The sequence below is a fragment of the Pseudomonas sp. NPDC086112 genome (genome assembly GCF_044746425.1).
Classification (GTDB): domain Bacteria; phylum Pseudomonadota; class Gammaproteobacteria; order Pseudomonadales; family Pseudomonadaceae; genus Aquipseudomonas.
The window spans coordinates 1-57,173 of record NZ_JBIVCD010000001.1; the positions used below are offsets into that span (position 1 = coordinate 1).

Annotated in this window: 52 protein-coding genes and 2 pseudogenes (1 of these 54 running past the window's edge); 22 read left to right on the forward strand and 32 right to left on the reverse strand. The window is 58.8% G+C overall.

All coding sequences use genetic code 11. From position 1 onward, the window contains the following. Positions 1-622 (reverse strand): ATP-binding cassette domain-containing protein (locus tag ACIPLA_RS00005; protein ID WP_401170382.1); only part of this gene is annotated, 622 nt, incomplete at its 3' end. Between the two features lie 5 nt (positions 623-627). Then, positions 628-860: pseudogene (locus ACIPLA_RS00010) on the reverse strand (integrase); the annotation flags it as partial. Between the two features lie 413 nt (positions 861-1,273). Between ACIPLA_RS00010 and ACIPLA_RS00015 the strand changes: the two are divergent. Continuing rightward, positions 1,274-1,555, forward strand: coding sequence for an excalibur calcium-binding domain-containing protein (locus ACIPLA_RS00015; protein ID WP_032830181.1), 282 nt, complete (start codon positions 1,274-1,276; stop codon positions 1,553-1,555). 141 nt (positions 1,556-1,696) lie between these two features. Here ACIPLA_RS00015 and ACIPLA_RS00020 read toward each other — a convergent pair whose 3' ends face one another. Next, positions 1,697-1,903, reverse strand: coding sequence for a hypothetical protein (locus tag ACIPLA_RS00020; RefSeq protein ID WP_371317102.1), 207 nt, complete (start codon positions 1,901-1,903; stop codon positions 1,697-1,699). Positions 1,904-2,284: 381 nt separating this feature from the next. Here ACIPLA_RS00020 and lpxO point away from each other — a divergent pair, with 381 nt between their 5' ends. Further along, positions 2,285-3,184 carry a lipid A hydroxylase LpxO gene (gene lpxO, locus ACIPLA_RS00025; protein WP_401170384.1) on the forward strand — a complete coding sequence of 300 codons (900 nt, stop codon included), beginning with the start codon at positions 2,285-2,287 and terminating at the stop codon, positions 3,182-3,184. Positions 3,185-3,328: 144 nt separating this feature from the next. On the opposite strand, the gene ACIPLA_RS00030 is transcribed toward lpxO, so the two are convergent. After that, entirely contained in the window at positions 3,329-4,189 is an 861-nt protein-coding gene (locus ACIPLA_RS00030) for a Ku protein (RefSeq protein WP_401170973.1), read from the reverse strand. Positions 4,190-4,399: 210 nt separating this feature from the next. On the opposite strand from ACIPLA_RS00030, the gene ACIPLA_RS00035 reads away from it, so the two are divergent. Beyond that, entirely contained in the window at positions 4,400-4,756 is a 357-nt protein-coding gene (locus tag ACIPLA_RS00035) for a hypothetical protein (protein WP_218394780.1), read from the forward strand. Between the two features lie 51 nt (positions 4,757-4,807). Beyond that, entirely contained in the window at positions 4,808-5,959 is a 1,152-nt protein-coding gene (locus ACIPLA_RS00040; protein ID WP_401170387.1) for a PQQ-dependent sugar dehydrogenase, read from the forward strand. Positions 5,960-6,064: 105 nt separating this feature from the next. Here ACIPLA_RS00040 and rimI read toward each other — a convergent pair whose 3' ends face one another. Further along, the gene (gene rimI / locus ACIPLA_RS00045) at positions 6,065-7,162 is read right to left on the reverse strand and encodes a ribosomal protein S18-alanine N-acetyltransferase (RefSeq protein ID WP_218394782.1); all 1,098 of its coding nucleotides are present in this window, start codon (positions 7,160-7,162) and stop codon (positions 6,065-6,067) included. Between the two features lie 200 nt (positions 7,163-7,362). Between rimI and ACIPLA_RS00050 the strand changes: the two genes are divergently transcribed. Next, positions 7,363-8,841 (forward strand): RimK family protein, encoded by a 1,479-nt coding sequence (locus tag ACIPLA_RS00050; protein ID WP_218394783.1) that lies wholly within the window; start codon positions 7,363-7,365, stop codon positions 8,839-8,841. Between the two features lie 7 nt (positions 8,842-8,848). Continuing rightward, on the forward strand, positions 8,849-9,772 hold the full coding sequence (locus ACIPLA_RS00055) for a magnesium transporter CorA family protein (protein ID WP_401170392.1): 924 nt from the start codon (positions 8,849-8,851) through the stop codon (positions 9,770-9,772). A gap of 145 nt (positions 9,773-9,917) precedes the next feature. Here the strand turns inward: ACIPLA_RS00055 and ACIPLA_RS00060 are convergent, their stop codons facing one another. Next, positions 9,918-10,253: a DUF2834 domain-containing protein gene (locus ACIPLA_RS00060; RefSeq protein WP_401170394.1), complete on the reverse strand. Its 336-nt coding sequence runs from the start codon at positions 10,251-10,253 to the stop codon at positions 9,918-9,920. A gap of 298 nt (positions 10,254-10,551) precedes the next feature. Between ACIPLA_RS00060 and ilvA the strand changes: the two are divergent. Next, a pseudogene (gene ilvA / locus ACIPLA_RS00065) lies at positions 10,552-11,547 on the forward strand (threonine ammonia-lyase, biosynthetic); the annotation flags it as partial. Positions 11,548-11,577: 30 nt separating this feature from the next. Here ilvA and eco read toward each other — a convergent pair. Next, entirely contained in the window at positions 11,578-12,060 is a 483-nt protein-coding gene (gene eco, locus ACIPLA_RS00070) for a serine protease inhibitor ecotin (RefSeq protein WP_218394787.1), read from the reverse strand. A gap of 391 nt (positions 12,061-12,451) precedes the next feature. Between eco and ACIPLA_RS00075 the strand changes: the two genes are divergently transcribed. Beyond that, complete coding sequence (locus tag ACIPLA_RS00075; protein WP_218394788.1) at positions 12,452-12,721, forward strand: DUF1652 domain-containing protein; 270 nt, start codon at positions 12,452-12,454, stop codon at positions 12,719-12,721. Here the strand turns inward: ACIPLA_RS00075 and ACIPLA_RS00080 are convergent. The 7 genes from ACIPLA_RS00080 to ACIPLA_RS00110 all read right to left on the reverse strand — a co-directional run bounded on the left by ACIPLA_RS00080 (position 12,718) and on the right by ACIPLA_RS00110 (position 18,962). Beyond that, the gene (locus ACIPLA_RS00080; protein WP_123497067.1) at positions 12,718-13,116 is read right to left on the reverse strand and encodes a hypothetical protein; all 399 of its coding nucleotides are present in this window, start codon (positions 13,114-13,116) and stop codon (positions 12,718-12,720) included. The two genes, ACIPLA_RS00075 and ACIPLA_RS00080, sit on opposite strands and share 4 nt — an antisense overlap. Before the next feature lie 65 nt (positions 13,117-13,181). Continuing rightward, on the reverse strand, positions 13,182-13,448 hold the full coding sequence (locus tag ACIPLA_RS00085; RefSeq protein WP_218394789.1) for a DUF2790 domain-containing protein: 267 nt from the start codon (positions 13,446-13,448) through the stop codon (positions 13,182-13,184). A 125-nt stretch (positions 13,449-13,573) separates the two neighbouring features. Beyond that, a complete protein-coding gene (locus ACIPLA_RS00090; RefSeq protein ID WP_401170397.1) occupies positions 13,574-14,599 on the reverse strand; it encodes a 2-hydroxyacid dehydrogenase in 1,026 nt (341 codons plus the stop codon). 21 nt (positions 14,600-14,620) lie between these two features. Further along, entirely contained in the window at positions 14,621-15,907 is a 1,287-nt protein-coding gene (locus ACIPLA_RS00095; protein WP_218394791.1) for an MFS transporter, read from the reverse strand. A gap of 101 nt (positions 15,908-16,008) precedes the next feature. Further along, positions 16,009-16,995: a sugar kinase gene (locus ACIPLA_RS00100; protein WP_401170400.1), complete on the reverse strand. Its 987-nt coding sequence runs from the start codon at positions 16,993-16,995 to the stop codon at positions 16,009-16,011. Then, positions 16,988-17,770 carry a sugar phosphate isomerase/epimerase family protein gene (locus ACIPLA_RS00105; protein ID WP_401170403.1) on the reverse strand — a complete coding sequence of 261 codons (783 nt, stop codon included), beginning with the start codon at positions 17,768-17,770 and terminating at the stop codon, positions 16,988-16,990. The genes ACIPLA_RS00100 and ACIPLA_RS00105 overlap by 8 nt, the downstream gene beginning before the upstream one ends. 166 nt (positions 17,771-17,936) lie before the next feature. Beyond that, positions 17,937-18,962, reverse strand: a complete 1,026-nt coding sequence (locus tag ACIPLA_RS00110; RefSeq protein WP_401170406.1) for a LacI family DNA-binding transcriptional regulator — start codon at positions 18,960-18,962, stop codon at positions 17,937-17,939. A gap of 220 nt (positions 18,963-19,182) precedes the next feature. On the opposite strand from ACIPLA_RS00110, the gene ACIPLA_RS00115 reads away from it, so the two are divergent. From ACIPLA_RS00115 to ACIPLA_RS00125, 3 genes are all read left to right on the forward strand, one after another. Beyond that, positions 19,183-19,980 (forward strand): hypothetical protein, encoded by a 798-nt coding sequence (locus ACIPLA_RS00115; RefSeq protein ID WP_401170409.1) that lies wholly within the window; start codon positions 19,183-19,185, stop codon positions 19,978-19,980. Between the two features lie 90 nt (positions 19,981-20,070). Continuing rightward, a complete protein-coding gene (locus ACIPLA_RS00120; protein ID WP_401170412.1) occupies positions 20,071-22,071 on the forward strand; it encodes a hypothetical protein in 2,001 nt (666 codons plus the stop codon). A gap of 235 nt (positions 22,072-22,306) precedes the next feature. Next, positions 22,307-24,553, forward strand: a complete 2,247-nt coding sequence (locus ACIPLA_RS00125; RefSeq protein ID WP_401170415.1) for an autotransporter outer membrane beta-barrel domain-containing protein — start codon at positions 22,307-22,309, stop codon at positions 24,551-24,553. Positions 24,554-24,624: 71 nt separating this feature from the next. Here the strand turns inward: ACIPLA_RS00125 and ACIPLA_RS00130 are convergent, their stop codons facing one another. From ACIPLA_RS00130 to ACIPLA_RS00145, 4 genes are all read right to left on the reverse strand, one after another. Further along, positions 24,625-25,125 (reverse strand): hypothetical protein, encoded by a 501-nt coding sequence (locus ACIPLA_RS00130; RefSeq protein ID WP_401170418.1) that lies wholly within the window; start codon positions 25,123-25,125, stop codon positions 24,625-24,627. A 404-nt stretch (positions 25,126-25,529) separates the two neighbouring features. Beyond that, positions 25,530-26,168 carry a DUF1345 domain-containing protein gene (locus tag ACIPLA_RS00135; protein ID WP_401170421.1) on the reverse strand — a complete coding sequence of 213 codons (639 nt, stop codon included), beginning with the start codon at positions 26,166-26,168 and terminating at the stop codon, positions 25,530-25,532. 173 nt (positions 26,169-26,341) lie between these two features. Then, positions 26,342-29,440, reverse strand: a complete 3,099-nt coding sequence (locus tag ACIPLA_RS00140; RefSeq protein ID WP_218394799.1) for an efflux RND transporter permease subunit — start codon at positions 29,438-29,440, stop codon at positions 26,342-26,344. Positions 29,441-29,455: 15 nt separating this feature from the next. Next, complete coding sequence (locus ACIPLA_RS00145) at positions 29,456-30,613, reverse strand: efflux RND transporter periplasmic adaptor subunit (protein ID WP_401170423.1); 1,158 nt, start codon at positions 30,611-30,613, stop codon at positions 29,456-29,458. 276 nt (positions 30,614-30,889) lie between these two features. On the opposite strand from ACIPLA_RS00145, the gene ACIPLA_RS00150 reads away from it, so the two are divergent. Together ACIPLA_RS00150 and ACIPLA_RS00155 are read left to right on the forward strand one after the other, a co-directional pair. Further along, on the forward strand, positions 30,890-31,591 hold the full coding sequence (locus ACIPLA_RS00150) for a response regulator transcription factor (RefSeq protein WP_007900125.1): 702 nt from the start codon (positions 30,890-30,892) through the stop codon (positions 31,589-31,591). 4 nt (positions 31,592-31,595) lie between these two features. Continuing rightward, a complete protein-coding gene (locus ACIPLA_RS00155) occupies positions 31,596-32,897 on the forward strand; it encodes an ATP-binding protein (protein WP_401170427.1) in 1,302 nt (433 codons plus the stop codon). Between the two features lie 166 nt (positions 32,898-33,063). Here the strand turns inward: ACIPLA_RS00155 and pncA are convergent, their stop codons facing one another. Continuing rightward, positions 33,064-33,693: a bifunctional nicotinamidase/pyrazinamidase gene (gene pncA, locus ACIPLA_RS00160; protein ID WP_401170430.1), complete on the reverse strand. Its 630-nt coding sequence runs from the start codon at positions 33,691-33,693 to the stop codon at positions 33,064-33,066. 321 nt (positions 33,694-34,014) lie between these two features. Here pncA and ACIPLA_RS00165 point away from each other — a divergent pair, with 321 nt between their 5' ends. Beyond that, on the forward strand, positions 34,015-34,827 hold the full coding sequence (locus ACIPLA_RS00165; protein ID WP_218394803.1) for a crotonase/enoyl-CoA hydratase family protein: 813 nt from the start codon (positions 34,015-34,017) through the stop codon (positions 34,825-34,827). Between the two features lie 6 nt (positions 34,828-34,833). Continuing rightward, complete coding sequence (nudC, locus tag ACIPLA_RS00170) at positions 34,834-35,664, forward strand: NAD(+) diphosphatase (RefSeq protein ID WP_123497031.1); 831 nt, start codon at positions 34,834-34,836, stop codon at positions 35,662-35,664. Here nudC and ACIPLA_RS00175 read toward each other — a convergent pair. The 3 genes from ACIPLA_RS00175 to ACIPLA_RS00185 all read right to left on the reverse strand — a co-directional run bounded on the left by ACIPLA_RS00175 (position 35,632) and on the right by ACIPLA_RS00185 (position 37,771). Beyond that, positions 35,632-36,411 carry a TSUP family transporter gene (locus ACIPLA_RS00175; protein WP_038983228.1) on the reverse strand — a complete coding sequence of 260 codons (780 nt, stop codon included), beginning with the start codon at positions 36,409-36,411 and terminating at the stop codon, positions 35,632-35,634. The two genes, nudC and ACIPLA_RS00175, sit on opposite strands and share 33 nt — an antisense overlap. Before the next feature lie 262 nt (positions 36,412-36,673). After that, positions 36,674-37,150, reverse strand: a complete 477-nt coding sequence (locus tag ACIPLA_RS00180; RefSeq protein WP_218394804.1) for a nuclear transport factor 2 family protein — start codon at positions 37,148-37,150, stop codon at positions 36,674-36,676. A 57-nt stretch (positions 37,151-37,207) separates the two neighbouring features. Next, positions 37,208-37,771, reverse strand: coding sequence for a TetR/AcrR family transcriptional regulator (locus ACIPLA_RS00185; RefSeq protein ID WP_401170435.1), 564 nt, complete (start codon positions 37,769-37,771; stop codon positions 37,208-37,210). A 217-nt stretch (positions 37,772-37,988) separates the two neighbouring features. On the opposite strand from ACIPLA_RS00185, the gene pssA reads away from it, so the two are divergent. The 7 genes from pssA to ACIPLA_RS00220 all read left to right on the forward strand — a co-directional run bounded on the left by pssA (position 37,989) and on the right by ACIPLA_RS00220 (position 46,649). Continuing rightward, positions 37,989-39,332 (forward strand): CDP-diacylglycerol--serine O-phosphatidyltransferase, encoded by a 1,344-nt coding sequence (pssA, locus tag ACIPLA_RS00190; protein WP_218394805.1) that lies wholly within the window; start codon positions 37,989-37,991, stop codon positions 39,330-39,332. Positions 39,333-39,627: 295 nt separating this feature from the next. Then, entirely contained in the window at positions 39,628-40,644 is a 1,017-nt protein-coding gene (locus ACIPLA_RS00195) for an AraC family transcriptional regulator (protein ID WP_401170438.1), read from the forward strand. Between the two features lie 277 nt (positions 40,645-40,921). After that, positions 40,922-42,586 (forward strand): AMP-binding protein, encoded by a 1,665-nt coding sequence (locus ACIPLA_RS00200; RefSeq protein WP_218394807.1) that lies wholly within the window; start codon positions 40,922-40,924, stop codon positions 42,584-42,586. 16 nt (positions 42,587-42,602) lie between these two features. Continuing rightward, positions 42,603-43,364, forward strand: a complete 762-nt coding sequence (locus ACIPLA_RS00205) for an SDR family NAD(P)-dependent oxidoreductase (protein ID WP_192342985.1) — start codon at positions 42,603-42,605, stop codon at positions 43,362-43,364. Between the two features lie 12 nt (positions 43,365-43,376). Then, on the forward strand, positions 43,377-44,570 hold the full coding sequence (locus ACIPLA_RS00210; protein WP_401170443.1) for an acetyl-CoA C-acyltransferase: 1,194 nt from the start codon (positions 43,377-43,379) through the stop codon (positions 44,568-44,570). Between the two features lie 163 nt (positions 44,571-44,733). Further along, complete coding sequence (locus tag ACIPLA_RS00215) at positions 44,734-45,861, forward strand: acyl-CoA dehydrogenase (protein WP_007900180.1); 1,128 nt, start codon at positions 44,734-44,736, stop codon at positions 45,859-45,861. Positions 45,862-45,875: 14 nt separating this feature from the next. Then, the gene (locus tag ACIPLA_RS00220) at positions 45,876-46,649 is read left to right on the forward strand and encodes an enoyl-CoA hydratase (protein WP_218394809.1); all 774 of its coding nucleotides are present in this window, start codon (positions 45,876-45,878) and stop codon (positions 46,647-46,649) included. A 126-nt stretch (positions 46,650-46,775) separates the two neighbouring features. Here ACIPLA_RS00220 and ACIPLA_RS00225 read toward each other — a convergent pair whose 3' ends face one another. From ACIPLA_RS00225 to ACIPLA_RS00270, 10 genes are all read right to left on the reverse strand, one after another. Then, complete coding sequence (locus ACIPLA_RS00225) at positions 46,776-47,927, reverse strand: acyl-CoA dehydrogenase family protein (RefSeq protein ID WP_063343595.1); 1,152 nt, start codon at positions 47,925-47,927, stop codon at positions 46,776-46,778. A 3-nt stretch (positions 47,928-47,930) separates the two neighbouring features. Further along, positions 47,931-49,037 (reverse strand): enoyl-CoA hydratase/isomerase family protein, encoded by a 1,107-nt coding sequence (locus ACIPLA_RS00230; protein WP_401170448.1) that lies wholly within the window; start codon positions 49,035-49,037, stop codon positions 47,931-47,933. Positions 49,038-49,382: 345 nt separating this feature from the next. Next, positions 49,383-50,078, reverse strand: coding sequence for an HPP family protein (locus ACIPLA_RS00235; RefSeq protein ID WP_218394812.1), 696 nt, complete (start codon positions 50,076-50,078; stop codon positions 49,383-49,385). Positions 50,079-50,235: 157 nt separating this feature from the next. Next, a complete protein-coding gene (locus ACIPLA_RS00240; protein WP_401170452.1) occupies positions 50,236-51,414 on the reverse strand; it encodes an MFS transporter in 1,179 nt (392 codons plus the stop codon). A 179-nt stretch (positions 51,415-51,593) separates the two neighbouring features. Then, positions 51,594-53,000: an MmgE/PrpD family protein gene (locus ACIPLA_RS00245; protein ID WP_218394814.1), complete on the reverse strand. Its 1,407-nt coding sequence runs from the start codon at positions 52,998-53,000 to the stop codon at positions 51,594-51,596. Then, positions 52,997-53,884 carry a polysaccharide deacetylase gene (locus ACIPLA_RS00250; protein WP_401170455.1) on the reverse strand — a complete coding sequence of 296 codons (888 nt, stop codon included), beginning with the start codon at positions 53,882-53,884 and terminating at the stop codon, positions 52,997-52,999. Before ACIPLA_RS00250 ends, ACIPLA_RS00245 begins: the two co-directional genes overlap by 4 nt. Beyond that, positions 53,877-54,725 (reverse strand): polysaccharide deacetylase, encoded by an 849-nt coding sequence (locus ACIPLA_RS00255; RefSeq protein WP_218394816.1) that lies wholly within the window; start codon positions 54,723-54,725, stop codon positions 53,877-53,879. Before ACIPLA_RS00255 ends, ACIPLA_RS00250 begins: the two co-directional genes overlap by 8 nt. A 542-nt stretch (positions 54,726-55,267) precedes the next feature. Continuing rightward, positions 55,268-56,092, reverse strand: a complete 825-nt coding sequence (locus ACIPLA_RS00260) for an ABC transporter substrate-binding protein (protein ID WP_007900204.1) — start codon at positions 56,090-56,092, stop codon at positions 55,268-55,270. Between the two features lie 53 nt (positions 56,093-56,145). Then, positions 56,146-56,910: an amino acid ABC transporter ATP-binding protein gene (locus tag ACIPLA_RS00265; protein WP_401170459.1), complete on the reverse strand. Its 765-nt coding sequence runs from the start codon at positions 56,908-56,910 to the stop codon at positions 56,146-56,148. Between the two features lie 10 nt (positions 56,911-56,920). Then, positions 56,921-57,173, reverse strand: the 3' portion of a protein-coding gene (locus tag ACIPLA_RS00270) for an amino acid ABC transporter permease (protein ID WP_401170462.1). Its footprint extends 626 nt past the window's final position; 253 of the gene's 879 nt are visible here — the last part of the coding sequence; the start codon falls outside the window, past its right edge — the gene reads right to left on this strand; it ends in the stop codon at positions 56,921-56,923.

The window sequence follows — 57,173 nt, forward strand, 5'->3', positions numbered from 1 at the left end:
TGATGATCATCAGGCTGGAGCGCTGGGTCAGAATGTTTTCCAGCCAGCGGATGGTGTTGATGTCCAGGTGGTTGGTCGGTTCGTCGAGCAACAGCACTTCAGGATCGGAGAACAGTGCCTGCGCCAGCAACACGCGCAGTTTCCAGCCCGGGGACACTTCGCTCATCGGGCCAAAATGCTGCTCGATGCCGATACCCAGACCCAACAGCAATTCACCGGCGCGGGATTCGGCGGTGTAGCCGTCCATTTCGGCGAATTCGGTTTCCAGCTCGGCCACGGCCATGCCGTCTTCTTCGGTCATTTCCGGCAGCGAGTAGATGCGGTCGCGCTCGGCCTTGACCTTCCACAGCTCTTCGTGACCCATGATCACGGTGTCGATCACGGTGAATTCTTCGTAGGCGAACTGGTCCTGGCGCAATTTACCCAGACGCACGTTCGGCTCGAGCATGACCTGGCCGCCGGACGGCTCGAGGTCGCCACCGAGGATTTTCATGAAGGTCGACTTGCCGCAACCGTTGGCACCGATCAGGCCGTAGCGGTTACCGGCGCCGAATTTGACCGAAACGTTTTCGAATAGCGGCTTGGCGCCGAACTGCATCGTGATGTTAGCTGTGGAGATCAATTACTTTACCTATCAATGGGTTGCGAGCTGCGCATTTGGCGCTTGGGCCATTCCTGGGACATTCTGGAGTTTCTCTCCATCTCTTCCCAGTCACCGCTAGAGTTCAACCAGCGCGCATAAGTCGAGAGCAGCATCTGGACGCGGTGTCCAAGCTGTTGGGCAAAAAGGCGGGATTCATGCCAGACATTGCGCATATTGTCGCATATGTGTGACGGCAGTTGTACGGTGGGCGATAACGTGTCGCAGGCTTCTTCAAGGTTCGGCCCCGGTTTGTGCAGAATCGGGGCTGACTGGAAGAGGGTTCATCATGGACAGGCCGGGGAGCGTAGAGCGGCCTCGATGTTATTTTTGTTCAGCGTTGTGTTCGGGACACTTGGCGTGGCGCTGGGTAAAGTCAGCACCGCTTGCCCGGCCTCGTGTGTTTCAGATGGATTACTGAATGGCCAGCACTTGGTCAGGGTGGGCACCTCTTCAGATTCGTCTCTCCATACCACGCGTGACAGCAGAAAGTGGGGAGGGGTCTATTCTTCTTCGTCAGGGCTCGGGTTTCCGGGCGCGCTGGCGCTTCGTCTTGCAGATACTGTTCCTGGTTCTTGCCCAAGACGCGCAACGTGAGAACGCAAATGGTCTCTCATCATGGGTGGGATCAAAATGAAACTGATTTTGGTGATGCTTGTTGTGGGTCTGTTGGCTTGGAAGTTTTCCCCTGAACTACAGTCCTGGGCTACGGCTCAACTATCGAATCCCAAAGAAATAGCTACAGTCGTGACTGCGCCGAAGCCTGTTTCAGCGCCATTCAAATGTGATGGGCGCAAATATTGTTCACAGATGACCTCGTGCGCAGAGGCCAAAAACTTTCTGCAAAATTGTCCAGGAATGAAAATGGACGGCGACAACGACGCAATCCCCTGTGAGTCGCAGTGGTGCCAATGACTATTTGCCGCTCAGCGACAGGCTTAATGATTTAAGAAAAAATTTTAAATGGGGGCGTTTTGAAACCCGATTTTCTGACTGAACGTCTGGCTTGCCGCACGCTGAACAGCGTGCGACAAGCCAGACTGACCCGGTCGGGATTTAAAGCAAATAACCAGCGGCGTGTCCGGGATGGTTGTCTTGCCCTCCGGTAATGAGGTGCAGTGGAATGTGTTGTTGGTCATCGATAGACGGGATTTCGAAACTTCCCACTATTTGAAGGTGCCGCTCACTCAGCCCGGTCGACTCTTCTTCTTTTGCCTTAGCCATTCTCGCGTGGTTCGCTGCGATTTCATTGAGAGTTGACACGTTACATCTCCCGGTGACTGACCAAGCGTATCGCTGGAGTCCTAAGCGTTGATTTAATTGCCGCCGCGTCAGAATTACGTCGTTCTGGGGCTGCTACGTCCGGCCTCTGCAAGGCCTAAGCCAGACAGGGCGCGTATTGCGTGCCACGTTTTTATAGGCGACGAATGGTGGAGTGGCAGGGGGCTACCACCGCAAGAGCGGGTTCCCATTAGCAACCGCCCGCGCTACTAACAACGTGCACGCATTTTCACAGTTGAAGGTTAACTATTAGTTACAAAGTGTGGCTAAAATGCCATCTTTCGACGTCGTGCCGTCCATCGGCATGGCTCAAGAACGCGCCATCGGACGCAGTTTGTTCACTTCTGACGTGTGACGATTTTCGTGAAACTTATCATTGCCGCTATTTATGTCATCTCCATCGCGTATGTGCACTTGCGCGGAAAAGTGCGCCACAAATTAGGCCGTCAACTAAGCGACCACTCGACGTTTCTGGCGCCGGTCAATTGCTTCCTTTATCTGTTCTCCAAAACGCCCAACAAACCTTATCTCAATCCGGCAGACTTTCCCGACTTGAGCCCTTTGCAGGCTCATTGGGAGGAGATTCGCGCAGAAGGCCAGAATTTACTCAAGGCCGGAGAGATCAAACGTTCCAATCAGTACGACGACGTTGGTTTCAACTCGTTTTTCAAAAGTGGCTGGAAGCGTTTCTACCTCAAATGGTACGGCGACAGTCACCCGTCGGCCGCAAAGCTCTGCCCGCGTACGACTGAACTGGTGCAAAGCATCGGCTCGATCAAGGCCGCGATGTTCGCCGAACTGCCGCCGGGTTCGAAACTGGTCCGTCACCGCGATCCGTATGCCGGTTCTTACCGTTATCACTTGGGGCTGGAAACGCCGAACGATGCCGGTTGCTACATCAACGTCGATGGTGAGAACTACCATTGGCGCGATGGCGAAGCGGTGATGTTCGATGAGACCTTCATTCATTACGCCGAAAACACCACTGCGCAGAACCGCATCATCCTGTTCTGCGACGTCGAGCGGCCGATGAAGTATCGCTGGGCGGCGGCGTTCAACCGTTGGTTCAGCCGCACGGTGATGGCAGCGGCGGGGGCGCCGAACGATGCCGGCGACAAGGTCGGTGGTATCAACCGCTTGTTCGCCAGAATCTACACGATTCGCCTGCGCGGCAAAGCGCTCAAGAAGCGTAACCGTACTCGCTACTACCTGGAGAAATGGGCGGTTTTTGGCGGGTTGCTGGCGATTTTTGTTTTGATCTGAGTTTGGTATTGAGGCGTATGACGCCTTCGCGAGCAAGCCCGCTCCCACATTTGTCCTGTGAACGACACAGATCCTATGTGGGAGCGGGCTTGCTCGCGAAGAGGCCAGTATTTGCACCCCATAACTCATGGGTGCCAACAAGGGTCAGCCGCTCGACCGTTTCGTGGGTTTTTTCTGCGCAGTAGATTTGGCTTTGGTAGCCGCTTTACCGCCGCCCTTGCCACCAAGACTGCGTTTGAGCAGTTCGGTCAGATCGATAACATCGGCGGTTTTACGCACCTCTTCACCCGTCACGGTTTCGACATCTTCGATCTTGCCTTCATTCGCCTTCTTCTCGACCAGCGCCATGATCTTGTCTTCGAAACTGTCGCGGTACTCTTCGGGCGTCCAGTCGGCACTCATGTCCTCCACCAGTCGTTTGGCCATCTCCAGCTCGCCTTTGGCCAGATCCGGCTTGGTCACTTCACTGCCCAGTTCCAGTTGAGCAATGCTGCGCACTTCGGCGGGCCAGCGCAGCATCACCAGCACCATGGCTGATTCCAGCGGCATGAGGGCCGCCAGGTGCTGGCGCGAATGCAACACCACGCGGGCCAGGGCGACCTTGTCGGTTTTGCTGAGGGTTTCGCGCAACAGCGCATAGACCTTGCCGCCGCGTTTGTCCGGCGCCAGGTAGTAGGGCGTGTCGATGTTTTGCAGAGGGATTTGCTCGCTGCCGACAAAGGCAAAAATGTCGATGGTTTGGGTCGACAGTGGATGAGCCGAGCGAATCTCCTCTTCACTGAGCACCACGTAACGTCCTTTTTCGTACTCGATCCCTTTGACGATGTGCTCTTGAGTGACTTCCTTGCCGGTGGCCTTGTTGATGCGCTTGTAGCCGACCGGGTCCATGCTGCGGCTGTCGAGCCATTTGAAATCGATCCCGTGCGAAGACGTCGCCGAAACCAGCGCAACGGGAATGTGCACCAGACCGAAACTGATTGCGCCTTTCCAGATTGCCCGTGCCATCGTCGTGACCTCGTCGTTGATGTTCAGGTGACCTGTGGCCAAGGGCAAAAGTTTCAGTCGGCGGCGGCCCGGTCCTGCGGGCGGATCGGCGGTGCGGTTAACTCGTGTTACATGTTGCGGGGGAGGTTTTAGTTAACAAATCCGAACCCTGGGCGTAGCGTGGCTCTATTCATCCATGAAGCATGGCACGCTCATTTAGAGAGGTCTCCCATGAACCGATGTGTGCTCGGCGTCATCGCGCTGGCATTGAGTGGCGTGCTAAGCCCTTTGGCTCTGGCAGACGCCGCATCGTCTTCTTCGCCCTTGCTGCTGGCGCAGAACCTGCCGGGAAGCAACAACAATCCCTACAACAGCCCGATTCGCCGGGCCAATCCCAACAGCATGCAAGGCACGCAACCCAATATCCCGGTAATCCGCGGGCCAAACACGGTGCCTGTGCCACGACCGCCAACGCTCGATAACGGCGGCATCGGCAATCGCTATCCGCAAGATCGACAGGCTCCCACCGGCCAACCGAAACTCATTCCCAATCCACCACCCCGGGGCTCGGACCGCAACTACCGTTGAACGGCGAGACAGAAGTCTTGCCAGCTCTATTGACGACAAAAGGAATCGTGCATGTTGCGTAAAACCCTCTTGGCCACTTTCTGTGCCAGCGCGTTATTAACCGTCACGGCGCCCGCCTTTGCAGCGCCAACACAGGATTTTAAAAGCGAGCAGGGCACCCTTGAGCTCACGCCGATCGTTAAAGGCCTGGACCACCCTTGGTCGTTGGCGTTTCTGCCTGACCGCCAAGGGATGCTGGTGACCGAACGGCCCGGCAACCTGCGGCTGGTTAGTGGCGACGGCAAACTCTCGGGCCCGCTCAGCGGCGTGCCTCAGGTCTGGGCCAAGGGGCAGGGCGGATTGCTCGATGTGGTGTTGTCGCCCGATTTCAAGCAAGACCGCATGGTCTATCTGTCTTACGCCGAAGGGGGCGGTGAGGGCGGCAAGGCCGGCACGGCGGTCGGTCGCGGACGGTTGTCGGAAGACCTGACGGCGATCAAGGATTTCAGGGTGATCTTCCGTCAGGAGCCCAAGCTCTCCGTCGGCAATCATTTTGGCTCACGACTGGTGTTTGACCGTGACGGTTATCTGTTCGTCACCCTGGGCGAGAATAACGACCGGCCCACGGCGCAAGATCTCGACAAGCTGCAAGGCAAGATCGTGCGGCTCTATCCGGATGGCAAGGTGCCGGCAGACAATCCCTTTGTCGGGCAAAAAGGCGTTCGCCCGGAAATCTGGTCTTACGGCCAACGCAACCCGCAAGGCGCGGCGCTCAACCCCTGGAGCGGCACGCTTTGGGAAAACGAGCACGGCCCACGGGGCGGCGACGAGATCAACATCATCGAGCGTGGCAAAAATTATGGCTGGCCGATGGCAACCCACGGCATCAACTATTCCGGCCTGCCGATCCCGGAAGCCAAGGGCGAAACCGCCGAAGGTACCGTGGGCCCGCACCATGTCTGGGAAAAATCCCCCGGCCTCAGCGGCATGGCCTTCTATGACAGCGATCGCTTCAAGGCCTGGCAGCACAACGTGTTTATCGGGGCGCTGGTGAGTCAGGAGCTGATTCGCCTGCAGTTCGAAGGCGACAAGGTTGTTCACGAAGAGCGGTTGTTGGGTGAGCTCAACAAACGGATTCGTGATGTACGGCAGGGGCCGGATGGTTATCTGTATTTGCTGACCGATGAAGATGACGGGGCGCTGTACAAGCTTGGCCTTAAGTAATCGCATAACCTGTGGCGAGGGAGCTTGCTCCCGCTGGGGTGCGAAGCGCCCCCATGCAATCGACTGCTTCGCACTCGAACGGGAGCAAGCTCCCTCGCCACAGGTTTACTCACGGCGATAGAGAATCACCGCTGCCCGCAGCTTGCCTCGTCCGAAACTGCACATTTTGTCGAATTCCCCATGGCTGACCGGCAAGTGCTGGCAGTCCATCGGCTGACGATGCTGGCTGTGATCCACATCCGGATCGTGCAGGTAGACAAACTCTTCATCGCAATCGGTGACGATCACCCAGTGCGGCGCCTTGGAACGGGTCAGGCGATAGCTGCTGATCAATACCAGCGGCTGTCCGCCATCGTGCAGTAACCGTGGCAGATCCAGTGGTCCGCCGATCATTCGTTCCACGTCGGTGGCTTGCAACTGCGCCGTGAACGCCTCGTGTACCAGGCGCATTACGTCTTTTTTATGCGCATCGCGCACGCCGTCGAGAAACAGTGGCCCGGCCATGCTCAGTTGCAGCCGCACCCGAAAGCCACGCCGCCACGCTGCCAGCGCCAGACCTTGAGGGCTGCAGCCACCGTGGCCAGACGTCATGAACACCGTGGTCGCCTCGCGCCAGATTTGCAGTTCTTCACCGCGCTCCAACGCTCGATCGTCTTGCAGCGCGCCCATGGCCATCAGCAGGCAGGCCGGGCCACAGGTGAACTCGGTGGTCTGCGGGTAGTAAGGCACCTTGATGTTGCGTGAATCGCGGTGCTGGAGGATACGTTTTTCCAGGCGCAGCGCGTCGGCATGGTCCTGGTAATAGTCGTGAATCAGCGCAAAACGCCGGTAACCGTTACGCTCATACAGAGCAATTGCCGTTGGATTGTCGATGCGCACTTCCAGCCGCAGGTAGGCGCAGTCATGCTCAATGGCGCAGGCCTCGACACGTTCGAGCAACTGCTTGCCCAGTCCACTGCCGCGAGCATCAAGGGCTATCGCAATCGAGTACAGGCGCGCCAATGAAGTGCCCCGGTGAAACAGCACCACCGCATAGCCCACCAATTGCTCGCCTCGTTGGGCCACCAGCAGTTGCCCGTGAGCCCGAGTAATCATCCATTGAAAACTGCGACTGTTGAGCCGGTCCGTGGTGAAACATTGCTGTTCGAGTGCCAGCAGTGACGGTATGTCTTCAACTACCGCCAAGCGAAAAACAGGATTCATATAATCGCCGTAAAAATTGCGTAACGAAACGGGACTTTCGAAAAAGTTCGTGCTTAATAGGAAAGGTCTTGTTCTTCAATGGATCAATCACTATGTCAGCGGTACAAGGTCATTGGCGCGAAGTATCTGAGCAAACGTTGCCGACAGCAATAACTTCCACAAACTATTTAAATGGCTCGATCAGAACTTCCAGCCAGTTGATGATCATCGTCGAACGTAAGGAAGACTGGGCCTCCTACTTCCCCAGTGAAGACATCGTCACCGCCCAGGAATACCTCGAACAGACCCGCGACAACGAGCAGGGCAAGCGGGTTCAGGTGATTAACCTGTGCCGCAGCTACAAGTACCTCGGGCACGGTTATTACTGCTCGCTGCTGGCCGAAGCGCGGGGGCACAAGGTTATACCGTCGGTGCGGACCATCAGCGAACTGACCCGAAAATCCCTGTATGGGCTGGCCCTGGATGATCTGGATAAAACCCTGGAAAAGGCTCTCAGCAATCATCTTTACAGCGATACCGAAGGATTTACCCTGACACTGTATTTCGGCAAAACCGCTATCGAGCCATTACAGGATCTGGCTCGGCAGTTGTTCGAGGTTTTTCCTTGTCCAATATTGCTAGTTGAGTTTCGTCGAACTAACGGTTGGCACATCGAAGGTGTAAAGTCTGGCGCCTTGCATAAGTTGCGTGAAGATCAGGAAGATCAATTCGCTAATGCGCTCGACAGTTTCAGTCGCAAGATCTGGCGCATGCCGCGCTCCAGGCGATTGGCCCGTTATGACCTGGCCATTCTGCACGATCCGCAAGAAGCATTGCCGCCCTCCAATCCCAAGGCTTTGGACAACTTCGTCAGAGTCGGCAAGACACTAGGTATCGACGTCGAGCTGATTGAGCGCAAGGACTACGCCCGAATCGCCGAATACGACGGGCTCCTGATCCGCGAGACAACGAGCGTCGACAACCACACCTACCGCTTCGCCAAAAAAGCCGAGAGTGAAGGTTTGGTCGTGATGGATGACCCAGCGTCGATCCTGCGCTGCACCAACAAGGTTTACCTGACTGATTTGCTCAAGAGCCATCAACTGGGCATGCCCGCCACTGAAATCCTCTACAAGGAGCGACCGGAAGATTTCGAGCGGGTAGGCGAGCGTCTGGGGTTTCCACTGGTGCTGAAGATCCCCGACGGTTGTTTCTCAAAGGGCGTCATCAAGGTCGAAAGCCAGCAAGCCTTGCTTGAAGCCACCGCCGAACTGTTCGAACACTCGGTGTTGTTGCTGGCCCAGGAGTTTTTCTACACCGAATACGACTGGCGCATTGGCGTGCTCAACCGCAAACCGATCTTTGCCTGCCAGTACTTCATGTCCAAGGGCCATTGGCAGATCTACAACCACAAAGCCAAAGGCCAGGACATCAACGGCGAATGCCGCACCCTGGCGGTTCACGAAGCGCCGCGAGCGGTGGTTGAACTGGCGGTGAAAACCGCGAATCTCATCGGCGACGGCCTCTATGGCGTCGACCTCAAACAGTCCGGCGACAAAGTGGTGGTAATCGAAGTCAACGACAACCCGAACATGGACGCCGGCATCGAAGACGCCTACTTGCAGGACGATTTGTATTCCTTGGTGCTGGAAGAGTTTGTCCGTCGGCTGGAGCTCAAGCGCCGCGGCCAGGCCTGGTGAGCGGCCGATGATCAAAAGCTTTGAACTGAGCCACGGCGCCCTGCACGCGGTCGAACGGCTGGACGCCGACGTGATGCTGTTCAGCAACCCCGATGCGGCCGAGCGGGATCTGTTGCACAGCCATTTCAAGCTTGATGAACACGCTCTCGCCTCGGCCCTGGACCCCGACGAGGTGTCGCGCATCGAGTTCCACCCCGACAACCTGTTCCTGATCTGGAAACGCCCGGAAAACTACTCCGGCGGCGGCAGCCTGGCCTTCGAAGTGTCATCCTGCGGCTTGCTGTTTTCCCCGGGGCGTCTGCTGGTGATCGCCACCGACGACTCACCGCTCAGCGGCCTCGGCACGCGGCAGTCACTGAAGACACCACTGGATGTGTTGCTCGACCTGTTGTTCAACAACATTCACCACTATCTGGGGCACCTTAAGGTGATCAAGATGGTTGCCCGGGAGTTGCAGCAAAAATTCAATGCCTCGATGCAGAACCAGCATCTGGTCCAGATGTTCAACCTCAGCGAAAGCCTGATCTATTACATCAACGCCATTCACAGCAACGGCGCGGTCCTGACCCGGCTGCGTAATCATGCGGCGAAGGAACACTTCAGCCCTGAAGCCATCGGTTTGATCGACGATCTGATTATCGAGAACAACCAGTGCTACAAGCAGGCGGAAATCTACTCCACGGTGTTCTCCGGGCTGATCGACGCCCGGGGCAACCTGATGAACAACAGCATGAATAACCTGCTGCGCAAACTGACGCTGATCAACGTGGTGTTTCTGCCGTTGAACCTGATTGCGAGCATTGGCGGCATGTCCGAGTTCAGCATGATGACCGCTGGTACGCCGTGGTGGATTTCCTATCCGTTGTTTCTGACGGCGATGATGCTGGGGGCGGGGGTGATGGTGCTCGGGCTCAAGCGCCTGGCGAAGTGATTTCGGCGGCTGTCAGATCGCCTTCGCGAGCAAGCCCGCTCCCACATTTAATCTCTGGTGTTCACAAATTATGTGTTCACGGAAGATCTAATGTGGGAGCGGGCTTGCTCGCGAAGGCAATCTCAACAGCACAACAACGCCTGGATCAGGCCTCTTGAGCTGCCTCGCCAGAGTTTTTCCGCTCCTGAAGCCCCCGCACCACCAGATACAACAACGGCCCGACCGACACAAAAACCGCCGTCACCACCAGATAGGGAACCACCAACAACCCCGACTGCCCCCGCTGGCGCGCATCCTTGTACATCCAGATACCGGCAAGCGTCGCCAGCAGGTATAAATCGATCACCACTTGCGCGGTATCGGGCCGCGACATCAGGCTGATGCCGAAGTCGAGCAACGACTGCTCCGCCTGCAGCATCACCGAAACGGTGTAGCCGGCGAAAGCGATCAGGGCAATCAGGGGCAGTGCGACAGACTTCATGGTTTCCTTCCTTGGGACAATGAGCAGAATCGCCAGCCTACATCGGCCCTTGAAAATTGGCCATTGACTTGCCATCAGCCTCCGGCTAATTTCCAGCCATGACTTCCACCGTATTGCGCTGCCAGCCAAGCATTATTACCGCCATTCCTTATTTGGCGGGCTAGCTCACGACTGCAGCACCCAACCCGCCCTAGAGGCGGGTTTTTACTTTCTGTCTCTTGGGTTTTGAGCTTACCGGGCGCACGCAACCGGCGTAGGAGCTGCCGACCGCGTAAACCCGGATACCAAGGAGACGACCATGAACAGTACCCCCCTCCAGCAGAGCTTGCTTGAGCACTACGTGAAAAAGATCCTCGCCGCGCCGGTTTACGAACTCGCCGTGCGCACGCCGTTGCAAGCGGCGCCGGCCTTGTCCGAGGCGTTGGGCAATCAGATCCTGCTCAAGCGCGAAGACTTGCAACCGACGTTTTCCTTCAAGATCCGTGGCGCCTACAACAAACTGGTGAACCTGAGCGATGAACAGAAGGCTCGCGGCGTAATCACGGCCTCGGCGGGCAATCATGCCCAAGGCGTAGCGTTGGCGGCCCGCGAGCTGGGGATCGGCGCAACCATCGTCATGCCCTGCACGACGCCGGAATTGAAGGTGCTCGGGGTTCGCAGTCGAGGCGCCGAAGCGCTGCTGCACGGTGAGAGTTTTCCGTTTGCCCTGGAATACGCATTGAGCCTGGCACAGCAAACCGGCCGCACCTTTGTCTCGCCCTTCGACGACCCGGACGTGATCGCGGGGCAGGGCACCGTCGCCATGGAAATCCTGCGCCAGCACCAAGGGCCGCTGGACGCGATCTTCGTTCCGGTGGGCGGCGGTGGCTTGATCGCCGGCATCGCCGCGTACGTCAAATACCTGCGCCCTGAAATCCGCATCATCGGCGTCGAGTCGGAACATTCCGCCTGCTTGCAGGCCGCATTGCGGGCCGGCGAACGGGTTGTGCTGCCAACCGTCGGCACCTTCGCCGATGGCGTGGCCGTCGCTCAGATCGGCGTCCATGGCTTCGAGGTCTGTCGGTTTTGCGTCGACGAGGTAATGACCGTCAGCAATGACGAACTCTGCGCCGCCATCAAGAACATCTACGACGATACCCGCTCGATCACCGAACCTTCCGGCGCCCTGGCCGTGGCCGGGATCAAGCAGTACGTGGCGCGAACCGGCGCTCGGGGTCAGACCCTGGTGGCCATTGATTCGGGCGCGAATATCAATTTCGACAGTTTGCGGCATGTGGCCGAGCGCGCCGCGTTGAGCGGCGTGCTGGCGTGAGGGCTGGTCCGATTATTCCTGAACGGCTTTCCCGACATGGCTCGACGCCGACCAGATCCGGTAGCGCACTTCGACGTCCTTGGGCACGTAGAGCACGATTGGCAATTTGCTGTTGTAGCGCAGTCTGAAACCGTCACCGACAACCGGCACGAAGTCCTTTTTGCGCTTGCCATCCGGGCAGGCCATCAGCGTGCTCATTGGGCCGGTGACTTTTTCCAGCCGGTAAAACAGATAGCCCCAGCCTTCGAGATTTTTCTCCTCGAGCATGCCGCCCAGGCGCTGACGGTTGCAGTCGACGGTGAGGGTCTTGCCGGCCAGGATCTCGACTTGATAACCGTCTTCCTGTTGTTTCGGGGCGAGGTGAATGACCTGGCGGGTAAAACCGCTCTCAGGCTTGGGATACGGCGCGACGTCTTCGAGGGTTGCGGCGTGGGCTATGGACGACAAAATGGCAACTATCAGCCCGACGGTCGTGTTAAGCGGCAAAGCACCCATGATGCCTCCTTGCGTGTGTGCGGGGTCAGCGGATACTGAATGGATGGGCCGCATTCTCACTGCCGTCCTCAGCCAATGCAAACCCACCTTCGGGGTGTTTGCAAAATGCAGGTCTTGAAGCAGAGCTTTCTTGCATTTTGCATGACGCGATGTATTGCCATTTCTCCCAAAGCCTTGATTTGCCGACGAGGCGCAGGGCGAAATCTCGGGCATGTTTTATGCTGAAGCTGTCTTGAGCTGACCACGATCCTTACTGAGTCAGCGCTGAAACAAGAAGACGGTTGGGACGTTGGAACAATGAGGTTCCCCAAGGAAGAAAAACAACGGGCGATTTTAGCTCCGACCGACATTGATTTTTGATTGGCAATCTCACAATACCGAGAGGGTGGCCATGTTTCTTTCTGCCTTGGAACTACGCAATATCGTTGAAAGCAGTTTTCTCCCGAAACGCTGCCAATGCACGCTGTCGCCGGACCTGTCGATGACCGTCAAGGTGTATTCGGACGGCGAGACTGACCATCTCGACCTGTTCGTCACCGGCATAGACGCCCATCGTCTCAACGGGTGCCGGGAAATCAATAATCTGATCGCCGAGTTACGCACCGACCTTGAGTACAACAGGCGCAGCGAGCTGTTGCACCCGACGTCAAAAGCCCATTAACCGGCCGTTTCACCGAGTTCGACCGATACGCGCCGGGTCTGGATAAACCCCAGACCCAGCGCCAATTCCACCAGGATCGCCAGCAAAATACCCGGCCCGGCATGACCATTGAGCCATTCGCCGAAGCCCAGTGCCGCCAAACCGAAACATCCCACCATAAAGCCGCTGCACATTGCGCTTCGCGCTGCCGAGGGCGGGGCCTGCCGCACCAGATAAAACATCACCCCCAATGCGCCGAACAGCACTGCACTGCGCCGGGCGATAAAGCCCGCCGCGGACGAATACTCGATACTCCAGATCGCCAACAACCCTTGCGGCATCAACCCCCAGACCAGCGCCAGCAGAAAACAAAGTGCGGCGGTGAACGTCGACAGCGTGCGAAACGAGAACTGCATGGCGAATCCTTGCGGCAGTGAGGGAAGTGCCAGAGCTTAGCGCCAGAACCCTCACAAGCCTACTGTCAGTTCTGATAGCTGCACGCGTCAGACAGTTTTTGGTACGTAATCTGCGCAGGCTCACCCGATGTGTCGATGTACTTCATGTTGGCCGTCACCACTTGGCAGTCCTGCGTTTGCGGTTCAGTCAGGGAAATGACCTTGGCCACCTGCAACGGCATGCCGTAGTGATAAGGCACGGGTTGGGAGGACGACGTCTCGTTGGCCTGAGCAAGCCCGGCGAACGCGGTGCAGGCGAGGGTGGTGATTATCAGCAGTGTTCGCGTGTTCATGGTGAATCTCCAGTGCAGAGGGGAAATCAGTTCGACTGAAGAACGTCGAACCTGCCGCACTGGGCGTCAGAGGAGCTGAGGGCGTGCGGTCCAGTAAAGTTTTGGACCATGGGGTTAAGCGATGGTTAACCGGGTTGTATGCCGCCAGTCGCGAGAACCAGCTTCGGCTCTTCCTGACCCCCCCACGCCCCGGCATTCACCAGATTAGCCGGCCGCTCCCCAGCCAACGCCGCCAACAGATTATCCACCGCACACCGGGCCATCGCCTCCCGCGTCTCATGCGTCGCCGACCCGATGTGCGGCGTCGCCACCACGTTGTTCAACTGCAATAACGGCGAGTCATTGTCCAGCGGCTCACGCTCAAACACATCCAGCCCCGCCGCGCGAATCTGCTTCTGCCGCAACGCCTCGATCAGCGCCGGCTCATCCACCACCTTGCCCCGGGAAATGTTGATGAAGATCGTTTCGGGGCGCATCAGGGCGAACTGTTCAGCGCCGATCATCCCTTCGGTTGCAGCGGTCAACGGTAACGTCAGGCAAACGAAATCGGCCTGCTGCAGCAGATCGCTCAAGCTGCGGTATTGCGCGTTGAATCGCTGCTCCACCGCCGGTTTTGGCGAATGGCTGTGATACACAATCGGCATGCCAAAACCGAAATGACCGCGTTGCGCCAGCGCCTCACCGATCCGCCCCATGCCAATAATGCCCAGCGTCTTGCCGTGTACATCGCTGCCGAAATGCGCCGGGCCGATGTTGCGGTTCCACTGGCCGGCGCGAACCATAGTGGCCAGCTCCACCACGCGTCGGGCGGTGGCCAGGATCAGGGCGAAACCGGTGTCGGCAGTAGTTTCGGTTAACACGTCAGGGGTATTGCTGAGCAGGATCCGGCGCTCGGTCAGGTAATCAATGTCGTAGTTGTCGACGCCGACGGACACGCTGGCAATGGCTTCCAGGTTCGGCGCCAGATCCAGTAACCCGGCGTCCAGTTTGAGACTGGCGCCGAGCAATCCTTGGGCACGGGGCAGGGCCCGGCGCAGTTGCGCCAAGCCCTCTGCGTCGAGGCTGTCGATCAGCGTCACCTCGGTCTGCTCATGCAAGCGAGCCATCAGCAGCGGCGAGAGTTTCTTGTACAGCACAACCTGCTTTTTCATCGTTGTCATCTCTATATCAAATCAAGAATGAGCCGCCATCGGCCGGGGCACAGCGACCCGGTCACTGGCGCCGGGCTTGAGGAAAATCGTCAGCACCACCGACAGCAGCAACGCGCCGCTCATCAGCAGATAAGAGGCACCGGGCGATCCGGTGGAGCTGTTCAGGTAACCGACCAGATAAGAGCCGCCAAACGAGCCGAGCGCGCCCATGCTGTTGATCAACGCCATGGCGCCACCGGCGACGTTGGCCGGGAGGATTTCCGGGACGATGGCGAAAAAAGGCCCGTACGGGGCGTACATGCAGGCGCCGGCAATCACCAGCAGCGTGTAGGACCACCAGAAATGTTCAGCGCCCAAGGCGTACGAGCCATAGAAGGCAATCGAGGCGATCAACAACGGTGGCCACACGAAGCGTTTGCGTTTTTGCAGTTTGTCCGAGCCCCAGGACACCAGCAGCATGGCGATCACGGCGGCCAGGTAGGGCAACGCCGACAGCCAACCGGCTTCGATCATGTCCATTTTCGCCCCAGCCTTGAGGATCGACGGCAGCCACAACACGAAACCGTAGACGCCGATGCTCCAGCAGAAAAACTGCAAGGCAAGGATGATCACTTTTGGCGAGCGGAAGGCTTCGGCGTAGTTTTTCACCGCTTTGATGCCGACCTGTTCGGCGGCCAGGGCGCTTTCCAGATCCTGCTTTTCCTGGTCGCTCAGCCACTTGGCCTGAGCCGGACGATCATCGGCCAGCCGCCACCAGATAAACGCCCACAGCACCGCCGGCAAGCCTTCAATGATGAACATCCAGCGCCAGCTGAAATGCTGGATCAGGTAGCCCGAGACCACCGACATCCAAAGCATGGTCACTGGGTTGCCGAGGATCAGGAACGTGTTGGCGCGCGAGCGTTCGGCACGGGTGAACCAATGGCACAGGTACACCAGCATCGCCGGCATCACGGCGGCTTCGACCACGCCGAGCATGAAGCGAATCACGATCAGCCAGTAGGCGTTGGAGACGATCCCGGTCAAGGTCGCCAGGCCGCCCCAGAGGATCAGGCTGACGAAAATCAGCTTCTTCACGCTGTGCTTCTGGGCGTAGATCGCGCCCGGAATCTGAAAGAAGAAATAACCGAGGAAGAACAGCGCGCCGAGCAAGGACGACAGCCCGGGGGTGATCATCAGGTCTGCAGCCATTCCGGAGGCGGCGGCGAATCCATAGTTGGCGCGGTCCAGATACGCCAGGCTGTAGGTGATGAACACGATCGGCATGATGTACCACCAGCGGCGGGTGGCCAGTGTTGCGGTTTTCATAGTGATGCTCCTGAGCTTGTTGTTTTTGTCGCAGCAGGTAACGGTTTTGAATCGGTTTTTTGCGGTGACTGTTAGGGCCTCTTCGCGGGCAAGCCTCGCTCCTACGGGATCGCGCAAGACCTGTAGGAGCGAGGCTTGCCCGCGAAGGCGGCCTCAAATTCAGCATCCATTTCGGCTCGGGTGGGCAACCCCTCCATATCCCCACGGCTCTGCACCGCGCGGCTACCGATCCAGTTGGCACGCTGCGCCGCTTGGGCAACGCTGTGGTTTTCCAGCAAGGCGCTGATCAGGCCGACGGCAAACCCGTCGCCGGCACCGACCGTATCGACCACCGTTTCCACCGGCACGCCTGCAACGAAACCTTCATCCAGATGGGTTCGGTAATACGCACCGGCCGGCCCGAGCTTGATCGCTACGGCTTCAGCGCCTTGGTCGAGATAAAACGCCGCGATGTCGGCGGGGGCTTCGAAACCGGTGAGCAAACGCCCTTCGCTCAAACCCGGCAGCACCCAATGGGCGAGGGCGGCGAGGCGGTTGATCTCGCGGATCATCTGTTGCTCGCTGGCCCACAGACTCGGGCGCAGGTTGGGGTCAAACGACACGCTGCGCCCGGCATTGCGCATGCGGGTCATCAGCTCGAAAGACATTTCCCTAGCCGACGCAGACAGTGCCGGGGGAATGCCCGTGGCATGCAGATGCCTGGCCTCGAGCAGCTCTGGCGTAATGGACTGCACCGATAAATGACTGGCCGCCGAGCCGCGGCGGAAATACTCGACAACCGGATCACTGCCATCGTCAGTGCGGGACTTGAGTTGAAACCCGGTGGGGTGCGCCGGGTCGATCTCAACATGGGTGCAATCCAGGCCTTGTTTTTCCAGCGTATCGATGACGAACCTGCCGAGCGAGTCCGCGCCAACCCGGCTCAGCCAGGCGACGTTGAACCCCAACCGCGACAAGCCAATGGCGACATTACTGTCGGCCCCGGCAATGCGCTTGTGGAAGTGGTCGACGTCAGCCAGTTCACCGTTCTGCTCGGCGACGAACATCGCCATGGTTTCACCGAATGACAGAATATCGATCTCAGACATGAACAGGCTCCTGGCGGTGTTGACCGAGGCGGGCGAGGGCGGCGACATGCTCGGTGGTCAACTGCACCAGGTCATCGCCTTGCAGTGGATACTCCGCCGCGCGCATCACGCCGTGATCCATGTGCCGCAGCAGTTGGCCCCACAGATGCAGGTCGCTGGCAGCCGGCGGCACGGCCACCAGTTTGCCGTCGGCCCGCCGTGCCACGGCTTTGCAATGCACATAGCCGACGTATCGACCAAGCAGCCGCGCGGCGCTGGCGGCGGACTGGTCCTGCCATTGCCAGTTGCCGATGTCGAAGGTCATTTTGATCGGCAGGTTGTGCTGCTCGACGTCGGCGAAGAAACGCTGGAAGGGTTCGATTCGGCCACCGTGCAAGGTCTGATCGTTTTCCACCAGCAGCTGCACCGGGCTCTGTTGCAACGCAAGCGCCAGTGTCTGCAGATCGTTGTTGTCGGTGAAATAGCCCAGGGAGACTTTCAGCCATTGGGCGCCGAATGACTCGGCACGCTCCAGGGTCGGGAGCAGTTCAGGATTGGGTGTCGACTGCCCGGCCAGCCATAATTCCATCGGTGAGGAATAGATGCTTTCCAGGCCCCAGGATTGCGTGGCGCTGGCCAATTGCATGGGGTCTTCGAGTGTCAGCAGCTCTTCGCGCCATTCAATATGCGTGGCGCCGGCAGTGGACAGCACCTCGACAAAACTGCCTTGGCCGCGTTGGCGGACGAGGTCGGCGCCGTAGCTGGACAGGCTGATGGAAACGGGTGGTTTGTTCATTGTTATTCACCTCTGAAACCGGTTTCATCTTTGGTCAAAAAAATATTGATGTGAGTTGTGGGGTGGTCTTTGGGGCCTCTTCGCGGGCAAGCCTCGCTCCTACAGGGATCTGTGGCGTACACAAAATCTGTAGGAGCGAGGCTTGCCCGCGAAGAGGCCCGAATATTCACCGAAGATTCCCCAGGGTCGACCCCCGCACTATCAACCGCGCCGGAAAATCCAGCATCCGCACCGGCCCATCATCCCCACGCAGCCGCTTGAGCAAACACTCAAACGCACTCGCACCCATCTCCGCCGTCGGCTGGGCGAGGGCGGTAATCCCGCTCCCCACCAGCGGATACCAATCCAGATCATCCAGGGCAATCAGCCCGACATCCCCGAACAGGTTGCACTTCAACTCACGCAACGAATGAGTACTGGCCAGCGCGGCGATACCGTTGGCGCAAAACAGCGCTTTCGGGCCAGGGCCAGGCGTTTGCAGAAAGTTATCCAAACGAGCGGTCAGATCGCCGCCGGTTTCGACCACAGCCCCCGAAAGCGTCGGACGCTGCTCGATCTGCGCCTTGAAACTGCTGACCCGCTCGATCCGCGAACTGGTGCCGTCATACGGCTCGGTGACCATCAGCACATCGCGATAACCGCGCTCTTCAAGGTGGGCAACGGCCATCTCGACCGCGGCCGGATTATCCAGCCCCACCAGATCGCTCTCGAGCTGCTCGACCTTGCGATCCACAAGCACCATGGGCATTTCCTGATGCAGTTCGCGCAGTTCATCCCGGTGATGACCGAGGGTGTTCACAATCAAGCCTTCGATGTTGTACGAGCGCAGCAACGCCAGGTGTTGACGCTCTTGCTCGTCATCGCGATCGGTGTTGCACACCACCAGGCTGTAGCCGTGCTGACGGCAAGCGGTTTCCACCCCGTGCATCACGGCAATCGAATAAGGGTTACGGATATCGGCCACCAACATGCCGATCAGGCGAGTTCGCCCACGTTTCAGGCCGCGGGCCATCTGGTTCGGGCGATAGCCCAATTCGGCAATCGCCTGCTCGATGCGCAGGGCGATGGCATCGGAGAGCAGGGAGCGGTCATCGCCGATGAAGCGCGAGACGCTGGCCTTGGACACGCCTGCATGTTCGGCGACGTCGAGCATGGTGACGCGGCTGCGTTGGGCGGCGGAGAAGTCGTTCACGGTTTTCAACCTTGTTATTGGAGTGTGTGCAGGCTGGCTATGAAACCGGTTTCAGAAGACACCATTAACGAGAGCTCGTCAAGCCAGTGAAGCCTTGCTTTGTAGGAAAAAGCCGACGAACGGTAGCTTTACCTGTCAGATATGACAGTAGTCCGCCGATGGAAACAGGCGCCTAATTTGCTTCAAGTCTGAAGTTGAAGAGACAACCGAGGAAGCGACTATGCCGTCCAATGAAATTCTGGCCTATGACCCGCCTAAAGTGAAAGGAGTGGCCGACGACGATCCGGAGGGTTACATACCACTCGAACTATTGCAGAAGGGGATCGAGGTCGTAGTGCCAATATGGCCCAAGCAATCTCCTGATGGAAAAACAGATACACTCATTGTTCAGGCAGCGGGCAGCGGAAATACACCATTCAAATGGGAGAGAAGTTATGTCACTCCCATCAAAGACGTGGAATTTACTATTCCAATAGGTCCTGAATATTTAATCATCGATGGCGTTGTCGAAGTTACTTATCAGACGCGTAATTATCTAGGCAATCCAGCCAGTTCGCTGCCTCGAAAGCTGACCATCGATCATGCGCCGATTTTCGAGAACCTTCCGGAAGTTGATTTTCCAGCCAAAAACGATGGAGGATATTTAAATTGCGAGTCGGATCCGCCCATTTGGTCGGGGGTAGAGGTAAAGGTTCCTCCACTTCCTTCTTTTTGCAAGGTGGGTGATGTATGTAGGGTGGAATGGGTGGGTTATCTGAGTCCAAATGGAAGCGGCGATGCCATAACCGACACTTATAAAAGAATAGATAAAATGCTGTTGAGTGATCTTGAAATCGCAAAGGGTTTTTCGGTCACGATAGAGCCGTTCATACCACATTTAGAACCCATGAAGAATAAAGCGTCGGCGATTGCGAACTACTCAATTTACCGAGGTGCCAAATTACTCGGGACCTCGCTTGAGAGGATGGTGAGGATAGATCGGGTTATTGCTGGTGAACCGCTACCGTGTGGGCCGTAAGAACGCTGTGATAATGCGTTGTCAATGTGCACCGTATTTTGCTGCATTGCGGGCGAGGTGCAATCGTGTATAAAAAAGGAGTTTAATCGAATGAATGCTAAAGTTGAAAGTGCAAGTTTTAATAAGCAGGTATCGCTTCGAAGTGGCGGTACCATTCTGCTCGATGGAGCCACAATAATTAAACAAAATCTTCCGGGAGGTGACTTGCGCATACCGCGTGAACATCTCGGTGCACCTCTGGATTACACGATCCCTCAACCGCCGACGCAATATGCGCGCGATTTGCTGACGGTCTTTCTACGAGTAAAAGATGATCCAACAAAAATACCTCTCATGACCGGGCACCCATTGGGCCCGGTCGCTGAGCGTACATGGCCGATGCCATTCACAATCCCGTTAGACAAGCTCCAGGAGTTGGCGACTCCCGAAACGCCTACCGAATATGAACTGGTGTATGTACTTGTTGCCAACGGCGCGAACCCGAATCCCGAGGCCATCACCCGTTATAAAATTGATAAGACGAGACCCTATCAAACCAAAACTCCCCCGACGGACTATTCTCCCCCGGCTGCTGCATTCCCTACCGATTTGCCACCCGACAAAGAAATCGATGATGCCTACATGGGCGAAAACCCTAGCGGTATCGAAATTACGCTGACACGCGCCCCCAGCAATGCGGAGTTGACCGATGTCTGTGATGTTTATTTTGGCGACCCAGCGGATCCTGCCTATGCGACGCCCGTATTGAAGGACGTGCCCGTGCCCGTGGACGGCAAAATCAATATGCCTATCAAGATTTTTGAGGATTCCAGGGAGGGTCTGAACACGCTAACTTATGAGGTCAAGGATCTGCCGGGCCACATCAGTCGCCGTTCCAAACCGAATCAACGCACCGTCCGGCGTTTGGCTCCCCCGGTAGCGCTACCACCAGTGGTGCCGTTGGCGGATGGCACCGACGGAGATACCCTGATCGATGTAGCAGACTGCAAACAGGGTGTGACAATCGAGGTTACGGTTCCGCTGCCCAATTCCCCTAATGACACCATCATCGCCAGCTGGCAGGGCATCGATCTGCCTGAGCAACGAGTAGGTACAAATACAATCCTTGTATTCCCCGTGGATTACAGCGCTGTCATCAAGATTGCCTATGGCGCAACAGATGGTCCTGTCCCAACGAAGGTCAGCTATAAGATGTTTCGCGGATCGGGAAACATGATCGCGACGGCAGAGACGAACTTTTACACCGACATTTCCTATCCTGGCCCGCCAAACCCCAATGAACCGGACCCTGTCAATGAGGCTCTGGAATTGCCTCGGCTGGTTTCGTCACAAGGCGTGGACAACGTACTCGACGATAACGACCACGGTAAAGATGCAAAGATTTTTATCCAGCTATATGACGCCCCGCCTACGGAGTCGGCCCAAAGCATTACCGTGTTTTATGATGACCAGGAACTTGATGATCCGTATCTGTTGCAACCAGGAGACGAGGGGAAGGAGATCGACGCGGCAACGGTACCCTGGGCAATTATTGAGGGAAAGCTGAACGCGACGGTGAAAATAAAATGGAAACTGTCGGCCGTCGGGGTTAATAATCCTGTCTTTTCAGAAGATCAAGACGTTGAAGTTGATATCACCAAGATTATGTTGCCCAAACCGGAAATTAAATGGCTTGTATTTGATTCGATTTCCTGTCCGACATTGAACTTCCTGCCAACGGATCATCCAGAGTATCCGGGTGATGGAACAAGTCGTCGCAACTTGAAAGTCACTATTCCATACAGCGCTTCACTTGTTGATGGGCGAACGGTGACATTGAAATGGCAGGGGTTTTCAGATGAAGCTGCGACCATCCCCATCGACGGTACCGACGTTACAAGAGACATTCCCATTTCCGGCACTGTACCTCCGGAAGGCATCGAAACGGATATTGGTGACTATATGGATAATTTCAAGCCAGTGTCGGAGGGCTTTGGAAAATTGACCTACACCATTACCGGTATTGTGCCGGAGTCGGATCCTGCTGTTCATTTTGTGTTTATGCTGAATAACGATGACCAGTTCTGCGAAATGGCTCATCCGATACCTTGATGGAAGTTCAAAGACGGGCGGCGGGCGTGAAATGATTTTTCGCGCTCGCTGCATTTGAGCAATCGACGTTTTTGGATCTGAGGTTCTCGCAGGACTTATCATTCTGAGTATTCGGAAAAGTCCTACATAACAACGCGTAATTACTCGATAGCCTTGCGGATCTTCAAAGGTAGGACTGTGAATGTTCACGGCCCGCCACAAAACCCGATTAAGCTTTTCTAAGCAGGTGTCCAGTATGCACTTCATCTCCAGGTCACTCCTTTCACCCCCCTTCACGAAGGCTGCACTGTGTGTTCCGTTTTTCATGTTTTCTACCTTGGCCACCGCTGCGCCGGTCGTCGGGGGCACTGCCACTGTCAACAATGGAGATGCGGTTGAAAGTTGGTTCTTGAGCCAAAGCGCAACACTGAACGTCAATGATGCGCAGACTCTCGCTATTGACGCCGACAGTTCGGCGGTCAATATCAACGCAGGTAGCAGCACTCAGGGTATTAGCGCAAGAAACAGTTCGACTGTGAATATCAGTAGTGCCACGGTGACGGGGACGGGCGGGCAGACGGGGCTGGAATTGGTTTCCAGCCAAGGCAACATTAACAACAGCACGGTTAGCGGCGATTTTTTCGGGTTAGCCGCCGTACGGTTCTCCAGTACTCAGACCGGCTCTACCGTCAATGTCACGGATAGCAGCACCATCACCGGCGCGGATGCCGGTGCATTTGCGACTTCTCACAGTCTTATCAATGTTATCGATTCCGTTCTGGAAGGCACTGCCACCACCGGTTACGGCCTGTGGTTGCAAAGTGCCGACGCGGTCGCCAAAAACAGCACGATCACCGGCGGCCAGAACGGAGTGTTCATCGAACTGGATGTGACCGGTGTGGCACCGGTGACTCTGAATCTCGATAACACCACGGTTCAAGGCAAAGCCGGATCTGCGATTGTGGTGGATTTCGACAACGTTGCAGCTACCACGGCCACCCTGACGCTGAACAACGCCACACTGCTGGCGGGCAACGACACACTGCTTGAGGTCAAAGGCGGCGCCACAACCTCAATGACGGTCAATGCCAGCACATTGAACGGCAATATTGTTACCGAAACCGGCAGTACCACTGACCTCACGTTACAGAACAACTCTTCTCTCACCGGGCGACTGGTGAATGTCGCGAGTGCGACCATTAACGACACCTCACAATGGGCGCTGGTCGACAACAGCCAGGTTGACAAACTCGTGCTCAATGGCGGGACGGTGAAATTTGGGGACAAAAACGCTTTTTACCAATTGAACGTGACCGATCTGTCAGGGAACGGTCTATTTATCATGGGCACAGATCTCGCCACGGGGCGGACTGATCTGTTGAATGTCACTGGAACGGCCAGTGGATCACATCAGTTGTTAATTACCAGCAGTGGTACTGAACCACCCGCCGGACAACCGATTACCGTTGTAAAAACTGCTGGCGGCGATGCTCAATTTTCACTTCCCAACAACGTGGATCAGGGCGCTTATTCCTATGCGCTGGCAAAAAGCGGCAACGACTGGATTCTGGATCCGAGCACACGTGTTATAAGCCCGGGAGCGCGTTCGGTACTTGCGCTGTTTAATACGCCTTTGCCCACATGGTACGGAGAGCTGACCTCATTGCGAACCCGGATGGGGGAGTTGCGTTTCAATGGCGGGCAGGGCGGAGCCTGGGGGCGGACCTATGGCAATAAATATGAGATTGCCGATGGTTCCGGTGTGGGTTACCAGCAAACTCAGCGAGGTTTCACACTGGGGGCGGATACGCGACTGCCGATCGGTGATGGAGAATGGCTGGTAGGTATTATGGGTGGCCATAGCACATCTGACCTCGACCTGGACGCCGGTACATCGGGCAAGGTCGACAGCTACTACCTTGGTACGTATGCCACATGGCTGGATTCCGTCAGTGGTTACTATATGGATGGGGTTCTAAAAGTGAACCGGTTTCGCAATGATGCCAAGGTCAGCCTGAGCGACGGAGCCCGAGCGAAAGGTGACTATGACAACACTGGCTTGGGTGGGTCTATTGAATTTGGCCGTCATATCAAATTCGACGACGGTTATTTCATTGAACCCTTCACGAAGTGGTCTGCGGTAGTCATTCAGGGCAAACATTTTTCTCTTGATAATGATTTGCAGGCTGATGGTGATCGCGCGCGGTCGCTACTGGGTGAGGTCGGGATGACGGCGGGCCGTAATTTTAAACTGAACAGTGAGACTGAGTTGCAACCCTATTTACGCGTCGGCGGCGCTTATGAGTTCGCAAAAAACAATGAAGTCAGGGTCAATGACAACGTATTCAATAATGATCTTTCCGGCGCGCGAACATTGCTGGGGACAGGTATTGCGGTGTCAATGACAAGCAGTCTTCAAATGCATGCGGATTACGAGTATAGCGATGGTAAAAACTTCAGGCAGCCGGGCGGATTGACAGTGGGTTTTCGATACGCGTTTTGACATAAAAATAGTTAGTTAAATAAAAAGGAAGCTTCGGCTTCCTTTTTATTGGTGTCTCTAACCGATCAGCGTCAGCAACGTTTTGATGAGGGGCGGCGTTGAATTCTTCTTGTCGGTACGTGTGGATACGCTGAGAAATCGACTTTCACACACACGGTCTTGCGGGTGTCTTCGTCCAGATTTTCGAGCGTAACGCTTATTTCTCCAGAGAAGTTTGAGGTTGTTGAGTTGTATTTGACATTGGCGACGCCCTGAGACTGTTCATAGACAATCGGTTTTGCTGGAACCGAACGATCAATGAAAAGCACCCGAACAGTATAGTCGGTGGGATACAGACCATAAATGCCGTCCTCTGCCCCCTTAGAGAATGAAATTTTCAGTTCTTTTGTCGTGTAATCCGGCGAGGGGGCCCGCTGCGTGGCGAGCATCACATGCGCTTCACCGTGAGGAGGGGGATAGGTTGCGACTGAAAGCTCTACCAGGCCGGCATTAAATGGTTCTGTTGCATCGATCGTTCCTGTGCATGTCCCTAGCAACAGGGGTTGCACTGCCAGTTTCGCAAATGCGTTCATTCATCAGTCTCCGCTGTCATGACAAGTGATATCTCGCCTTTGGGAACAGCAGGCGGGATTAGCTTATAGAATGCCAAGTCAACAAGGTTGTAAACTGTAAGACTTGCTAGTTTACAGGCTGACTATGATGTGGTTGGTTGTGCCAAACTTATTTTTGTTTGTTTATATAAATCAAAACCACACGCCGGGCCATGTGAAAAGAAACAAGAGCCCCCAAAGTGTCCGATTAAAGTTATTACGTGACCGGGCCGAGTGAAGAGATCGTCTCGCCCCGACCCACGCGCCGAGTTCGCGTTCCAGCTACGCCGGGTCGAGGTACCGCATGCGGTAAGCGAAACTGCCTTTGGCGGGCGTGTCGCCGTCATGGGCCTCTCCTGGCTCAACTAGAACGCTTGGTGCAGCCATCAGAACAACCCCGCCGCAATATTGATCGAAAACCCCAAAATCGCCGTATTGAATAGAAAACCGATCAACGACTGCGCCAGCACGATTTTGCGCAAATCATGGGTGGCCACACCAACATCCGCCGTTTGCACGGCCACGCCAATAGTGAACGAGAAGTACAAAAAGTCCCAATAGTCGGGTTTCAACTGCCCCTCGGCGAATCGCAGCGCCGGTTCCTTGCCTCCCCAGGTGTAAAACAGTCGCGCGTAATGCAGGCTGAAAATCACCCCGATCAACAGCCACGAGCCGATCACGGTCAACCCGGTGAAGCCGTAGCGTAACAGTCGGTGATAAGTGTCCAGGTCCTTGCTGCCCGTCAGTTCCAGGGTAATGGTGGCGAGGCTGGCCAGCGCGGCCATGCATACGGTGAACAGCACCAGCCCGGCGTTTTCGTCTTCGACTTCGGCAATGCGTTTCACGTCGTCGGCTTTCGAGCGCATCGTCAGCCAGATGATCAGCGCCAGATACGTCCAGACCCCGGCGTTCCAGCCGATGAGGATTTTGCCGAGGATCGAATCGGCCGGAGCCAGAATGCCCACTGCGATGCCGAGTGTGGCCGCGGCGGACAGGCGAGGGTGGGTGCGGGCGAGTAGAGGCATGGGAACTCGATGGGCCTGGGTGTCTAAACACCTTAGCCCAGGTTGTGACCACAACGATAATCCCTTGTAGGAGCGAGGCTTGCCCGCGAAGAGGCCGTCACATTCAATATTAATGTCGACTGACACACCGCCTTCGCGGGCAAGCCTCGCTCTTACAGGGGATGTGTTGTGGCTTAGATGTTTTTGTGGCGCTTGCGCACCAGTTTCATCACCACCACAAAAAACACTGGTACAAACACCACTGCCAGGGTCGCGGTGATCATCCCGCCAATCACCCCGGTGCCGATGGCTTGCTGGCTCGCCGAGCTGGCCCCGGTGGCAATCGCCAATGGCACCACGCCAAGGATGAATGCCAGTGACGTCATGACAATCGGCCGCAGGCGCAAGCGTGCGGCTTGCAGGGTGGCGTCGATCAGATCATGGCCTTCGTCGTACAGGCTCTTGGCGAATTCGATGATCAGGATCGCGTTCTTCGCCGACAGGCCAATGATGGTAATCAGCCCGACCTTGAAGAACACATCGTTGGGCATCCCGCGCAGGGTCACGGCCAGTACCGCACCGAGCACACCCAGCGGCACCACCAGCAACACCGAGCTCGGAATCGACCAACTCTCGTACAGCGCCGCCAGGCACAGGAACACGATCAGCAACGACAGCCCAAGCAGAATCGGTGCCTGACTGCCGGACAAACGTTCCTGCAACGATAGCCCGGTCCATTCCTGCCCCAATCCCGCCGGCCCTTGCGCCACCAATCGCTCGATTTCCGCCATGGCTTCGCCAGTGCTGTAGCCGGGCGCCGGTTCGCCGGAAATGCTGATGGCCGGGTAGCCGTTGTAACGGGTTAATTGCGCCGGGCCCTGGGTCCAGTTGGCCCGAACGAAAGCCGACAACGGCACCATGTTCTCGCCGTTGTTACGCACGTGAATCTTCAGCAGGTCGTCGACCTGACTGCGCTGATCGCCTTCAGCCTGGACCACCACTCGCTGCATCCGTCCCTGATTGGGAAAGTCGTTGATGTAGGCCGACCCTACGGCGGTGGACAGCACGTTGCCGATGTCGGCAAACGAAATGCCCAAGGCGTTGGCTTGCTTGCGATCGACTTCCAGTTGCACCTGCGGCGCTTCGGCCAAGGCGCTTTCGCGCACGTTCATCAAGACCGGGCTCTTCTCGGCGGCGGCCAGCAATTGGCTGCGCGCCTGCATCAGCGTGGCGTGGCCAAGGCCGCCCCTGTCTTGCAGGCGGAACTCGAAACCACTGGAAGTGCCGAGTCCATCGACCGGCGGCGGCAGGACCGCGAAGGCCATGGCATCCTTGATCTGACTGAGCGCGATGTTGGCGCGGTCGGCAATCGAACTCGCCGAGTCGTCGCTGCCCCGATCCGACCAATCCTTGAGCGTAGTGAACGCCAGTGCGGCGTTCTGCCCGCTGCCGGAGAAGCTGAAACCGAGAATCACCGTGCTGTCGCCGACGCCCGGTTCGGTGGCGTTGTGTGCTTCGATCTGCTCGACCACCTGCACCGTGCGATTCTTGCTCGCGCCGGGTGGAAGCTGGATGTCGGTGATGGTGTAACCCTGGTCTTCCACCGGCAGGAACGAGGAGGGCAGACGACTGAAGCACAACCCCAGACCGATCAGCAGCACGCCGTAGATCAACAGGTAACGCCCGGTGCGTTTCAGTGCATAGGCGACCCAGCCCTGATAACGCTCGGTCAGTTGTTCAAAGCGCCGGTTGAACCAGCCGAAGAAACCGCCCTTGGCGTGGTGTTCGCCCTGGGCAATCGGCTTGAGCAGCGTCGCACACAGCGCCGGGGTCAAGGTCAGGGCGAGGAATGCCGAGAACAGGATCGACGTGGCCATGGAGAGCGAGAACTGCTGGTAAATCACCCCGACCGAACCCTGCATGAACGCCATCGGAATGAACACCGCCACCAGCACCAGGGTAATGCCGATGATCGCCCCGGTGATCTGCTTCATCGCCTTGCGCGTCGCGTCCTTGGGCGACAGGCCTTCGGTGGCCATGATCCGCTCGACGTTCTCCACCACCACAATCGCGTCGTCCACCAGAATGCCGATGGCCAACACCATGCCGAACATGGTCAGCACGTTGATCGAAAAGCCCAGCGCAAGCATGGTCGCGAAAGTCCCCATCAGCGCCACCGGCACCACCAGGGTCGGGATCAGCGTGTAGCGGATGTTTTGCAGGAACAGGAACATCACCGCAAACACCAGCACCATCGCCTCGATGAGGGTGTAGACCACCTTGGTAATCGAGACTTTGACGAAGGGCGAAGTGTCGTACGGAATCTTGTATTCCACGCCGGCCGGGAAGTAGCGCGCCAGTTCATCCATCTTCGCCCGTACCAGCGTCGCGGTGCTCAGGGCATTGGCGCCTGGCGACAGTTGCACGCTGACGGCGGTGGACGGCTTGCCGTTCAGGCGCGTGGAAAACTGATATTCCTGGCTGCCGATCTCCACCCGCGCGACATCGCGGATGCGCACGGTTGAACCGTCCGGATTGGCTTTGAGCACGATGTCGGCGAATTCTTCAGGCGTCGACAACTGACCTTTGACCAGAATGGTCGCGGTGATTTCCTGGGTGGTGCGGGTCGGCAAGTCGCCGATGCTGCCCGCGGAAACCTGAGCGTTTTGCGCAACGATGGCGGCGTTGACGTCGGCCGGGGTCAGGTTGAAACCGATCAGCTTGTGCGGGTCGATCCAGATCCGCATCGCCCGTTCGGCACCGTATAACTGCGCCTTGCCGACGCCGTCCAGACGCTTGATCTCGTTCATCACATTGCGCGCCAGGTAGTCGCTGAGCGCCACGTCGTCGAGCTTGCCATCGCTGGAGGTGAGGGTGATCAGCAGCAGGAAACCGGCGGAGACTTTCTCCACCTGCAAGCCTTGCTGAGTGACCGCTTGCGGCAAGCGCGACTCGACTACTTTGAGGCGGTTTTGCACGTCGACCTGCGCCATTTCCGGGTCAGTGCCTGGTTGGAAAGTCGCGGTGATGGTGGCGCTGCCGAGGCTACTCTGGGATTCGAAATACAGCAGATGGTCCGCGCCGTTGAGCTCTTCCTCGATCAGGCTGACCACGCTTTCATCCACGGTCTGCGCCGAAGCGCCTGGGTAGGTGGCATAGATTTCGACTTTCGGCGGCGCAACGTTCGGGTACTGCGCCACCGGCAACTGGACAATGGCCAGCGCACCGGCGAGCAGGATGAACAAGGCGATCACCCAGGCGAACACCGGGCGGTCGATAAAGAACTGCGGCATAAAAAAGCGTCCTGCTTACTGACCAGAAACCTGGGCAAGTGGAAGAGGGGTGTCATCTATCCGGACTTTTTCACCGGGGCGCGCATGTTGCAGGCCTTCAGTGACGATGCGGTCGCCGGGCTTGAGACCGTTGGTGACGATCCAGCGATCGTTCTGCACCGCGCCCAGTTCGACCGGTTGCTGGCCGACCCGCTGTTCGGCATCGAGCAGCAGCACTTGGGCGATGCCGGCACTGTCACGCTGGACGGCCCGTTGCGGCACGCTGATGCCTTGCTGATTGAACGCTTGCTCCAGGCGCACGCGCACGAAGCTGCCCGGCAACAAGTCGAGGTCCGGATTGGGGAACTCGCTGCGCAGGATGATCTGACCGGTGCCCGGGTCGACGGTGATGTCGGTGAACAGCAACTTGCCCGGCAGCGGGTAGAGGCTGCCGTCGTCCTGAATCAAAGTGGCTTTGACCTGACCTTGGCCCACTTCCTTTAACTGGCCGGAACGGAACGCCCGGCGCAGGTCGTTGAGTTCACGGGTCGATTGCGTCAGGTCAGCGTGGATCGGGTTCAACTGCTGAATCAGTGCCAACGGCGTGGTTTCGTTCTGCCCGACCAGCGCGCCTTCGGTCACCAGTGCGCGGCCGATGCGTCCGGAAATCGGCGCGGTGACGGTGGCGTAACCCAGGTTCAGTTTCGCCCGCTCCACGGCAGCCTTGTTGGCAGCGACATCGGCGGCGGTCTGCCGGGCATTGGCCCGGGCGTTGTCATAATCCTGACCGCTGATGGCGTTGCCTTCGATCAACTGGGCGTAGCGCTGTTCCTGCAATCTGGCCTGGAACGCATTGGCTTCGGCCTTGCGCAATGCGGCTTCGGCGCTGTCCAGATCGGCCTTGAACGGCGCCGGGTCGATACGGAAAAGAACGTCGCCTTTTTTTACGTCGCTGCCTTCACGGAAGGCCTGCTGCAACACTACGCCGGCGACTCGGGCGCGCACTTCGGCGATGCGTGGCGCGACAATCCGCCCGCTCAGCTCGCTGCTGATCGACAGCGGCCGGGCTTCGACGGTTTCAACCCGCACGGTGGCCAGCGACGCCTGTTCTTCGGCGGTCGAGGACTGATCACAAGCACTCAGCGTCAATGCCAGTGCAATCAGGCTGAGCCGGGCAAGCAGATTCTTTGACATGTAAATACCCCAATATTGACCCCCGTATCCTACGGGGGGCCGACGAGGGTAGCGGTGAAGCTTTGTAGGTGCTGTGTGAAATTTTGTAAGGGTTTTACTCGCGCGGGCGTGAGGGCGTATATCCTTGGCGACCGCTTCGCGCTCGATCGCGGGCAAGCCTCGCTCCTACAGGATTTGTGCCGGACGCCAATCCGCGACCAACCGAAACCCGGTAGGAGCGAGGCTTGCCCGCGAAGAGGCCCTAATGGTCACCACAGCACTTTCTGGAAACACCCCATGCCCAACATCCTCCTGGTCGAAGACGACTCCGCGCTCTCCGAACTGATTGCCAGCTACCTGGAACGCAACGGCTATTGCGTCAGCGTGATCAGCCGTGGCGATCATGTGCGCGAACGGGCGCGGCTCAATCCTCCGGACCTGGTGATTCTCGATCTGATGCTGCCGGGGCTCGACGGTTTGCAGGTTTGCCGCTTGCTGCGAGCCGATTCGGCGACTTTGCCGATCCTGATGCTCACCGCCCGCGATGACAGCCACGATCAGGTGCTGGGCCTGGAAATGGGCGCCGACGACTACGTCACCAAACCTTGCGAACCACGCGTCTTGCTGGCCCGGGTGCGCACCTTGCTGCGCCGCAGCAGCCTCAGCGAACCGATGACCGCCAACGACCGCATTCTCATGGGCAATCTGTGCATCGACCTGTCTGAGCGCACCGTGACCTGGCGCGAGCAACTGGTCGAGCTGTCCAGCGGTGAATACAACTTGCTGGTGGTGCTGGCCCGGCATGCCGGCGAAGTACTGAGCCGCGACCAGATTCTGCAACGCTTGCGCGGTATCGAATTCAACGGCACCGACCGCTCGGTGGACGTCGCGATCTCCAAGTTGCGGCGTAAGTTCGACGACCATGCTGGCGAAGCGCGCAAGATCAAGACCGTGTGGGGCAAGGGCTACCTGTTCAGCCGCTCAGAGTGGGAATGCTGAGTCGATGTTCAGAATCCTGTTTCGCCTCTATCTGGTGACTATCGTCTCGTTCAGCGCGGCGATCTACCTGGTGCCGGACCTGGTGATCCAGGTTTTCCATGAGCGCTTCGTGACCTACAACCTCGACTATTCCCGAGGTTTGCAAACGCTGATCGTCAAGCAGTTTCGCGCGGTGCCTATTGAGCAGTGGCCGGTGTTGGCAGACGAAATGGACAAGGAATTCCAGCCGCTGGACATTGTGCTGGCCCGTAACGATGACGCCGAATTTACTCTGGATGAACGTGCGCGCTTGCAGCGCGGGGAAAACGTCGTGCGCATCGGCGATTGGGGCTGGCGCACCTTGGCCGTGGCGCCGTTGAACGAGCAACTGGTCGTGAAGATGGTCGTGCCGCCGGACCCGACGGACGTCAGTTGGTTGTACTGGAGCATCAACGTGCTGATCGGCGCGACCATGCTCGCCTGTCTGTTGCTGTGGTTGCGCCCGCACTGGCGCGACCTGGAACGCCTCAAAGGCACCGCCGAACGCTTCGGCAAGGGCCACTTGAGCGAGCGCACGCAGATTTCCCCCAGCTCCAACATCGGTAGCCTGGCCCACGTGTTCGACACCATGGCTGGCGACATCGAAAACCTGCTCAACCAGCAACGCGATCTGCTCAACGCCGTGTCCCACGAACTGCGCACGCCACTGACGCGGCTGGACTTCGGCCTGGCCCTGGCGCTGTCCGATGACTTGCCGCCCACCAGCCGTGAACGTCTGCAAGGCCTGGTCGCGCACATTCGTGAACTGGATGAGCTGGTGCTGGAATTGCTGTCTTACAGCCGTTTGCAAAACCCGGGGCAGCTGTCGGAACAGGTCGATGTGTCGCTGGATGAGTTCATCGACAGCATTTTGGGCAGCGTCGATGAAGAACTTGAGTCACCGCAAATCGTCATCGATGTGCTGCTTAACGGCCAGCTCGAACGCTTCTCACTGGACCCGCGCTTGACCGCCCGGGCGATCCAGAACCTGCTGCGCAACGCCATGCGGTACTGCGAAAAACGGATTCAGATCGGCGTGCAGGTGTGTTCCAAGGGCTGTGAAATCTGGGTGGATGACGATGGCATCGGCATACCGGAAGAAGAGCGGGAGCGGATTTTCGAGCCGTTTTATCGGCTGGACCGCAGCCGGGATCGCGCCACTGGCGGGTTTGGTCTGGGCCTGGCAATCAGCCGCCGGGCGCTGGAAGCACAGAGCGGCACACTCACCGCGCAAGCTTCGCCGCTGGGGGGGGCGCGGTTCCGACTCTGGTTGCCGACTCCGGTCTGAATCTTTCACCGTCCCTGTGGCGAGGGAGCTTGCTCCCGCTGGGTCGCGAAGCGGCCCCGAAATCTGACACCGCGGGCTTCAGACAGGGCGCGGGCTTCTGTTTTGCGACTGCTTCGCAGCCGAACGGGAGCAAGGAGTCTTTGCCCATGGAGCGATGCATTATCGTTCAGCCGAGTATTTCGGTTGATGGAATCAACCCGACCCCAGCCACCTGCATCCGGTCAACTGCCGCCGCCAGCGATCCATCCAGATCAATCGCCCGACACGCATCCATCACCACAAACGCATTGAACCCCGCTGCCCGCGCATCCAGCGCAGAAAACATCACGCAGAAATCCAGTGCCAGCCCGACCATGTAAACCGTGTCGATGCCGCGTTCTTTCAGATACCCGGCCAAGCCTGTGGTCGTGGTTCGATCCGCCTCCAGAAACGCCGAATAGCTGTCGATGTCCGGATTGCAGCCCTTGCGGATGATCAGTTGGGCGTGGGGCAGGTCCAGTTCCGCATGGAACTCGGCGCCGGGTGTGGCCCGTACGCAATGCTCAGGCCAAAGCGTTTGCTCGCCGTAAGGCAACTGAATCACGTCGTAGGGTTTGCAGCCCGGGTGGCTGGAAGCGAACGAGGCATGGCCGGGCGGATGCCAGTCCTGGGCAATGATGACCTGCTTGAACTGGCGCCCGAGCTGGTTGATCAAGGGCACGATCAGGTCACCCTCCGGCACCGGCAGTTGACCACCGGGAATGAAGTCGTTCTGTACGTCGATAACCAGCAGGGCTGCTCGTGAAGAGATTGGCATGGGCGGGTTCCTCCTTGGAAAGTCAGGTGCAAGCATAGTGACAAGTTTGCTGGAGCGCTAAGTCGGGTTCAATGACTGCGTTTGTGGCGGTGAAGGGCAGTTGGATCGGCGGTGTGGCCTTCGCGGGCAGCTTCGCTCCTACGGGTGTTATGTATCCGACACCATTCCCCTGTAGGAGCGAGGCTTGCCCGCGAAGAGGCCCGTCCAGACACCACTAAACCCGGAACAGTCCCGCATTTGGCCGAACCGCTGCCTTACTGTCGGCACTAATGCCTTGTTATAGTTCGGGCCTCATTTCTGCCCCGGTAAAGGATCACTGCCATGTCTCAATACACCGCCTTCAGCGTCGAACTGGCCGATAACATCGCCCATGTGCAGATCAATCGCCCGGAAAAGATCAATTCGATGAACGCCGCGTTCTGGAGCGAGATCATCGAGATTTTCCAGTGGATCGACGATACCGATGAAGTGCGGGTGGTGGTGCTCAGTGGTGCCGGCAAGCATTTTTCTTCCGGGATCGATCTGATGATGATGGCCGGTATGCTCAATGAGTTGGGCAAGGACGTCAGCCGCAATGCACGGCTGCTACGACGAACGATCCTCACGCTGCAAGCGTCCTTCAATGCCGTCGACAACTGCCGCAAACCGGTGCTGGCGGCGATTCAGGGTTATTGCCTGGGCGGCGCCATCGACCTGATTTCAGCCTGCGACATGCGTTATGCCGCCGAGGATGCGCAATTTTCCATCAAGGAAATCGACATCGGCATGGCAGCCGATGTAGGCACTTTGCAACGCTTGCCACGGATAATCGGTGACGGCATGCTGCGTGAACTGGCTTACACTGGTCGCACCTTTGGCGCCGACGAAGCGCGCAACATTGGCCTGGTCAATCGCGTCTACAGCGATACCACCAGCCTGCTTGACGGCGTGATGGGCATTGCCCGCGAGATCGCCAGCAAGTCGCCGATCGCTATCACCGGCACCAAAGAGATGATCAGCTACATGCGCGACCATCGCATCGACGACGGCCTCGAATACGTCGCCACCTGGAACGCCGCCATGCTGCAATCCACCGATCTGCGCGTGGCCATGGCCGCCCATATGAGCAAACAGAAACCCGAATTTCTGGATTGATTAACCATGATTTCACGCTGGACCACCGCAGTACTGGACACCGATCAACCCGGCGGTTGGGCCGTGGCGCGCAGCCCTGAAGGCTTTTTGTTCGATGACAATGGCGCGCTGTTTCCACGGGAATGGCTCAAGCGTCAGGACCTGTCAATTCTCGCCGAGCATGGCATCGGCCACCTGGATGGCGAACCGGTCTACCTGCTGGAGCTGCGCAGTCACAGCGAAGTACCGGGTTGCAACTGGAAAGGCCTGCGAGCGTTCATGCTTGAGGGCGATCACACCGTCTACAAGGTTCTCGGCTACGCCGCGCAAATCGGTACCTGGGCCCGTGAACATCGTTTTTGTGGCAATTGCGGGCAGGTGATGAGCCAGGTGCCGCGTGAGCGGGCGATGTACTGTGAGCCGTGTGATATACGCCACTATCCGCGCATTTCACCGAGCATGATCGTGCTGGTGACCCGTGGCGACGAGGTTCTGCTGGCTCGTTCGCCGCGTTTTGTCGCCGGGGTCTACAGTACGTTGGCGGGGTTTGCCGAGCCGGGTGAGTCGGCCGAGGACTGCCTGATTCGCGAGGTCCGCGAAGAGGTGCAGATCGAGGTCAAGAACATCCAGTACATGGGCAGTCAATGCTGGCCGTTCCCGCATTCGATGATGCTCGGTTTTCACGCCGAGTACGCCGGTGGCGAGATTGTCTGTCAGGAAGATGAGATCGAAGACGCCCAGTGGTTCAACGTGCACGAGCTGCCGCCGTTGCCGGCGTCACGCTCGATTGCCCGTTACCTCATCGATGTCTATGTGGCGCGGCGCTTAGGCCACGCTGAACCAGTGCTGCCAGGCTAACCGGACGGTCAAGCCGAGCACCACGGTGATGAACACCGGGCGAATGAATTTCGCACCGCCGCTGATGGCGGTGCGCGCGCCGAAGAAGGCGCCGACCATCACCGACAGGCCCATGCTCAGGCCGATGATCCAGTCCACCTGCCCGGAAAATATGAACACCGACAGCGCTGCGATGTTGCTGACGAAGTTCATGCTGCGCGCCACGCCGCTGGCCTTGACCAGGTCGATGGGGTAGAGCAGCAGGCTGCTGACGGTCCAGAACGCACCCGTTCCCGGGCCGGCCACGCCGTCGTAGAAACCAAGACTGAAGCCCTGGCTCGATTGCCACTTCTTCTTGATCGGTGCGTCGCTGTCCAGCGGCGCCTTTGGTGTGCCGCCGAACAACAGGTACAGACCGCAGGCGAAAACGATCACTGGCAGCATCTTGTTCAGCCATTCCGCTGGCAGGTAATGAGCGACCACGGCACCGGTGAGTGCGCCCACCAGCGTGCCGACGATCGCGTGCGTCCATTGTCGAGGATGGAACAGCTTGCGCCGGTAGAAAGTGAAACTGGCGGTGGCCGAGCCGAAGGTCGAACTGAGCTTGTTGGTGCCCAGCACCAGGTGCGGCGGCAGGCCGGCGGTCAGCAGCGCCGGGGTGGTCAACAGACCGCCACCGCCAGCGATGGCGTCGATGAAACCGGCGATGAAAGCGACGAGAGCCAGAACGGCCAGAGTAGTGAGGTCAACGCTGAGTTCGAAAGGCATGAAATGGGCTTATTCGGCAGGGCGCAGAAGATGGGCTGCGGGGAAGGCCGGTATCTTACCCATATCCAATCTCTGCGGCGACCGGTCTGGCCCTTTCGCGGGCAAGCCTCGCTCCTACAGAATTGGTGTAATCGCAATTATCCCTAACGATGAAAAACCGTAGGAGCGAGGCTTGCCCGCGATGACGGTGTCACATTCAACGAAAATGTTGTCTGTGACATCGCCATCGCGGGCAAGCCAACTCCCTGGGAACTCGGTGAAGTTATAGGCCTAGGTCGGACAAGCCCGGGTGATCATCCGGTCGGCGGCCCAGCGGCCAGTGGAACTTGCGTTCGCTTTCCTTGATCGGCATGTCGTTGATGCAGGCGTAACGGTTGAACATCAAGCCGTTCTCGTCGAACTCCCAGTTCTCGTTACCGTAGGAGCGGAACCAGTTACCCGAATCGTCATGCCATTCGTAGGCATAACGCACAGCGATACGGTTGTCGCCATGGGCCCAGAGTTCCTTGATCAGCCGGTAGTCCAGTTCCTTGGCCCATTTACGGGCCAGAAAATTTTTGGCTTCTTCGCGGTTGTGAGCGAACTCGGCGCGGTTACGCCATTGGGTGTCCAGGGTGTAGGCCAGGGACACCCGTTCCGGGTCGCGGGAGTTCCAGCCATCTTCGGCCAGGCGAACTTTTTCGATGGCCGATTCACGGGTAAACGGCGGCAATGGCGGACGAACTTCGGCAGTAGACATATTAAGTCTCCCTATCAAATTAACGTTCTAGCAAGTTGTCGGGCTTATTAAAGAGTGTTACAGGTCCAATAACTTTCGCGCCATGCATTGCGCATTATCGGCGGCACTGTGATCACCCAACACAAGCGCTACGGTAATGGCACCGTCGATCAGGATCAGCAGCTGTTTGGCCAGCGTCTCCGGGTCTGTTGCGCCATGTTCGGTACAGAGCTCGCACACGTAGTCGAGCAGTTTCTGTTTGTGGTCTTTGGCGACCAGGCGAACCGGGTCTTGCGCATCGCCGGTTTCGCCGCTGGTGTTAATGAATGCGCAACCGCGAAAGCCTTCGGAGTCGAACCAGGTCCTGAGCACGGTAAACAGGTTGAGCAGGCGCTCGGCCGGGGTTTGTGCCTTGCCGACTTCCGTTCGGTACCAATGCATCCAGCGCACATCACGGCGTTGCAGGGCCGCGACGGTAAGCTCCTCCTTGTTGGCGAAGTAGCGGTAAATACTTTTTCTGGAAACGCCGGCGGTTTTCACCAGAAGATCCATGCCGGTGGCCGCGATGCCACTTTTGTAGATCAACTTTTCGGTGACATCCAGAATGATGTCGCGTGTGTCGTTGCTAGTGATTTCGTTCATGTGGCTAACAGTAGAATGATCGTTCTCCTTGGTCAAGAAGTTATTTGTGGCGGCTGTGAGATTGTCTTCGCGGGCAAGCCTCGCTCCTACAGGGGAATGCAATCAACCGTAGGAGCGAGGCTTGCTCGCGAAGAGGCCATTACAGACAGTAACAAGACCCAAACCCATCCATGGTGTAAGCTCTCGGGTTCTTCGGATTCGACCTTTTGCGAGCCCTATGCCGTCGCTTTTCAAACGCTCTCTGCTGCCTAAACTGCGCAGTTTTCCGCTGACCGCCGATGCCGTCACCATCCTCTCTGGCGCCGCCGAGTTCCGTCGTTGCCTGCTGGAACAAATCGCTCAGGCAACCCGGCGCATCTATATCGTTGCGCTGTACCTGCAACAGGATGAGGCCGGGCAGGAAATCCTCGATGCCCTGCACGCCGCCAAACTGGCGCGCCCGGAACTGGACGTGGTGGTGGTCGTGGATTGGCTGCGCGCCCAGCGCGGTTTGATCGGTGCCGGCAAGCAGCCGGGCAACGCGGCCTGGTATCAGGAAACGACCCGCACCCACGAAAGCGTGGTACCGGTGTACGGCGTGCCGGTGCAGACTCGCGAGCTGTTCGGCGTGCTGCATTTGAAGGGCTTCGTGATCGACGATTGCGTGCTCTACAGCGGCGCGAGCCTGAACAATGTTTACCTGCATAAATTCGACAAGTACCGCTTCGACCGTTATCACCTGCTGCAGAATCACGCGCTGGCCGACTCGATGCAGCACCTGATTCAGCACGGTCTGATCGCCTCCAAAGCGGTGCATCGCCTCGACCTGCCGAACCTGCCGACCACCCGCAGCCTGCGTAACGACATCGGTGACCTGCGCAGCCGTCTCAAGCACGCGGCGTACGACACCACGGCGGGCAGCACGGCGAAGGGCGGTTTATCCGTCAGCCCCTTGCTCGGTGTGGGCAAGAACAACCCGTTGAGTCGGGTGATCTGTGAGCTGATCGCCAGCGCCCAGCATCAGCTGACCATCTGCACGCCGTACTTCAACCTGCCGCTGGCGGTGACCCGGGAAATCAACCGGGCGCTGGCGCGGGGGGTGAAGATCGACATCATCGTCGGCGACAAAACCGCCAACGATTTCTATATTCCGCCGAGCGAGCCGTTCAAGGTGATCGCGGCGCTGCCATACCTTTACGAAATCAGCCTGCGACGCTTCGCCAAGCGCCATCAGCGCAGCATCGACAGTGGCAAGCTGAACCTGCATTTGTGGAAGGATGGCGACAACACCTATCACCTGAAGGGCATGTGGATCGATCAGCGCTATACCTTGCTGACCGGCAACAACCTCAATCCACGGGCGTTTCGTCTCGATCTGGAAAACGCGTTGCTGATTGATGATCCGAAAGGTGAATTGCTGGAGCCGCGTGGCAATGAGCTGGCGGAGATTTTCCAGCACACCCGCCGCATCGAGCGGTATCAGGATCTGGAAACGCTGCCGGATTACCCGGCGGGGGTTGCCAAGTTTCTCAAGCGAGTGAGTCGGGTACGGATCGAGCGGTTGTTGTATCGGATTTTGTGAGGTTCAACCCGGCGTCGAAGGTGTGTCGCCGGTGATAATGCCTTCGCGAGCAAGCCCGCTCCCACAGTGAGCCATGTGTCGGTCACACAATCGTGCATCGACTCAAATCCACTGTGGGAGCGGGCTTGCTCGCGAAAGCGGTGTGTCAGGCGACATCAATGTTGACTGTTATGGCCCCTTCGCGAGCAAGCCCGCTCCCACAGGGATTTAGGCTGCCCACAGGGATCTGCGCCTGGCTGTGGTGGCTGCGCTAATATGCTCACCACTCAAACAAGAACAAGGCTCGCCTCGGTCAATGTCGGAAAAAGACACCATCTCCATTCAACTGGTGCGTGAAGCGCTGTTGCAAAGTTGCGCCCCGGGCGCTGCCACCGCGGAGGTGTTGAACAAGGTCGGCATCGATCCTGTGCTGCTGGAAACCACCGACGCCCGTGTTCCGGCCACCGCCTATGCGCGGTTGTGGCGCTTGCTGGCTCGGCGCGGGGACGATGAGTTTTTTGGCATGGACCCGCGCAAGCTCAAGTCCGGCAGTCTGGAGTTCCTGTGTCGCTGCTCGATGGTTCAGCCAAGCCTGGCCGCCGGGCTGACCTCGGGGCTGAGCTTTCTGTCATTGATGCTCGAACGCCTGCCCGCGCAACTGGTTCGCCAGCAAAGCCTGGCGGAAATCGTACTGCTGGAGGACGACGAAGACCCGCGCCGCGCCTTCACCTATTTCACTTACTGGATGATCGTGCATGGCGTTGCCTGCTGGCTGGCGGGGCGGCGGATACCGATCCTGGCCATCGAGTTGCGTTGCCCGGCGCCGGATTTTTGCGATGACTACCGGGTGATGTTCTCCGAGAACCTGCGGTTCGACCGGCCGCGCACGCGGATGATTTTCTCGGCTGACTGCCTGGATTTGCCGATCAAGCGCAGCCCCGAAGAACTGAAGCGATTCCTCGCCCATGCGCCGGCGAACATTCTGGTCAAGTACCGCGATCCCGAGAGCCTGGCCAGTCGGATCAAACACGATCTGCGGCAACTGCCCGCCGAACACTGGCCGGAAACCGAGGCGCTGGCGCAGCAACTGTGCATGTCGGCCTCGACCCTGCGTAGGCGCCTGGCTGAAGAGGGCCAGACGTATCAGGGGCTCAAGGACAGTGTGCGCAAGGAACTGGCGATCGTCTGGCTGGCCGAGCCTGCCATCAGCTTCGCCGAAATCGCTACCCGTTTGGGGTTTGCCGATACCAGCTCGTTCTACAAGGCGTTTCGCAAGTGGTCGGGGTCTAATCCGGGGCATTATCGGAGTTTGATTCTTAACGAGGCGAGCTGATCCGGATTTTGTGTTGATTGGTCTGGCGCCTTCGCGAGCAAGCCCGCTCCCACAGTGGAATTGTGTCTGCCCACCTATTTGCAACCCACACAAAACTTATGTGGGAGCGGGCTTGCCCGCGAAGGCGTCCGCCCAGGCGACGCATTCCTTGAACCTTGGCCAAACCAGTCACACAACTTGATAGCTTTGACCATTGTCCCGCTCCCCGCGCAGAGCGAATATTTCCCTGTTATTTACGGTTCCCCCAACCTAATAAAAAGACACAGGGATTCTGGCAATGCGCGATTACTTGTCTGCCACGTCACAGTTCAATTATCAGCACACCGTCGATGCCGCGCTCACAGGGTCGTTGAGCGCGCTCAACGCCTGCGTCGAGTGTTGCGACCGGCATGCCTTGCCGGGGCGCATCGCGCTGTTCTGGGAAGGTCGCGACGGCGCCAGCGCGACCTACACCTTCAGCGACTTGCAGGACAAAGCCGCGCGCTTCGCCAATTTCCTGCTGGCCCAGGGTGTTAAGAAGGGCGATAAAGTCGCCGGCCTCCTGCCACGCAACATCGAATTACTGATCACCGTGTTCGCCACTTGGCGCATCGGCGCGGTCTATCAACCGCTGTTTACCGCCTTCGGCCCGAAAGCCATCGAACATCGCCTCAACAGCTCCGGCGCCGCAGTCGTAGTAACCGACGCCGTCAATCGCCCGAAACTGGCTGAAGTGGCCGACTGCCCAACCATCGTCACCGTCGGCGGCCCGAAAGGCCAAGGTATTGTTCGGGGTGATTTCAGTTTCTGGGCCGAACTGGCCAACTACTCCAGCGTCTGCGAACCGGTATTACTGACCGGCGAAGACCCGTTCCTGCTGATGTTCACCTCGGGCACCACCGGCCCGTCGAAAGCGCTGTCGGTGCCGCTCAAGGCGATCGTCGCGTTCCAGAGCTACACCCGTGACGCGGTGGACTTGCGCCCCGAAGACGCATTCTGGAACGTCGCCGATCCGGGGTGGGCCTACGGCATCTATTTCGGCGTCACCGGGCCGATGGCGATGGGGCACCCGATCACCTTTTACGATGGCCCGTTCACCCTCGAAAGCACCTGTCGGGTGATCAACAAATACGGGATCACCAACCTCACTGGTTCGCCGACTGCCTATCGCTTGCTGATTGCCGGTGGCGATGAATTCTCCCGCTCGATCAAGGGCAAGCTGCGCATCGTCAGCAGCGCCGGCGAGCCGCTGAACCCGGAAGTGATCCGCTGGTTCGCCGATAATCTCGGCGTGGTGATTCATGACCATTACGGCCAGACCGAACTGGGCATGGTGTTGTGCAATCACCACGGTCTCGATCATCCGGTACACGTCGGCGCTGCCGGTTTCGCCTCGCCGGGCCACCGCATCGTGGTGCTCGACGACGAATACAAAGAACTGGGCGTCGGCCAGCCCGGCATTCTGGCCATCGACCGCACCCAGTCGCCGATGTGCTGGTTCGGCGGTTACGAAGGTGCGCCGACCAAGGCGTTCGTCGGCAACTATTACCTGAGTGGCGACACCGTTGAGTGGAACCCGGACGGCAGCATCAGCTTCGTCGGTCGCAGCGACGACGTGATCACCACCTCCGGCTACCGCGTCGGCCCGTTCGACGTCGAAAGCGCGTTGGTCGAACACCCGGCAGTGGTCGAAGCGGCGGTGATCGGCAAGCCCGATCCGGAACGTACCGAGCTGGTGAAAGCCTTCGTCGTGCTCAGCCCGCAATACCGTGCCGAACCTGCACTCGCCGAAGAGTTGCGCCAACACGTGCGCAAGCGTCTGGCGGCGCACGCGTACCCCCGTGAAATCGAATTTGTCAGCGAATTGCCGAAAACCCCAAGCGGCAAACTGCAGCGCTTTATCTTGCGCAACCAGGAAATCGCCAAGGCTCAAGAGGCCGCCGCGAAGAACGTTTCAGCTTGAATCCAAGGAAACAATGATGCAGATCGAAAACAAGGTTTTTCTCGTCACCGGCGGTGCATCCGGCCTCGGTGCCGCCACCGCTGAAATGCTGATCGCTGCCGGCGCCAAGGTGATGCTGGTGGACATGAACGCCGAAGCCGTCGCGGCCCAGGCTGCACGTCTGGGCGCACAAAGCGTGGTGGCGGACATCAGCAATGAAACGGCGGCGCAAGCGGCGGTGCAGGCGACGGTCAAAGCGTTTGGCGGCCTCAATGGGCTGGTCAATTGCGCTGGCATCGTCCGTGGCGAGAAGATCCTCGGCAAGAACGGTCCTCATGCGCTGGACAGTTTTAGCCAGGTGATCAACGTTAACCTGATCGGCAGCTTCAACATGCTGCGTCTGGCGGCCGCGGCGATTGCCGAAACCGAAGCTGACGAAGACGGTGAGCGTGGCGTGATCATCAACACCGCGTCGGCCGCGGCCTTCGACGGCCAGATCGGTCAGGCCGCGTATTCGGCTTCGAAAGGTGCGATCGTCAGCCTGACTTTGCCCGCCGCCCGTGAACTGGCGCGCTTCGGCATCCGCGTGATGACCATCGCCCCGGGCATTTTCGAAACGCCGATGATGGCCGGCATGACCCCGGAAGTGCGCGAATCCTTGGCCGCTGGCGTGCCGTTCCCGCCGCGTCTGGGCAAGCCGGGCGAGTACGCCGCGCTGGTCAGGCATATCATAGAAAACAGCATGCTCAACGGCGAGGTGATCCGTCTCGACGGTGCCTTGCGCATGGCCGCCAAATAAGGAGGATTAGACATGACACTTTCCAACGATCCGATTGTTATTGTCAGTGCCGTCCGCACCCCGATGGGCGGTTTCCAGGGCGAACTGAAGAGCCTGACCGCACCGCAGCTGGGCGCCGCAGCGATTCGTGCTGCCGTCGAACGCGCCGGTGTCGCTCCTGAATCCGTAGAAGAAGTGCTGTTCGGCTGCGTGCTCTCCGCCGGCCTCGGCCAGGCCCCGGCGCGGCAAGCGGCACTGGGCGCCGGACTGGATAAATCGACCCGTTGCACAACACTGAACAAGATGTGCGGTTCGGGCATGGAGGCCACGATCCTGGCCCACGACATGCTGATCGCCGGCAGTGCCGATGTGGTCGTCGCCGGGGGCATGGAAAGCATGTCCAACGCGCCATTTCTGCTGGACCGCGCCCGTAGCGGTTACCGCATGGGCCACGGCCGGGTGCTCGATCACATGTTCCTCGATGGCCTGGAGGATGCCTACGACAAGGGCCGCCTGATGGGCACCTTTGCCGAGGATTGCGCTGAAACCAACGGCTTTACCCGTGAAGCTCAGGACGCCTTTGCCATCGCTTCGACCACCCGCGCGCAACAGGCGATCAAGGACGGCAGCTTCAACGCCGAGATCGTGCCGCTCACCGTGACCGTCGGCAAAGAGCAGGTGCTGATCAGCCATGACGAACAGCCGCCGAAAGCCAAACTGGACAAGATCGCCTCGCTGAAACCGGCGTTCCGTGACGGTGGCACCGTGACTGCGGCGAACTCCAGTTCGATCTCCGACGGCGCGGCGGCACTGGTGTTGATGCGCCGTTCCGAAGCAGAAAAGCAAGGCCTGAAACCGCTGGCGGTGATTCATGGTCACGCTGCATTTGCCGACACGCCGGGGCTGTTCCCGGTGGCACCGGTGGGCGCGATCAAGAAGCTGATGAAGAAAACCGGCTGGTCCCTGGACGAAGTCGAGTTGTTCGAAGTCAACGAAGCGTTTGCGGTGGTGAGTCTGGTGACCATGACCAAACTGGAAATTCCCCACGAGAAGATCAACGTTCACGGCGGTGCTTGCGCCCTGGGTCACCCGATTGGTGCGTCCGGCGCGCGGATCCTCGTGACCTTGCTCTCGGCCTTGCGCCAGAGAGGTCTGAAACGCGGCGTTGCAGCGATCTGCATCGGCGGCGGCGAAGCCACGGCCATGGCTGTGGAATGTCTGTACTGAAACTGACGCTATCCCATTGTGGGAGCGGGCTTGCTCGCGAAGAGGCCGGGTCAATCGACATCAATGTTGAATGACACACCGCTTTCGCGAGTAAGCCCGCTCCCACAGGTTCAGCGTTTCAACCAGGCATTTTGTGCGTTAGGCTCATTTTTAAGGACTTGGCATGATTCCCAATGACGAACAACTTCAGATCAGCGACGCGGCCCGGCAGTTTGCCCAGGAACGGCTGAAACCGTTCGCCGCCGAATGGGACCGCGAACATCGCTTTCCCAAGGAAGCCATTGGCGAGATGGCCGACCTTGGCTTCTTCGGCATGCTGGTGCCGGAGCAGTGGGGTGGTTGTGACACCGGTTACCTGGCCTACGCCATGGCGCTGGAAGAAATTGCTGCGGGCGATGGCGCCTGCTCGACCATCATGAGCGTACACAACTCGGTAGGTTGCGTGCCGATCCTCAAGTTCGGCAACGACGATCAGAAAGAACGCTTCCTCAAGCCGCTGGCCAGCGGCGCGATGCTCGGTGCGTTTGCCCTGACCGAACCGCAAGCCGGCTCCGACGCCAGCAGCCTGAAAACCCGCGCCCGGCTCGACGGCGATCACTACGTGCTCAACGGCTGCAAGCAGTTCATCACCTCCGGGCAGAACGCCGGGGTGGTGATCGTGTTTGCGGTGACTGATCCGAGTGCCGGCAAGCGTGGGATCACAGCGCTGATCGTGCCGACCGATTCGCCGGGTTATAAAGTCGCGCGAGTCGAAGACAAACTCGGTCAGCATGCCTCCGACACCTGCCAGATCCTCTTCGAGGATGTGAAAGTCCCGGTGGCCAATCGACTGGGCGAGGAGGGCGAAGGCTACAAGATCGCCCTGGCCAACCTCGAAGGCGGCCGTGTCGGCATCGCCTCGCAATCGGTGGGCATGGCCCGCGCCGCGTTCGAAGCAGCCCGCGACTACGCTCGTGAACGCGAGAGCTTCGGCAAGCCGATCATCGAACATCAGGCAGTGGCGTTCCGGCTGGCGGACATGGCGACCCAGATCGCCGTGGCCCGGCAGATGGTGCATTACGCGGCGGCGTTGCGCGACAGCGGCAAACCGGCGCTGGTCGAAGCGTCCATGGCCAAGCTGTTCGCTTCGGAAATGGCCGAGAAGGTCTGCTCCTCAGCGTTGCAAACCCTTGGCGGTTACGGTTACCTGAACGACTTCCCGCTGGAGCGGATCTACCGCGACGTGCGGGTGTGCCAGATCTATGAAGGCACCAGCGATATTCAGCGCATGGTCATTTCGCGCAATCTTTGAGAAGGAATCCACCGATGAACTACGAAACGATTTTGCTGGAAACCCACGGCCGCGTCGGCCTGATCACCCTCAACCGTCCGCAAGCCTTGAACGCGTTGAATGCGCAAATTGTCAGCGAACTGAACCATGCCCTTGATGGCCTGGAAGCCGATTCGAACATCGGTTGCATCGTGCTGACCGGCTCGAAAAAAGCCTTCGCCGCCGGCGCCGACATCAAGGAAATGGCTGAGCTGACGTATCCGCAGATCTACCTCGATGACTTGTTCAGCGACAGCGATCGCGTGGCCAACCGCCGCAAGCCGATCATCGCCGCGGTCAATGGTTTCGCCTTGGGCGGTGGTTGTGAACTGGCGTTGATGTGCGACTTCATTCTGGCGGGCGACAACGCCAAATTCGGTCAACCGGAAATCAACCTCGGCGTGTTGCCGGGCATGGGCGGCACCCAGCGTCTGACCCGCGCCGTGGGTAAGGCCAAGGCCATGGAAATGTGCCTGAGCGGGCGTTTGATCGATGCCGTAGAAGCAGAGCGTTGCGGCATTGTTGCGCGGATCGTGCCGGCCGATGAGCTACTGGAAGAGGCGTTGAAAGTCGCGGCGCTGATTGCCAAGAAGTCGCTGCCGATTGCGATGATGGTCAAGGAAAGCGTTAACCGGGCGTTTGAAGTCAGCCTGTCGGAAGGCGTGCGTTTTGAGCGTCGGGTGTTCCATGCGGCGTTTGCGACGCAGGATCAGAAGGAAGGGATGGCGGCGTTTATTGCCAAGCGTGAGGCGGAGTTCCAGGGTAAGTGATGTAGCGCTCTCACGGACGCCTTCGCGAGCAAGCCCGCTCCCACATTTGATCCAGGGTGTTCACAAATGCTGTGTACACCGCAGGACTAATGTGGGAGCGGGCTTGCTCGCGAAGCTTTTAGGGCTTCAAACCAGATAGTGCTTGAGCTCCCGGGCAATCACCATCCGCTGTATCTCGCTCGACCCTTCATAAATCTGCGTGATCCGCGCATCCCGGTAGTAGCGCTCCACCGGGTAATCTTCCAGATACCCATACCCGCCATGAATCTGTATCGCCGACGAGCAGACCTTCTCGGCCATTTCCGAGGCAAACAGCTTGGCCTGTGAAGCCTCCGACAGACACGGCTTGCCGGCACTGCGCAACCGTGCGGCGTGCAGGATCAGCAAGCGTGCGGCGTTCAGTCGGGTGTGCATGTCGGCCAGCATATTGGCGATGCTTTGGTGCTCGATGATCGGCTTGTCGAACTGCACCCGATCCCGCGCGTAAGCCAGCGCTGCTTCGAACGCTGCCCGGGCGATGCCCAAGGCTTGCGCGGCGATGCCGATGCGGCCGCCTTCGAGGTTGGAGAGGGCGATGGCCAAGCCTTTGCCGCGTTCGCCCAGCAGGTTGGCCTCGGGAACGGTGCAATTGTTCAGGGTCACGGCGCAGGTGTCGGAAGCGCGGATGCCCATCTTGTGTTCACTGCGGTCGACGATGAAACCCGCGGTTTCGGTCGGCACCAGGAACGCCGAGATGCCGCGCTTGCCCAGCTCCGGATCGGTCACGGCAAACACGATCGCCAGTTTCGCCCGTTTGCCGTTGCTGACGAATTGCTTGGCGCCATTGATCACCCACTGGCCGTCGCGCAGTTCGGCGCGGGTGCGCAGGTTATGCGCTTCGGAACCGGCCTGGGGTTCGGTGAGGCAGAAGCAACCGATAGCCTGGCCGCTGGCGAGGTCCGGCAACCATTGCTGTTTCTGTTCTTCGGTACCGTAGTTGAGCACGGGCCCGCAGCCCACGGAGTTGTGGATGCTCATCAGCGCACCGGTGGCGCCGTCACCGGCGGAAATCTCTTCCACCGCCAAGGCGTAGGCGACGTAGTCGACATAAGTGCCGCCCCATTCCTCGGGCACCACCATGCCCAGCAGACCCAGTTCACCCATCTTCGCCACCAGACCGTCATCGATCCAGCCGGCCTTTTCCCAGGCTTGTGCGTGGGGCGCGATTTCGCCGCGGGCAAAATCCCGGGCCATGTCGCGGATCATCACTTGCTCTTCGCTCAATTCGATATCGTGCATGGCTCAGCTCCCGCTGTGGTCGAACCCGGTGAAAAAACTCGCCACGTGCCCGGCGTCCAGTGCCTGCAGAGTCGGCGGATTCCAGCGCGGGTTCTTGTCTTTGTCGATCAGCAAGGCGCGCACGCCTTCGATCAGGTCGCCGCGTTCGAACCACTGGCGATCCAGGTGCAGTTCGAGGGCGAAGCACTGTTCCAGGCTCAGGTGCCGACCGCGCCGCAGCATTTCCAGGGTCACGCCCATGGCCAGCGGTGAACGGCTTTCCAGCAGGTCGGCGGTGGCCGTGGCCCACTCGTGGCTGTCGGCGACGGTCACTTCACGCAGTTGTTCCACCATACTCGGCACATCGGGCAGGGCGAAGAAGTGATCGATGGCCGGCCGCAACGCCGCCAGGGGCGCTACCGGCAGTTGCTGCACGGCGAGTTTCGCCAGCACGCCTTGCAGGTCCTTGAGCGGCGTGTCGTGCCATTGGAGGTGATCGAGTTGCTCGTCCAGCGCGCCCAGGCTGGCGCTTTCCAGGTACCAGTCGGCCAGGCCGCAATAGAGCGCATCGGCGGCACGAATCTGCACGCCGCTGACCCCGAGATAAATGCCCAGCTCACCGGGGATGCGCGGCAGGAAGTAACTGCCGCCAACGTCCGGGAAATAACCGATAGCCACTTCGGGCATCGCCAGACGGCTGCGCTCGGTGACCACCCGCAAATCGGCGCCTTGCACCAGCCCCATGCCACCGCCCAGCACAAAGCCGTCCATCAAGGCCAGGACCGGTTTGCGATAGTGATGGATGGCGAGGTCGAGGGCGTATTCCTCGACGAAGAAGTCTTCGTGCAGGGTGTCGCCACTTTTGAAACTGTCGTACAGCGAGCGAATATCGCCGCCGGCACAGAACGCTTTCTCACCAGCGCCGCGCAACACCACCGCGTGCACCTGCGGATCCTGTGCCCAGGCATCGAGCTGCTGTTGCAGGCTGCGAACCATGTCCAGGGTAATGGCGTTGAGGCCGGCGGGGCGATTGAGGGTCAGGTGACCGATGTGATTGCGAACCTCGGCCAACACTTCGTTTTGCGTGGCATCCATGGGCTGTGTTGTCGGGGATGAAACCTGAGCAGTCATCACTAACTCCCTGCTTTTATTGTTCTTTCTAGAGAAGCTCGCGCGCGAGCGATGCTGGATCGTATCAGTGCAAATTTGTGATGTACAACCGGGATACGTGCAGGTGCTGTTTGCATTTTTACCTTAGGGCAACTTCCAAGGATCGCAACCTTTGGCAGCAATCGGCGGCGAGTCTGTCAGTCAAGATGCGGAACCTGTGGGAGCGGGCTTGCTCGCGAAGACGGCGGCACAGTCAATATTGATGCAGCCTGACACACCGCTTTCGCGAGCAAGCCCGCTCCCACAGGGATTGCACTTGACTGACTGGCATCGGGGTAAGCCTGCTCACCACAAAAGCCTTTTTCCTCAGGCTCTGCTGCTCAGCACTTCACCGATGCTACGCCGCTTGGCATGTAGCTCACTGGCATGGATCAACTGCTCGAGGTCTTCAGGGGTGACGTCGTAGAAGGCCTCCATGTCGGCGAGGGCCAGTTTCAGATCCGCGGCAGTGATCGCCTGGCTGTCGGGGACGGGCATCATCGGCGCCGGTTCAGCGGGACGCTTGGGGTACCGAATGCGCGTCAGATTGTTGTACGCCAATGCGCTGAGCAGCATCGTCGAGGCACTGAGCATCACCGGGCCGAGGGCTTTCCACTCCAGGGCGATGGTCGCCGGGTCTGCCACCACCATAAGCAACGCCAACGCACCAGCCGGTGGGTGCAAGCAACGCAACCAACACATCAGAATCAGCGCCATGCCCGCCGCCAGGCAAGCGCTGCCGAGGGTGCGTCCGAGTACATGAGCGACCAGCAGCGAGACCACTCCCGCACAGAGGTAACCGCCAAGAATCGACCACGGCTGGGCAAGCGCGCCCGACGACACGGCGAACAACAGCACCGCCGAGGCGCCCAGTGGCCCGATCAGATGCAGCGCCACTTGCATGCCGAATACCTGACTGCAGAGCCAGACGCTGAACATCGTGCCCAGCGACATGCCGATGGCTGCGCGGCTCCATTCTGAAGGGCGAGTATTGATGGCAGCTGGTAACCAGCGAGCGAACATGAGGCAGCGGTCCGTATAAAAATCCAGGCAAAAAAAAGGCTTAGCTGGGATACCCAGAAAGCCCTTGAAGTAGTTCCAACTATTGGGGGAGGAACGGCGCACAGTGTGCCGTTCATTCCTTATGCTGACAAATTCATATTAATGCTGCTTCAGTGCATTATTTCTGCAGTATTGCCACGCGCCGACCGCTCATGAAGCACAGCAAACCGCCCATCGCCGTCAACGCACTCAGTGCATAAAACATGGTGGGCGCGGGCGTGTGCAGCAGCAGATAGCCACAGATCACCGGGCTTAGCGCACCACCGAGTGCCGCGAGATTCTGCGCGCCGTAGTAGCTGCCGCGCAGCTCTTCCGGGGCCAGGGTGTCGACGAACAGAAATTCGGCCGGGTAGATGATCATTTCGCCAAGCGTGAAAATGAACATCGCCACGCACCAGCTCACGAGACTGTCAGCCAGGCTGAAACCGATCAAACCGAGGATGAACAGGCTGGTGCCGCCAGCAATCCAGTAACGCAGTTGTTCGCGCTTGAGGAACCGCCCGATCTGGTATTGCAGCAGGATCACGCTGATGGCGTTGCAGGCGAGCAGGGCGGCCATGGTTTCCAGGGCGCGTTTGGTGTCTTGGGTGACTAGCAGGTATTGCGACAAATACAGGGTGAAACGACCATGCACCACGGTGCTGAGCAGGCAGCCGCCAGTGAACATGATCAGTGTGCGGTCGTTCTTCAGGGTGATCAGGGTTTTGAGGAAACTCTGGGGCTGGCCGATGGCGGGTGTCTGGGCCGGGTCTTTGGGAATCCCGCTCATCAGGAAAATACTGAAGAATGCGATGCCGCCAGCGATCAGGAATGGAGCTGTTGGCTGCACCCCGGCGATCACCACGCCGAGCATCGGGCCGGTGGCGTAGCCGATATTGGTCAGGGTGTAGCGCAGTGAAAAAGCCTTGGCGCGCTGGCCCACGGGCAGGTTTTCGCTGAGGATCGCCTTGGACCCGATCAGGAACAGCGCCGAGGCAGTTTCGGTGATCACCAGGGTGGCGGTGGTCAGGTAGAGGTTTTCGGCGAAGGTCAGCAGCACGAAACCGATGGCGCTGGAGAGCATGGTCAGAATCAGCAGCCGACGTTTTTCGAGGCGGTCGATGATGTAACCGCCGTAAAGCGCGAGCAGGGTGGCGATGAACACCGCGATGCCCAGCAACAGGCCGACGTCCTGTTGGTTGAGGCCGAGTTTGTTGCTCAGAAACAGGGTGAGCAACGGGCTGGTAATGGCGCGGCTGACGACGATGGTCAGCGAAACGATCATCAAGCGGCGGATAACGAGGGAGTAAGTGGCCACGGTGGGGCAAATGTCCTTATTTTAGATTTCGTAGTGTTCGCCGGGATATCGAGTCGCTGCCATTCGCGAGCAAGCCCGCTCCCACATTAAAACTGTGCCGATCACAAAATTTGTGATCAACCCGATCAACTGTGGGAGCGGGCTTGCTCGCGAAGAGGCCGGACCAGGCAACACACTATTCAACTCAGCCACCGATCAAGCGCCCGAACCGATTCCAGCTCTTCCAGCCGCCACAACTGCTCAATCAATCCTTGCACCCGCTGTCGCGGCATAACCCGGCCCGCCAGACTGAAGAACTTCTCCTCCAGCGCCTCATCACTCAGCGGATTGCCCGGCGCACCCAGCGGCACCTCAACGCACAGGCTCGCTTGCCGACCGTCCACGGTCTGCAGGCTGACCACAGGCTCGCCATCCTCGGACAGTAGCGGGTCGACTTCAAGGTGAATACGCGACATCCAGTGAGCAATTCGCGGATGGTGGCGCTGTTCGTCGTCGTAGGCTTCCAACCGGCAATGCCCATGGGCCAGCCGGGCGGCGAGGGCATAGCGCAGGCTCATTTGCGCCGCCGGCAGGGTATTGATGTCCTGACCGCCACACATGTCCTGAAGAAATCCGCACAACGACACCTGAACGCTCTCGACCTGATCCGCGCTGACCTGCAATTGATCCAGCAACAGGCTCAATGCATCGATCGCCGAATGCGTCCCCCGGCATGCCGCATAGGGTTTGATCGAGCAGCGGGCGAGTTTCCATACCTGTCCCAGTTCGGCGTCCAACGCCTCAGGCACGGCGGTATCCGCCGCGAGGGTCTTGAGAAAACCGCCCCAGACATCATCGAACAGTTTTGTCGGCCCGGTGATGCCTTGTTGCGCAAATCGCGCCGCCAACAATCCACCTTCGGCGGCCCTTCCGCTGTGGAGTTTTTTGCTTTGCGAGCCGTCATGAATGAACGCCCAAAGACCGCCGCTGAAGCTGCCGGCAATGCCCAGCGCCGCCAGGGTTTGCTGTGCATCCAGCCCCAGAATCCGTGCACTGGCCGCCGCCGCACCAAAGACCCCGCACGTCGCGGTGGAGTGCCAACCGGCGCCGTTGTGGGCCGAATAACTGCCGCAGGCTTCGAGTACCCGGCGGCCGATTTCGTAGCCGATCACCACGGCGGTGATCAACTCGCGGCCGTTTACTGACGCTTCAGAAACCGATAGCTCCGACATCGAGAGCGCAGCCATCACCGCCGGCAGCACCACCGCGCCGGAGTGATCGCAGCCGCCGGTGTCGTCCAGCTCCAGGGCATGTGCGGCGATGCCGTTGAGCATGGCGGCCTGCGCTGCGCCGACGCGCTGACCGGTGCCCCAGACCAACGTGCTGCCGGTCTCACCCTCGAAAACCTGACGCGCCTGCTTCGCCACATCACTGCCAGCCCCGGCCAGGGTCACGCCGAAGGTGTCGAGGATGTGTCGCCCGGCTTGCGCAACCAACGCGGGAGGTAAATCTTCGAAGCGAGTATCGACGCAGAACTGTGCCAACCGCTCCATCCGCACGACTCCATCGTAGGCGCTACCGAAGGCTGAGATCTGTTGATCTTTCATACGCCGTAATCCCGGTAATGACGTTCGTACACGGCTGCCGGATGATCCTCGGCCACGGGCGCTGCCGATTCAGCCCACCATTGAGCGACCTCGGCACCGGTGGCGATCCACACGTCGTCATGTTGTTGGATGCTTTGCAGCAATTGGCGCAACACGCCGATCCGCCCGGGCGTGGCGATGATCTCCGGGTGCAACCGCAGCACGTAACACAGCCCGAAGCGGTGAAACCCGGCGAAGTCCATTTGCAGGTTGCCCAGCGTGTGGCTGTAAGAGGCGATCCGCGATTGCGCCGGCGGCACCGCCGGGCTGAGGTTGAAGGCGAAGTAGGGTTCATCTTCCAGTTCGTAGTGCAATGGCAACTCGATCACTTCGGGCGCCGTCGGATGAGCGAAGGGCAAATCATCGCCGCGCCATGACGAGTCCCAGCGGATGCCATGCTCCCTTAACGCCTCGATGAAACCCGGCGCACCGTTGCCGGCCGGGATACGAAAGCCTGTCGGACGCTGACCGGTCAACGCGCTCAATGCCGCGCAACCCTTGGCGACCTCGGTGCTTTGCTCGGCCAGCGTCAGCTTGTCGTAGTTCTGATGGCGATACCCGGCGCAGGCAATCTCATGCCCGCCGGCCTGGATCGCTCGGATGTGCTGCGGGTTTTCCTCGGCGACGATGCCGGGAATGAACCAACTGCTGGAAACGCCCAGTTCTTCGAAAAGCCCGAGCAAACGCTCGACACCGCGTTGGGTGCCGTAGCGCCACACCGACAAAGTCTTATCGCGCCCGGCGACTTCCGGCGCCTGGGTGAGGATGCCGTGGATGTCGTTGTAATCGACGGTCAGCACCACGGCGCAGCGGTAGCCGTTGGGCCAGACAATGGAATCAACCATGGTGATGCTCCTTCAGCCACCAGTGGGCGACGTCGCGGCAGGTGGCGAACCAGACGTCGTCGCGTTGGCGCATGTGTTCGAAGAGTTTTTCCAAGAGCAGGATGCGCCCCGGTTTGCCGGTGATCTTGGGATGGAACAGGGTGGTCAGGCACAACCCTTCAGCCATGGCACCGTCGAATTCGCGGCACCAGTTGTCGAGGGTCAGCGCGTAGCTGGCGGTGCGGTCCAGCCCCGACGGAAAGTCCGGCGCGCGGGTGTAGGCGAGGGAGGCGTAGTCGTCCATTTCCCAGCGACCGGGGATTTCCACCAGCGGTGTATCGAAGCCCGGCACGTTGACCAGATACGGCCGATCATCGCCGCGCATGCTGCTGGAGTAGGTCACGCCAGCTTCCACCAGCATCGCCGGCGTTTCGGCCCGCCAGTCGCCGGATGGTGTGCGGAAACCTTCGGCGCGGATGTTCAGATGCTTCCAGAACACCTCGCGGGATTTGTGCATCACGTCCTTTTGCTGGTCCAGCGTCAGGGCGTAAAAGGATTCATGTTTGTAACCGTGGTAAGCCACCTCATGCCCGCGCTCGACGATTGCCTGGCACTGTTTCGGCCAGTTCTCCACGACCCAGGCCGGGACGAAAAACGTGGTCGGGATCCGGAACTCATCCAGCAAATCGAGAATCCGCGGCAGCGCCCTATAGGGGCCATAACCACCGAAACCGAAATACTCGGGCTTGCGCCAGATCGAGCCGTTGAGCATCGCATCGCCGGTCGGGCCATCGAGGTCGAAGGCCAGGGCGAGGCAGGCTGTGTGCTGGTCCGGCCAGGTCGGTTGGGGTGAGGAGGACATGTGGTGCTCCAGCTATTTATAGGTAAAACACAATCCCCGTAGGAGCGAAGCTTGCTCGCGAAGAGGCCGGTACATTCAACATCTATGTCGCCTGACAGATCGCCTTCGCGAGCAAGCCCGCTCCCACACTGGTTTTGAGTCGATCACAATTCTGTGGTCAGCCAGCAAACCTGTAGGAGCGAAGCTTGCTCGCGAAGAGGCCAGTACATTCAACATCTATGTCGCCTGACAGACCACCTTCGCGGGCAAGCCTCGCTCCTACAGGTATTCGAGGTTGCCCGCAGAATCCGGATCGACATCTGATCCTGTAGGAGCGAAGCTTGCTCGCGAAGAGGCCAGTACATTCAACATCGATGTCGCCTGACAGACCGCCTTCGCGGGCAAGCCTCGCTCCTACAGGTATTCGAGGTTGCCCGCAGAATCCGGATCGACATCTGACCCTGTAGGAGCGAAGCTTGCTCGCGAAGGGGCCAGTACATTGAACATCTTTGTCACCTGACAGACCGCCTTCGCGGGCAAGCCTCGCTCCTACGGGGCAAGCATTACTTGCCGGCGTTAATGGTCACGGTCTTGATCGCGCCCAGTTCCAGGTCCCATTTTTTCAGGATGGCCTGGTAGCTGCCGTCATCGACCATGCTCTGCATCGCCACTTTCACCGCTTCACTCAGCTCAGGCTTTTTCTTGCTCACACCCAGCCCGGTGAACTGCTTGGAAATTGGCAGGCCCACGGTTTTGTACATGTCCTTTTCCTGGGTCTTGAGGTACGGCAGGGTTTCGCTGCCTTGCATGGCCGCGTCGATACGGCTTTGACGCAGTTGCGCGCGGGCATCGGCCGAGCCTTCGGTGCCGATCACGTTGATCGCAGGTTTGCCGGCGGCTTCGCAATTGGCCTTGCTCCACTCGGCGATTTCCGCCGGGAAGGTGGTGCGGCGGCTGGTGCCGACTTTCTTGCCGCACAGGTCGATGATCTCGTTGGTGTCCTTGTTTTTCTGCAAGGTGTAGAACTGCGGACCGCTGGTGAAGTAGTCGACGAAGGTTACGCTGGCCTGACGCTCAGCGGTGTCGGTCATGCCCGACATCACCATGTCGACGCGGTCGGTGGTCAGCGCGTTGATCATTTGTTCGAAGCCGGTTTCCTGCCATTTGATCTTCACGCCCAGCCGCTCGGCCAGGGCGTTGCCCAGATCAACGTCGAGCCCGGTGAGGGTGTTGGTGGCCGGGTCCTTGAAATCCATTGGCGGGTAGTTCGGCATGATTGCCACAACGACCTCGCCCTTGTCCTTGATGCTGGCCGGTAGCTCGGCAGCCCAGGTGAAGCTGGAAGCCATAACGCCTGCGAGTACTGCTGGGATAACTATGTTCTTCATGGTCGTTCTCTTATGAGTGTTGTTACGCAGCTCTTGGTTTCCGAGGCTGGCGCTTAGGTTCGAACGGCAGAAATGAAGCTTTGGGTGCGTGGGTTTTGCGGACTTATTAGTATTTCTTCGGGGCTTCCAGCCTCCACGATCTGTCCTTCGTCCATGAACACCATGCGGTTGGAAACCTCGCGAGCGAAGCCCAGTTCATGGGGGACGACGATCACCGTCATGCCGGTCTGCGCCAGATCGCGCATCACCGACAGCACCTCTCCGACCAGTTCCGGGTCGAGTGCCGAAGTGGGTTCATCGAACAGCATCAGCTTGGGGCGCATGGCCAATGCACGGGCAATGGCGACACGTTGTTGCTGACCGCCCGACAGTTCAATCGGGTAGCTGTTGCGCTTGTCGGCCAGGCCGACGCGAGCGAGCAATTCCAAGGCTTCTTCGTGCGCTTCTTTGGGCGAACGCTTGAGCACCTGGCACGGCCCTTCGATGATGTTTTGCAGCACAGTCATGTGCGGGAACAGGTTGAAGCGCTGGAACACCATGCCGGTCGCCAGGCGCTGGCGGGCGATCTGCGACTCGTTGAGTTCGTGCAGCTTGTTGCCGACGATGCGGTAACCCACCAGTTCGCCGTCGACCCACAGGCCGCCCTTGTCGATTTTTTCCAGCTGATTCACGCAGCGCAGCAGGGTGCTCTTGCCGGAGCCGGACGGGCCGATGATGCACAGCACTTCGCCTTGCTCGACCTCGATGTTGATGTCCTTGAGTGCGTGGAAATGGTCGTAGTACTTGTTCAGGCTCACGGCCTTGACGATGCTTCTCATGTTGAACTCCTCAAGAACGCTTGCCGGCGCCGCGAGCGAAACGACGCTCCAGTCGGCTTTGACCAAAGGACAGAACAGTGACGGTGGCCAGGTACCAGATACCGGCGACGATCAGCAGCTCCATCACGCGGGCGTTGGCGTAGTAGATGTTAAGTGCGGTGTAGAGCAGGTCCGAGTACTGGATGACACTCGCCAGGGAGGTCATTTTCACCATGCCGATGAACACGTTACCCACCGGCGGAATGATGATCCGCATGGCCTGG

Coding starts and splice junctions, on each gene's coding strand:
- ACIPLA_RS00015 (WP_032830181.1), top strand. CDS start 1,274: ATGAAACTGATTTTGGTGATGCTTGTTGTGGGTCTGTTGGCTTGGAAG.
- ACIPLA_RS00030 (WP_401170973.1), bottom strand. CDS start 4,189: ATGGCACGGGCAATCTGGAAAGGCGCAATCAGTTTCGGTCTGGTGCAC.
- ACIPLA_RS00035 (WP_218394780.1), top strand. CDS start 4,400: ATGAACCGATGTGTGCTCGGCGTCATCGCGCTGGCATTGAGTGGCGTG.
- ACIPLA_RS00040 (WP_401170387.1), top strand. CDS start 4,808: ATGTTGCGTAAAACCCTCTTGGCCACTTTCTGTGCCAGCGCGTTATTA.
- rimI (WP_218394782.1), bottom strand. CDS start 7,162: ATGAATCCTGTTTTTCGCTTGGCGGTAGTTGAAGACATACCGTCACTG.
- ACIPLA_RS00050 (WP_218394783.1), top strand. CDS start 7,363: ATGATCATCGTCGAACGTAAGGAAGACTGGGCCTCCTACTTCCCCAGT.
- ACIPLA_RS00055 (WP_401170392.1), top strand. CDS start 8,849: ATGATCAAAAGCTTTGAACTGAGCCACGGCGCCCTGCACGCGGTCGAA.
- ACIPLA_RS00060 (WP_401170394.1), bottom strand. CDS start 10,253: ATGAAGTCTGTCGCACTGCCCCTGATTGCCCTGATCGCTTTCGCCGGC.
- eco (WP_218394787.1), bottom strand. CDS start 12,060: ATGGGTGCTTTGCCGCTTAACACGACCGTCGGGCTGATAGTTGCCATT.
- ACIPLA_RS00075 (WP_218394788.1), top strand. CDS start 12,452: ATGTTTCTTTCTGCCTTGGAACTACGCAATATCGTTGAAAGCAGTTTT.
- ACIPLA_RS00080 (WP_123497067.1), bottom strand. CDS start 13,116: ATGCAGTTCTCGTTTCGCACGCTGTCGACGTTCACCGCCGCACTTTGT.
- ACIPLA_RS00085 (WP_218394789.1), bottom strand. CDS start 13,448: ATGAACACGCGAACACTGCTGATAATCACCACCCTCGCCTGCACCGCG.
- ACIPLA_RS00090 (WP_401170397.1), bottom strand. CDS start 14,599: ATGAAAAAGCAGGTTGTGCTGTACAAGAAACTCTCGCCGCTGCTGATG.
- ACIPLA_RS00095 (WP_218394791.1), bottom strand. CDS start 15,907: ATGAAAACCGCAACACTGGCCACCCGCCGCTGGTGGTACATCATGCCG.
- ACIPLA_RS00100 (WP_401170400.1), bottom strand. CDS start 16,995: ATGTCTGAGATCGATATTCTGTCATTCGGTGAAACCATGGCGATGTTC.
- ACIPLA_RS00105 (WP_401170403.1), bottom strand. CDS start 17,770: ATGAACAAACCACCCGTTTCCATCAGCCTGTCCAGCTACGGCGCCGAC.
- ACIPLA_RS00115 (WP_401170409.1), top strand. CDS start 19,183: ATGCCGTCCAATGAAATTCTGGCCTATGACCCGCCTAAAGTGAAAGGA.
- ACIPLA_RS00120 (WP_401170412.1), top strand. CDS start 20,071: ATGAATGCTAAAGTTGAAAGTGCAAGTTTTAATAAGCAGGTATCGCTT.
- ACIPLA_RS00125 (WP_401170415.1), top strand. CDS start 22,307: ATGCACTTCATCTCCAGGTCACTCCTTTCACCCCCCTTCACGAAGGCT.
- ACIPLA_RS00130 (WP_401170418.1), bottom strand. CDS start 25,125: ATGAACGCATTTGCGAAACTGGCAGTGCAACCCCTGTTGCTAGGGACA.
- ACIPLA_RS00135 (WP_401170421.1), bottom strand. CDS start 26,168: ATGCCTCTACTCGCCCGCACCCACCCTCGCCTGTCCGCCGCGGCCACA.
- ACIPLA_RS00140 (WP_218394799.1), bottom strand. CDS start 29,440: ATGCCGCAGTTCTTTATCGACCGCCCGGTGTTCGCCTGGGTGATCGCC.
- ACIPLA_RS00145 (WP_401170423.1), bottom strand. CDS start 30,613: ATGTCAAAGAATCTGCTTGCCCGGCTCAGCCTGATTGCACTGGCATTG.
- ACIPLA_RS00150 (WP_007900125.1), top strand. CDS start 30,890: ATGCCCAACATCCTCCTGGTCGAAGACGACTCCGCGCTCTCCGAACTG.
- ACIPLA_RS00155 (WP_401170427.1), top strand. CDS start 31,596: ATGTTCAGAATCCTGTTTCGCCTCTATCTGGTGACTATCGTCTCGTTC.
- pncA (WP_401170430.1), bottom strand. CDS start 33,693: ATGCCAATCTCTTCACGAGCAGCCCTGCTGGTTATCGACGTACAGAAC.
- ACIPLA_RS00165 (WP_218394803.1), top strand. CDS start 34,015: ATGTCTCAATACACCGCCTTCAGCGTCGAACTGGCCGATAACATCGCC.
- nudC (WP_123497031.1), top strand. CDS start 34,834: ATGATTTCACGCTGGACCACCGCAGTACTGGACACCGATCAACCCGGC.
- ACIPLA_RS00175 (WP_038983228.1), bottom strand. CDS start 36,411: ATGCCTTTCGAACTCAGCGTTGACCTCACTACTCTGGCCGTTCTGGCT.
- ACIPLA_RS00180 (WP_218394804.1), bottom strand. CDS start 37,150: ATGTCTACTGCCGAAGTTCGTCCGCCATTGCCGCCGTTTACCCGTGAA.
- ACIPLA_RS00185 (WP_401170435.1), bottom strand. CDS start 37,771: ATGAACGAAATCACTAGCAACGACACACGCGACATCATTCTGGATGTC.
- pssA (WP_218394805.1), top strand. CDS start 37,989: ATGCCGTCGCTTTTCAAACGCTCTCTGCTGCCTAAACTGCGCAGTTTT.
- ACIPLA_RS00195 (WP_401170438.1), top strand. CDS start 39,628: ATGTCGGAAAAAGACACCATCTCCATTCAACTGGTGCGTGAAGCGCTG.
- ACIPLA_RS00200 (WP_218394807.1), top strand. CDS start 40,922: ATGCGCGATTACTTGTCTGCCACGTCACAGTTCAATTATCAGCACACC.
- ACIPLA_RS00205 (WP_192342985.1), top strand. CDS start 42,603: ATGCAGATCGAAAACAAGGTTTTTCTCGTCACCGGCGGTGCATCCGGC.
- ACIPLA_RS00210 (WP_401170443.1), top strand. CDS start 43,377: ATGACACTTTCCAACGATCCGATTGTTATTGTCAGTGCCGTCCGCACC.
- ACIPLA_RS00215 (WP_007900180.1), top strand. CDS start 44,734: ATGATTCCCAATGACGAACAACTTCAGATCAGCGACGCGGCCCGGCAG.
- ACIPLA_RS00220 (WP_218394809.1), top strand. CDS start 45,876: ATGAACTACGAAACGATTTTGCTGGAAACCCACGGCCGCGTCGGCCTG.
- ACIPLA_RS00225 (WP_063343595.1), bottom strand. CDS start 47,927: ATGCACGATATCGAATTGAGCGAAGAGCAAGTGATGATCCGCGACATG.
- ACIPLA_RS00230 (WP_401170448.1), bottom strand. CDS start 49,037: ATGACTGCTCAGGTTTCATCCCCGACAACACAGCCCATGGATGCCACG.
- ACIPLA_RS00235 (WP_218394812.1), bottom strand. CDS start 50,078: ATGTTCGCTCGCTGGTTACCAGCTGCCATCAATACTCGCCCTTCAGAA.
- ACIPLA_RS00245 (WP_218394814.1), bottom strand. CDS start 53,000: ATGAAAGATCAACAGATCTCAGCCTTCGGTAGCGCCTACGATGGAGTC.
- ACIPLA_RS00250 (WP_401170455.1), bottom strand. CDS start 53,884: ATGGTTGATTCCATTGTCTGGCCCAACGGCTACCGCTGCGCCGTGGTG.
- ACIPLA_RS00255 (WP_218394816.1), bottom strand. CDS start 54,725: ATGTCCTCCTCACCCCAACCGACCTGGCCGGACCAGCACACAGCCTGC.
- ACIPLA_RS00260 (WP_007900204.1), bottom strand. CDS start 56,092: ATGAAGAACATAGTTATCCCAGCAGTACTCGCAGGCGTTATGGCTTCC.
- ACIPLA_RS00265 (WP_401170459.1), bottom strand. CDS start 56,910: ATGAGAAGCATCGTCAAGGCCGTGAGCCTGAACAAGTACTACGACCAT.